This is a genomic window from Enhydrobacter sp. (assembly GCF_030246845.1).
In the GTDB taxonomy this organism is placed as follows: Bacteria; Pseudomonadota; Alphaproteobacteria; order Reyranellales; family Reyranellaceae; genus Reyranella.
On record NZ_CP126889.1, the window covers coordinates 1,948,309 to 2,004,024 of the forward strand.

Genomic DNA, 55,716 nt, shown 5'->3' on the forward strand with positions numbered 1-55,716 from the left:
TCGCGAACGACAGCGCCAGCATGATCACCGCTATGCCGGTGGCGCCGCCGTAGTCGAACTCCTCGAGCTTGATGACGATGAGCTGCGGGGCGATCTCGGAGATGTAGGGCAGATTGCCGGCAATGAAGATCACCGAGCCGTATTCGCTGACGGCACGTGCGAAGGCGAGCGCGAAGCCGGTCAGGATGGCCGGGGCGAAGGTCGGCAGGACGACGCGCAAGAGCGTCTGGCGTCGGCTGGCGCCCAGCGTCGCCGAGGCTTCCTCGACCTCGCGATCGATCTCGGCCACGAGCGGCTGCACGGTGCGTACCGCAAACGGCAAGCCGACGAAGACGAGGGCGATCAGGATGCCGAGCGGCGTGAAGGCGACCTTCACGCCGAACGTCGCGAACAGCCCGCCCAGCCAGCCGGTCGGCGCGTAGAGCGAGGCCAGCGCGATGCCGGCAACCGCCGTCGGCAGCGCGAACGGCAGGTCCACTGCGGCATCGAGCACCTTGCGGCCGGGAAAGTCGTAGCGCGCCAAGACCCAGGCGATCAGCGGGCCGAACACCGAGTCGATGGCGGCGGCGACGAAGGCGAGCCCGAAGCTTATGCGCAGCGCCGCCAGCACACGCGGTTCGGTCGCCACCTGCCACAGACCGTTCAGGCCGAGGCCAGCCGCCTCCAGCACGAGCGCGGAAAGCGGCAGGATCACGATCAGGCCGAGATAGAACAGGGTGTAGCCCAGCGTGAGCCCAAATCCGGGCATGGCGCTGGCGTCCCTGAAGCGCACAGTCGTCGCTCCCATTCAGGCGTCACTCCAACCGGCACCGGCCCATCAACGATGCACGGCGGCCATGATCTGGTCGAAGATGCCGCCGTCGGCGAAGTGCGCCGCCTGCACCTTGCTCCAGCCGCCGAAGTAGCCGTCGACCGTCACCAGCTTGAGGGGCGGCAGCCGATCGAGATCGGCCTTGGTGGCGAACTCGGGCTTGACCGGACGATAGAAATGCCGGGCAACGGCCGCTTGGGCCGGGGCCATATAGAGGAAGTCGAGATAGGCCTGCGCCACTTTCCGATTTCCCGCCTTGTCGACATTGCCGTCTACCAGAGCCACGGTCGGCTGGGCAAGGATCGAGAGCGACGGTGTCACGATCTCGAACTTGTCCTCCCCCAGCTCCTTGAGGACGAGATGCGCCTCATTCTCCCAAGCCATCAAGACGTCACCGATGCCGCGACGCGCGAAGGTGGTGGTCGCGCCGCGCGCGCCGGTGTCGAGCACCGACACGTTCTTGAACAGCGCGGCCATGAAGGCCTTGATCCTGGTCTCGTCGCCACCATTCCTTTCCGAGGCATAGGCCCAGGCCGCCAGATAGTTCCAGCGCGCACCGCCCGAGGTCTTGGGATTGGGTGTGACGACCTGCACGCCGGGTTTGGCGAGATCGTCCCAATCCTTGATCTGGCGCGGATTGCCCTTGCGTACGACGAAGACGATCGTCGAAGTGTAGGGTGAGGAATTGTCCGGCAGGCGCTTCTGCCAGTCGGCGGGAATCTTGCCCGTTCGCTCGGCTATGGCGTCGATATCGGCCGCTAGAGCGAGCGTCACGACCGACGCATCGAGCCCGGCGATTACGGCGCGCGCCTGGGCACCGGAACCGCCATGGGACATGCGGATGGTGACCGTTCCGCCGGCCTTCTTCTTCCAGTCCGCCGCGAACAGCGGATTGATCTCGCGGTAGAGCTCGCGCGTCGGGTCGTAAGAGACATTGAGGAGCTGCGTTTGCGCGTGCGCGCGGTCGGCATGCGCCATCGCCCATGCGGCCGCCACCACCAAGAGCCCAGCCAGTCGCGACATCATGCGGAATCTCCAACGTCGTTGCATGGCCTTGCTAGAGGGTGTCGTCCAGCCTCGCGACAGAACTCTTTTCCATTGTTGGTCGATTTTGCCGACAGACTTTCCTAGCGGACGCCAAAGAGCTGGACGAGCACCAGCAGAACGACAGCGCCCAGCACCGAGCCGACGAAACCTGCGGGCCTACCGACGCGATAGAGGCCCAGCGCCTGGCCGCCATAGGTGGCGATCACCGAGCCCACGATGCCGACGACGACGGTGACCAGCAAGCCATGGGGATGCGGTCCCGGCGTCACCCAGCGCGCGACGAGGCCGACCAGAAAACCGATCAGCAGGATGCCGATGATGTGCATTTCCCTCCCCTTCAGACGTCGAACGTGGCCAGCACCGGGACATGGTCGGAGGCGAGCTTCCAGTCGCGCAGCTCGACATCGATATGATGGCTGCGCATCGCACCGGCCAGCGCCGGCGTCGCCAGGATGTGGTCCAGCCGCCGCCCACGGTTGGACTTGCGCCAATCGTTGTTGCGGTAGCTCCACCAGGAATAGAGCTTCTCCTCTTCCGGCACGAAGCGGCGAGGCACGTCGATCCAGTCCATGGCCGCCATCATCTTGCCGAACAGCTCGACCTCGACGGGCGTGTGGGACACGATCTTCAGAAGCTGCTTGTGGCTCCAGACGTCGTGTTCGAGCGGTGCCACGTTGAGGTCGCCGACGGCAATGCGGCGCAGGCCGCGGCGCGCCCTGGCTTTGGGCCGGCGGTCGGCGTACCAGCGCGTCATCTCCCGATAGAAGTCGAGCTTGTGGGCGAACTTGTCGTTCACTGCAGGATCGGGAATGTCGCCGCCGGCCGGGATATAGAGATTGTCGAGCAGGATGGGGTCGCCGCCGGTGTCGAGGGCCGCCTCGATATGCCGGCAATCCTCCTTCCCGCAGCGGTGGTGGACGTTGGTCGCCGTGAACGGAATCTTCGACAGGATCGCGACGCCGTTGTACGACTTCATGCCTTGGACCAGCCTGTGACGGTAGCCCAGCGCCTCGAACGCCTGATGAGGAAAGAGGTCGTCGGGGCACTTGGTCTCCTGCAGGCAGAGCACATCCGGCTTGCGCAGCTCGAGAAAGCGTTCGACGTTGGCGATGCGCAGGCGCACCGAGTTGATGTTCCAGGTGGCGACGGTGAGACTCATCGTCGCCAATATAGGTAGACGACGGAGACGCTGCCATGCAGATGGATGGCGAGGAAAGCAGCAACATCGAGGATCGCCGCGACGAAGGCGGCGGCTTCGCAGGCGGTGGGTTCGGCGGCGGACTGGGCGGTGGCGGCTTCGGCGGCGGAATGGGCGGGCCAGGCATCCCGATTCCGGTCGGCGGCGGCCTGTTCAAGGGCGGCTTCGGGCTGATCGCGATCGTCGTGATCTGCCTCATCCTGGGCATCAACCCGATCAGTCTGCTGACCGGCCTCGACAGCAGCGCGGGCTATGTCGCGCCACCTCCGCAGACGCGGACGGCATCGCGTCCGTCGACCGGCGATGATCCGGAAGTGCAGTTCGTGAGCCGCGTCCTCAAGAGCACGGAGGACGTCTGGAACGAGCAGTTCCAGGCGATGGGCCGACAGTACCGCGAGCCACGGCTGGTGCTCTATCGTGACGCGACGCGCACCGCCTGCGGCATGGGCCAGTCGGCGATGGGACCCTTCTACTGCCCGCCCGACCAGCGCGTGTATCTCGACCTCGGCTTCTTCGACGAGCTGGCGCGCCGCTTCAACGCGCCCGGCTATTTTCCGCAGGCCTATGTGATCGCCCACGAGATCGGCCATCACGTGCAGAACCTGCTCGGCATCACCGGCAAGGTGGACGAGCTGCGCCAGCGGATGAGCCGGCGCGACGCCAATGCCATGTCGGTGCGCGTCGAGCTGCAGGCCGACTGCCTGGCCGGCGTGTGGGCCAATCACGCCAACGAGGAGCGCGGCGGCAAGATGATCGACGACAAGGACGTCGAGCAGGCGCTGGCGGCGGCGACCGCGATCGGCGACGACCGCCTGCAGCGGCAAACGCAGGGCAAGGTCGTGCCCGACAGCTTCACGCACGGCACCTCGGCCCAGCGTGTGCGCTGGTTCAAGCGAGGTCTCGATACGGGCGACATCAACCGCTGCGACACGTTCCGCGCGCAGCAGCTCTAGGGCATGGCGGTGCCGCCTGGCTGCTGTCCCGGCGATAGTCGCTACACCAGCGTGCAGGTCACCGTGCCGCAACCGTCGACGAAGCCTGCGAGCGTGTCGCCCTTCACGACGGCCGCGACGCCGTCGGGCGTGCCGCTGTAGATCAGGTCGCCGGCAGCGAGCGTCACGAGACCGGACAGATAGGAGATCGTCTCCGGCACGCTCCAGATCAGCGCATTGAGGTCCGACTTCTGGCGAGTCTTGCCGTTCACATCGAGCTGGATCGTGCCCTTGGCGGGATGGCCGATCTGCGTCGCCGGATAGATCTCGCCCATCGGCGCCGACTGGTCGAAGCCCTTGCCCATGTCCCACGGGCGCCCCATGTCCTTGGCCTGGTTCTGCAGGTCGCGGCGGGTCATGTCGAGGCCGCAGGCATAGCCGAAGACATGGTCGAGCGCCTTGCCGACCGGGATGTCCGCACCGCCCGATTTCATCGCCACCACCAGCTCCATCTCGTGGTGGAGGTTCTTGGTGGCCGGTGGATAGGCGACCTTGGCCGGCTTCTTCGGATCGGCGCAGATCACGATTGCGTCGGCGGGCTTGGTGAAGAAGAAGGGCGGCTCGCGGTCGGGGTCGTGGCCCATCTCGCGGGCATGGGCGGCGTAGTTGCGTCCGACGCAGAAGATGCGCCGTACGGGAAACTGGTCCTGGGTGCCGTGAACCGGAATGCCGACGGTGGCGGGCGGCGCAAGAACGTAAGCCATCTCTCTTTCTCCCTCGAAGGGGTGCCTTTATGAAGGCGGCAGGAGCCCGATTCAATGTCCGACCCTGATGATTCGAGCGATGCGCTGGTCGTCCAGGCCGATTCGGCCGATTCGGCGCTGGGCTGGGCATCGCTGGGCGAGCGGCGGTGGCGCTGCGTGCTGGGCGCGGGCGGCGTGCGCGAGGACAAGGTCGAAGGTGATGCGGCGACGCCCGCGGGTACGTATCCGCTGCGCCGGATCTATTTCCGCAACGACCGGCTGGTCCTGCCGAAGGTCCGCCTGCCGGCCCGGCCGATCACCGAGCACGACGGCTGGTGCGACGACCCGCGCTCGCCTGCCTACAACCGGCTGGTCCACGTTCCCAACGAATGGAGCCACGAGCGGATGTGGCGCGAGGACGGGCTGTACGATCTGGTGGTCGTGGTCGGCTACAACGACGACCCGCCCGAAGGCGAATGGGGCAGCGCCATCTTCCTCCATATCGCACGGCAGGATATGAGCCCGACCCGCGGCTGCATCGCCTTCGCCCGTGACGATCTTCTGGAGCTGGTGACGCTCATCGGCCCCGAGACGCACCTCGACGTGCACTCCCTGCCCAAGGCCGAGATCGCCCCGCCGCCGTCGGACGACGATGACGACATGAAGCAGTTCGAGGACTTCGACGAGCGGGACTGGTGAAGCCGCTGACCCTCAGAGGGCTGCTGCCGCGTCCTGGGCACCCTGAGCCCGTTGCGCGCCAGCAGTCGCTCTCGCACGCAGGAAGACCGCACTGATCGCCGCCAGCGCGGCGAACACGGCGCCGACCATGAACGCCAGGTGGTAGCCGCCGGCGAGCGCGGCCTGTGGCGCCGCGCCGGTCGCCGCCAACGCATCGCTGCGCGCGGCCGCGAGACTCGCCAGCACCGCGAGGCCCAACGCGCCGCCCATCATGAAGGCGGTGTTGACCACGCCCGAGGCCAGGCCGGACTCGCTCGGATCCACGTCGTCCATCGCAGCCAGCAGTAGCGGGTTAAAGGCGATTCCCCCGCCCAGGCCCAGAAGCAGCATGCCCGGCAGCACATCGAGCGCGAAATCGCCATCCATCGGGGCGCGCGCGAACAGCGCCAGCCCCACGGTGGCCGTCAGCAGCCCCGCAACCAGCGGGCGACGGATGCCGAAGCGCATCACGATCTTGGCCGACAGGCCGAGCGAGAAGGCGGCCATGATCAGGTTGGCCGGCAGGAAGCCCAGGCCCACTTGCATCGGCGAGTAGCCCAGCACCAGCTGCATGTAGAGTGCCGAGATGAAGAACCAGGCGAACATCGCCGCCGCCCACAGCACGCCCACCACGTTGGCGACGGCCACGTTGCGCAGGCGGAACAGGGACAGCCGCATCAGCGGGTGCTTCACGCGCGACTCGATGAGGAGGAAGGCCACCACCAGCACCGCAGCGGCAATCAGCAGGCCGAGCGTCCGCGCCGACAGCCAGCCGGCCTCGTTGCCGTGTACTACCGCGTACACCGCCAACATCAGCGCGAGCGTCACCGTCACCGCGCCGGCCACGTCCAGGCTCTCGCCGCGCGTCTGGTTGCGCGCAGCCGGCAGCAGCACCAGGCACAGTCCGTAGACCACGACGCCGATCGGCAGGTTGACCAGGAAGATCCAGTGCCAACTCAGCGTGCCGGTCAGCAGCCCGCCCAGCAGCACGCCGATGCTGCCGCCGCCGGCGCAAACGAAGCCGTACACGCCCATCGCCTTGGCACGTTCGGCGGGCTCGGTGAAGAGGTTCATGATCAGCGACAGCGACACCGCCGACACCACCGCGCCGCCCAGCCCCTGAACGGCGCGCGCGGCTACCAGCAGTGCCTGCGTGGTGGCCACGCCGCAGGCCAGCGAGGCGAACGTGAACAGCGTCAGGCCAATCAGGAACAGCCGGCGGTGGCCGTACAGGTCGCCCAGCCGCCCGCCCAACAACAGCAAGCCGCTGAAGGTCAGCATGTAGGCATTGACCACCCAAACCAGCGAGGTCTCGGTGAAGCCCAGGTCGGTGCGGATGGAGGGCAGTGCGACATTCACGATGGTCGTGTCCAGCACGATCATCAGAACGCCCAGGCACAGCACCATCAGCGCCAGCCAGCGCTTGCGGTGATCCAACGAGGTTGCGCGGTTCATCGGGGTGCTTCCGGTCAGAGGGGAAGAGGCGTCCGCTCGAGCGAGGGGCGGCCGGCGCCAGGCCGACAAAAAAGGGACGCCCGATTTCTCGGACATCCCACGATCGCGACGACATTAGGCGAAAAGAAGCAGTCCGGCAACGGCAGGTGTGTCTCTATCCATGAGATCCCCTTCGCGCCTGATAGAGGACAATGATGATCGCCTGCGTTTGCGCGTGTCAGCCAGTCGGCTTGCGCCCGAAGCGGGCTGCGGCCCCGCTGCAGGGTCTCGGCCGGCGCGTTGCCGTCTTCGGGATCGAGCACGCGCCGTGATCGCCAGCGCAGCGCGCTACAGCAATGCGAAAGGCGTACCGGGCGTGCCGGGATATCCCCTCTTGGCGGTCCTCGATCGGCTGACGGCGGCGGTCAAATCGGAGCCTTGCCGGAGGATCCGGCACGAGCGCCGCCAAGGCAAATGGCTCGACGACAGGACGCTCCAGCTCGAGCTGGAGATGCTGGGCAACGACGACGCCAGCATCGCCACCTTCATTTTCGACGGCAAGACCGTCAGTGGCCGGATCGAGACGCTCGTCGGCTTCACCGCCGGCTTCAGGAGTGAAGCGGAATGAGAATGCTGTCGTTCACTACCGGCCATCCCGCTTCTTGTTCGAGGCCTTCCGCTCACGATCTTCTCTGGCGTGGGAACGATAGCCGCGCCACGCCAGCACCAATGCCATAAGCATTGCGATCATCCCGAAGACGAAGGTCATCGGGTCGCTCTCGGACACAATAAAGTTCATCGATTGGGCTTTTCACCCCACCATGCGTCCGATGGTGCGGGCGGTATAGTCGACCAGCGGGATGATGCGCGCGTAGTTGAGCCGCGTCGGGCCGATGACGCCGATCGCGCCCAGGATGCGCTCCTGCGAATCGCGGAACGGCGCGACCACCATCGAGCAGCCGGTGTTGGCGAACATGGGATTGTCGGCGCCGATGAAGATCTGCACGCCGGCGGCGCTGTCGGCGAGCTCGAGCAGCCGGGCAAAGCTCTCGCCGCGTTCGAGCGCATCGAACAGCGCGCGCACGCGTTCGAGATCGGCGATCGCGGTGATGTCCTCGAGGAGACGCGCCTGGCCGCGCACGATCAGCGCGCCGCCCGGCTCGCCGGCCCAGGTCGCCAGCCCCGACTCGATGACCCGCGCCGTGATCTCGTTCAGCTCGGCGCGCTTCAGCTTGAGGTCGTCCAGGATCAGCCGGCGTGCCTCCTCGAAAGTCCGGCCGCTCAGCCGCGCGTTGAGATAGTTGCTGGCCTCGGCCAGCGCCGACCCCGGCATGCCGGGCGGCGTGTCGATCAGACGGTTCTCGACCTGACCCGATTGGGTCACGGTGACCACAAGCGCGCGGCCGGGACCGAGATTGACGAACTCGATGTGCTTCAGCGGCTGTTCGGTCTTGGGTGCCATGACGATGCTGGCGCAGCGCGACAGGCCCGACAGCAGCGTCGTTGCCTGCTCGAGCGCCTCGTTCATGCTGCGGCCTACCGCGGCGCAGCGCGCCTCGATGCTTTCGCGCTCCTCCTCGGAGAGGTTGCCGACCTCCAGCAGGCCATTCACGAACAGGCGCAGGCCGGCGTCGGTCGGCAGCCGTCCGGCGGAGGTGTGCGGCGCGTAGAGCAGGCCGAGGTCCTGCAGGTCGGCCATGATGTTGCGGATGGTGGCGGGCGACAGGGTCTCGGTGATCTTGCGCGTAAGCGCGCGCGAACCCACCGGCTCACCAGTCTCGACGTAGCTTTCGACCACGAGACGCAGCACCTCGCGTGCGCGCTCGTTCAGCTCGGCGACCGTGGTGGCCTGACGTTGGACCGGCAGGGCGTCGGCGAGGACGCCGCCCGGCAGACCGAGACGGTGAATAGCCATGTGAAAAATGTAGGTAGGGCGGCGGATTCGGTCAACGTAGACGGCTTGTCGCCCGCGCCGGCTTTGGCCATAAGCCCTGTCCATCCCAAGGAGATAGTGCATGCGCCCTTCCGGCCGCGCCCCCGATCAGCTTCGCAAGATTTCCCTCGAACCCGGTTTCTCTCGACATGCCGAAGGGTCTTGCCTGGTGAAGTTCGGCGACACCCATGTCCTCTGCACCGCCTCGGTCGACGACAAGGTGCCGCCCTGGATGCGCAACACCGCACGCGGCTGGGTGACCGCCGAATACGGCATGCTGCCGCGCTCGACCCACACCCGCACCGATCGCGAGGCCGCGCGCGGGCGGCAGTCGGGCCGCACCCAGGAGATCCAGCGCCTGATCGGCCGCTCGCTGCGCGCGGTGGTCAATCTCGGCGCCATGGGGGAGCGTCAGATCAACATCGATTGCGATGTATTGCAGGCCGACGGCGGCACGCGCACGGCCAGCATCACCGGCTCGTGGGTGGCGCTCCATTTCGCCTTCGATTGGCTGGTCAAGCAGGGCAAGCTCGCGGCCAATCCGATCACCGGACAGGTTGCGGCAGTGTCGTGCGGTCTGTGGCAGGGCGCCCCCGTGCTCGATCTCGACTACGTCGAGGATTCCAAGGCGGAGGCCGATGCCAACTTCGTGTTGACCGGCAGCGGCGGCATCGTCGAGGTACAGGGCACCGCCGAGCAGGAACCGTTCAGCGAAGCGCAGTTCCACGAGCTGCTGGCACTCGCCAAGAAGGGCATCGGCGAGTTGACGGCGCTGCAGCGGCTGGCGATCGGGAAGTCCTGATGGCGCGCCATTTCTCGCTGCCCAAGCTGGTCGTAGCCACTCACAACCGGGGCAAGGCCGGCGAGATCCGCGCCATGCTGCGCCCGTTCGGCGTCGAGATCGTGTCCGCCGCAGAGCTCGGCCTGGCAGCGCCGCCGGAGACCGGCGCCACCTTCGAGGAAAACGCGACGTTGAAGGCGCTGGCGGCGACCCGGGCCATTGGCCTGCCGGCGCTCGCCGACGATTCGGGCCTCAGCGTTCACGCCTTGGGCGGCGAGCCCGGTATCCACACGGCGGACTGGGAGGGCCCCGCGCGCGATGCCATGGTCGGCATGCGGCGCATCCAGGACGAGTTCGCCAAGCGCCGCGTGCCCGACACGGATACGGCGCGCACGGCGACCTTCCATTGCGTGCTGGCGCTCGCCTGGCCCGACGAGCACGTCGAGCTGGTGCATGGCACGCTCGACGGCCGCATCGTCTGGCCGCCGCGCGGTCTCGGCGGCCATGGCTACGATCCCTGCTTCCAGCCGACCGGCCTGAACCGCACGACCGCGCAGATGACGGATGAGGAAAAGAACGCCATCAGCCACCGCGGCCGCGCCTTCCGCATGCTGGTCGAGGCGTGCTTCAGATGACGACGCCTGAAAGGAACTGTCTCATCCCGAGCGAAGCGAAGGGATCCTTCATGGCGCCAATTGAAGAATCCTCGCTGGGCACGGATGTGCGACGACAATGACCTCATGCGGTAATCCATCGCCCCTGGGCGTCTATGTGCACTGGCCATTCTGCAAGTCGAAGTGCCCCTACTGCGACTTCAACAGCCATGTGCGCGAGGGCGTCGAACAGGCACGCTGGCGAAGGGCCCTGCTCAGGGAACTCGAGCATGCCGCGCGCGAGGCGCCGGAACGACAGGTACAGACGATGTTCTTCGGCGGCGGCACGCCGTCCTTGATGGAGCCGCAGACCGTGGCGGCGCTGATCGCCCGCACGCGCGAGCTGTGGGACACCGCCGCCGATATCGAGATCACGCTGGAAGCCAACCCTACCTCGGTCGAGGCGAGCAACTTCGCGGCGCTGGCGCAAGCCGGCGTCAATCGAGTGTCGCTCGGCTTGCAGGCGCTCGATGCCGATGCGCTTCGCTTTCTCGGACGCCAGCATTCGGTAGATGAAGCCATCGCCGCGCTGGATGTCGCGCGCCGCCATTTCGGCCGCTACTCGTTCGACCTCATCTATGCCCGTCCTGGCCAGACGCCGCAGTCGTGGGCGGACGAACTCGACCGCGCACTCGTGCTCGCCGGCGAGCACCTGTCGCTCTACCAGCTCACCATCGAGCGCGGCACGCGCTTCTTCACCGATCGTGCGCGCGGACTCTTCACGCTGCCGGCCGAGGAAGAGGCCGCGCAGATGTTCGAGCATACCCAGGCGCGGCTCGCCGCAGCCGGGCTGCCGGCCTACGAGATCTCCAACCATGCGCGGCCGGGCGCCGCATGCCGTCACAACCTGATCTATTGGCAGTATCGCGACTATGTCGGCGTCGGACCCGGTGCTCACGGCCGCGTCGCCACCGGCGATGCCAAGCGCGCCACGCGGCGGACCAGCGGACCGGAAGCCTGGCTGGAGGCCGTCGAGCGCGCGGGCCATGGGACCGCCGAAACGGCCGACGTCCGGGGACGCGACCGCGTGGAGGAGGCTTTGATGATGGGCTTGCGGCTCAGCGACGGCATCGACCGCGAGGTCTTCGCCGTCGTCGCCGGCTTGGATCCGGTCGAGGCGCTGGGCGAGACCCGTCTCGCGGCGCTGGTCGAAGCCGGCTTCCTCGAGATCGACGCGGCGCGCTTCAGGGCAACGGCGGCGGGACGGCAGCGGCTGAACGCGCTGTTGGAGCGGTTGTTCGCATGATGGGGCGCTGGCTTGCCTTTCTCGCGCTGATGATGGCGGCGCCAGCCGCTCTCGCGCAGGCCCATAAGCCAGCGGCCAAGCCCAATCCGACCCCTGCGGCGAAGCCCGCGGTCAAGTCACCCTTTCCGGCGCCTGCTTTCAAGATCACGGTTGCGACCTGGGGCAAATATCCGCCCTTCAACTATCTCGACCGCAAGGGCCTGCCGGCCGGCTTCGAGATGGATCTCGCGCAGGAAGCATGTGAGCGCATGAAAGCGGAGTGTGCGTTCGTCGCCGCCGACTGGAACGATCTGATTCCCGGCCTGATCGACAAGAAGTTCGACATCGTGATGGCCTCGCTCGACGTGACGCCGGAGCGGCGGCGGCGGCTCGGCATGTCGCGGCGCTACTATCTGTCGCCCGGCGCTTTCATCGCCGCCAAGGGTGCGCCCTACGACGGCCCGCCGGCCCTCCTGCGCAACAAGCGGATCGGCGTGCAGAGGGATTCGATGCATGCCGACTGGGTCGACAAGAACTTCCGCCGCTCGGCGCAGATCAAGCGCTACCCGTCGGTCGAGGACGAGCTGCAGGCCCTGGCGAAAGGCGAGGTCGACGCCGTCTTCGGCGACAAAGCGCAGCTCTGGCTGTGGTCGCAGAAGCCGGAAGGCCAGTGCTGCGTCCTGATGGGGCAGGACGTCAAGGACACCCGCACCCTCGGCATCGGGGTTTCGGCCGGCATCCGGCGCGAGGACGTGAAGCTGCGCGAGGCCTTCAACAAGGCGGTCGGCGGGATGCTGAGCGACGGGACCTACAAGAAGCTCAACGCCAAGTACTTCCCCTTTCCGCTGAACTGACGGCCGCGGACGGCCGCCATCAGTGCAGGGAGCGGGTGCGGGAAACGTAGTGGCCGCGCTTCAGTTCCTTGAAGAAGTGCGGCACCTGCGGATGCGACACCGGCTTGCCGCTGTCGTCCGCCAGCAGGTTCTGCTCCGAGACATAGGCCACATATGTGGTTTGCGCATTTTCGGCCAGCAGATGATAGAAAGGCTGGTCGCGGCGCGGCCGGACATTCTCGGGAATCGAGGACAGCCATTCCTCGGTGTTGGCGAAGACCGGATCGACATCGAAGATGACGCCCCGGAAGGGATAGAGACGGTGCTTCACCACCTGCCCGATCGCGAACTTTGCCGTACGCACAGGTGGCTGGGCGATTGCTGGAGGGGTGGTCGGATTGGCCATTTCCATGACGAAAATATTGCTCCGAACGGGACTTCAACGCAACGCGCCCGAACGGTGGGAATTGGCTGATCCCGTGTAAAAATCGAGACCAGCCGCGGGATGAACCTCCGGGCCGGTTGACGGCGCGGCCCGCCTGTGGACTCTGGCAAAAAGGGGTATGAGGAACTAAGGCGTTGGCCGATGGTCTAAAAGTGCGTTTCTGGGGCGTCCGGGGGTCGATCTCCTGCCCCGGCGCCGAATATGCCCGTTATGGCGGCAACACCTCGTGCCTCGAGGTGACGGCCGGCGGTCGCAGGCTCATTTTTGACGCCGGGACCGGCATCCGTCCGCTGGGATTGGAGCTGGCAAGACACGCGCCGCTCGATATCGACATCTACTTTACGCATACCCACCTCGATCACATCGCCGGGCTCACGTTTTTCGCCCCCCTGTTCGACGAACGCAACTCGGTACGCATGTGGGCCGGTCACCTCAAACCGCCCAACACGCTGAAGGCCGTCGTGAAGAGCCTGATGAAAGCGCCGCTCTATCCGGTCTCCCTGGAGGCCTTTCGCGCTTCCATCAAGTTCATGGAATTCAAGGTCGGCCAATCCCTCGCCTGTGGCGACCTGACCATGCGTACGGCGCCACTCAATCACCCCAACGGAGCAACCGGGTATCGCATCGATCATGGCGGCAAGTCGATCTGCTACATCACCGATACCGAACATCGGGTCGACCGGCGGGATGTCGCCATCATCGATCTGTGCCGCAAGGCCGACGTCATGATCTACGATTCGAGCTATACCGACGAGGAATACGCCCGCTATCGCGGCTGGGGGCATTCGACCTGGCAGGAGGGGGTGCGCGTGGCGGATGCCGCGGACGTCGGCACCCTCGTCATCTTCCATCATGATCCGAGCCACGATGACGCCTTCATGGACGGCGTGGCCCGCGACGCCGCGCGACGGCGGCCCGGCAGCGCATCGAGCGGCCTGCCAAGGGTGATCGTGGCCCATGAGGGCCTGATCATCGCGCCGTGAGCCAGCCCACCAGCCTGCGCGGCCGCTGGCGCCGGCTGGCGCTCGGTCTGCCGACCGTGCTGGGCTTTCCGGCCCGGGGATGGTTCATCCCTCACCGGTATGCCGGCCTGCTGCCGCCCCCCGGCAGCCAGCCTCCCTATCCCGAGATCGAGGCACTGTTCGAGCGTGCGACGCCTGCCTTTTTGGCGACCCTCGATCTGATGGATGCGCATGCCGGCGAACTGGCGAGCCTCGGGCATCTGCTCGACCAGGCATGGTTCCCGCCGCTCGACGGCGTCGCCGCCTACAGCCTCGTCCGCGCGCGCCGGCCCCGACGTCTGGTGGAGGTGGGCTCCGGCCATTCGACGCGCCTCCTTGCCAGCGCCCTGGCCGGACACGGCGAGATCGTGGCGGTCGACCCGGCGCCGCGTGCCGATATCGCCGGTCTGCCGGGCGTGTGCGTGGTGCCGAAGACCCTGCAGGCCGCTCCGGCCGCCCTTTTCGATGGCCTTGCAGCCGGCGATTTCCTGTTCATCGACTCGAGCCACGTCCTGATGCCGGGCAGCGATGTCGACCTCCTGCTCAATCGCGTCCTGCCGCGGCTGCCGTCGGGCGTACTGGTGCATATCCACGACATCTTCCTGCCGTTCGACTATCCCGCCGTCTGGGGCTGGCGGAACTACAACGAGCAGCAGGGGGTGGCGCCGCTGATCATCGGCCGCGGCTACCGACCGATCTTCTCCAGCATCTGGGCCGAGCGGCGGCTGGCCGACCGGTTGGCGCGATCAGTCGTGCCACGCCTGCCGCGCCGGACCGATGCCATGGCGGCGAGCCTGTGGCTGGAAAAGGCCTGATCGATGGCCGCCGAGGAATCGGGGATTCGGTCGATATTGTGGTGATCGCGGGCACAGGAACGTCATTGGCGATGGGGCCGCGTTGCCTTGCCCTTTCCCCATTCGGAGCCTATGTAATTTGAGGCGAGTGGAGGAGTCGGCGGAGCGCCTTCGTGGGCAACAACTACGACATCATTCTGATCGGACTGGTCGCGATTTTCCTGATCCTGCGCCTGCGCGCGGTGCTGGGCAAGCGCACCGGCAACGAGCGTCCGCCGGCGCGCGATCCGTTCAGCCCGCCGGCACCGCCACCCGCTCCTCCCGCCCCGCCGCGGCTTGGCGATGCATCGCCCGGCAACGACAATGTCGTGTCCCTGCCCGGCCTGGCGCGTCCGTCCGACGCGACCACGAGACCCGGCGGGATTCGGGCGGCCGTCCTGTCTGCGGCGTCCGCCGGTGTGAATGCCATTCGGGCCGCCGATCCGCATTTCGATCCCCTGGCCTTCGCCGACGGCGCGCGCGCCGCCTTCACGGCGATCGTGGAGGCTTTTGCCAAGGGTGACGTCCAATCCTTGCGACCGTTGCTCGATGACCCGACCTTCGCAAGCTTCGACGGCGCCATCCGTGCCCGCACGGACCGCGGTGAGAAGGCCGAGACAACATTGATCGGCTTCGAAGCTTCCGACATCGCGGCGGCCGAGCTGCAGGCGAATACCGCGCAGGTCACCGTCCGTTTCATCACCGAGCAGGTCAATGTGGTGCGCAACGCCGAAGGCCAGATCGCCGATGGCAATCCCAACGAGGTGCAGAAGGTGGTCGACCTCTGGACGTTCCGCCGCGACATCAAGTCGAAAGATCCAAACTGGATTCTGGTCAAGACCGAGAGCGAAGGCTGAGGGGGAGGCATCATCGCATGCGCTGGACCGTCCTGTCCGGCGGCGCAGCTCTGCTGGCCGTTGCCGGTCTGCTTTCCGCATGCGCAAGCGGCGCGGGAGTGACCGCATCCAACAGGGTCGCGATGGAGCCGACCTCGTTCAAGGAAATCCCAGGTTGGTCGGACGACAAGCATGCAGAAGCGCTGGCTGCCTTTCGCCACTCCTGTCCTCGGCTCGAGGTCTCGGCCGACACGCGCATCCCGACCGGTAGCGGCGAAAGAGTCGTGACCGCCGCCGAGTGGCGGCAGATTTGCGCCCGGGCGGCCAAGGTAAGGTCCGGCGACGAACGTGGCGCGCGGCACTTCTTCGAGGAGAGCTTCCGCCCGCTGGTCGTACAGGCTCCGGCCAAGTTCACCGGCTATTTCGAGCCGGAGCTGCGCGGCAGCCGGGCGCCGTCACGGCTCTTCACGGTGCCGGTCTACCGGCGTCCGGCCGATCTCGGAGACAAGCCCTACTACACGCGCGCCGAGATCGAGCAGGGAGCACTCAAGGGCAAGGGCCTGGAGATCGTCTGGGTGCAGGATCCGGTGGCGCTGTACGAAGCCCAGGTCCAGGGCAGCGCCCGCGTCCATCTCGCCGAAGGCGGCGCACTCAGTCTTGGTTTCGACGGCTCGAACAACCGGCCCTATACGGCGATCGGCGGCGTACTGGCCGATATGGGTATCATGAAGCGCGAGGACGCCACCTGGCCCGCCATCCGCGACTGGCTGAAGCGCCATCCGCAGCAGGGCCGCGACGTGATGCGCAAGAACGAGCGCTATATCTTCTTCAAGGATACGCGCTCGGCGGCGCCGACCGGGTCGGAAGGGGTGCCGCTCACCGCACAGCGTAGCCTGGCGGTCGATACCGCCTTCACGCCCTATGGCACGCCGGTCTGGATCGAGACGGTGCGTCCCGTTGCCGGCAAGCCAGGCGCCACCGAGAGCTATCGCCGCCTGATGGTGGTGCAGGACAGCGGAACGGCAATCAAGGGGCCGGCGCGCGGCGACGTGTTCTTCGGCTCGTCCGCGCGGGCCGCGGAGTGGGCCGGGCGCATGGTGAGCGGCGGCCGCGCCATCGTGCTGGTGCCGTACAAGGGTTGACCGCGCCCCTTGCGGAACGGCAGGCTCGTGTCCGCGGTCGCGAAGGGCACATGAGGCGTTGCGCGCGAATTTTCACGCTGCCATGGTGGCCGCGTGAGCACGCCGCCAGAAGTTCGCCCTGCCCCGCCTCGCCGTGTCGCGCTGTTCGTCACGTGTCTCGTCGACCTGTTCCGGCCCGCGGTCGGCTTCGCGGCGGTCAAGCTGCTCGAGCAAGCGGGCTGCACGGTCGAAGTCCCGCCGCTGCAGGTCTGTTGCGGCCAGCCGGCCTACAATTCGGGCGATCGCGCCAGCACGCGGGCAATTGCTGCGCAGGTGATCGATGCCTTCGCGGGGTTCGAGGCGGTGGTGGTGCCGTCGGGCTCCTGTGGCGGCATGCTGGTGCATCATTATCCGGGTCTCTTCGATGACGATCCCGGAATGAAGGCGCGGGCGGAGGATCTCGCGCGCCGCAGTCATGAGCTCACCTCGTTTCTGGTCGACGTCCTGGGCGTGAAGACCGTGGCGGCGCGCTACGACGGCACCGTCACCTATCACGATTCCTGCTCGGGCTTGCGCGAGCTCGGCGTCAAGGAGCAGCCGCGCCGGCTGCTGGCATCGGTCGAGGGATTGCGGCTGCGCGAGATGCAGACACCCGAGATTTGCTGCGGCTTCGGCGGCACGTTCTGCGTGAAGTACCCCGACATCTCCAACGCCATGGTGGGCGAGAAGTCGGCCGACGTCGTCGCGACCGGGGCGGATACGCTGCTGGCCGGCGATCTCGGCTGCCTCATGAACATGGCGGGCAAGCTTCAGCGCGAGGGGCGGCATGTACGTGTGCGTCACGTCGCCGAAGTGCTGGCGGGCATGGGCGATATTGCGGCCATCGGCGAGCCGGAGGCGAAGCGCTGATGCAGTCCACGGCTCACGACTTCAAGGACAATGTAGGCGCCGCGCTCGCCGATCCCAACCTGCAGGATTCTCTCGCGAAGCTGAAGGTCGGCTTTTCCGAGCGCCGCCGCCAGGCGGCGGAGCGGCTGCCCGAATTCGAGGCGCTGCGCGATCGTGCCCGTGACATCAAGGATCATGCGCTTGCCAACCTCGACTTCTACCTCGAGGAGTTCGAGCGCAAGGTCATGGCGCTTGGCGGTCATGTGCATTGGGCGCCGACGGCGGCGGACGCACGACAGATCATCGGCGAGCTGTGCCGAAGCGTCGGCGCGCGCACGGTCGCAAAGTCGAAGTCGATGGTGGCCGAGGAGATCGCCCTCAACGAGCATCTGGAAGCGCTGGGCATCGCGCCGATCGAGACCGATCTCGGCGAATACATCATCCAGCTTCGGCATGAGCCGCCGAGCCATATCATCGCGCCCGCCGTTCATCTGACCAAGGATCAGGTCGCCGATACGTTCCTGGAGCATCACGCGCCGCTCGGCTTCACCAGGAGACTGACCGAGCGCAACGATCTGGTCGCGGAAGCCCGACACGTGCTGAGGCAGAAGTTTCTCGATGCCGATGTCGGGCTCACCGGGGCGAATTTCCTGGTGGCCGAGACCGGCTCGTCGATGCTGGTAACCAACGAGGGCAATGCCGATCTCTCCAATACGCTGCCCAAGATGCACATCGTGCTGGCCAGCATCGAGAAGGTGATCCCGACGCTGGAGGACGCCGCTGTGCTGCTGCGCGTGCTGGCGCGTTCGGCGACCGGCCAGGAGTCCTCGGCGTACACGACGCTCAATACCGGCCCCAAGCGCAACGACGACCTCGACGGGCCGTCGGCCTATCACGTCGTCCTGCTCGACAACGGCCGCTCGTCGGTGCTGGGCACCAAGATGCAGGATATGCTGCGTTGCATCCGCTGCGGCGCCTGCATGAACCATTGTCCGGTCTATGGCGCAATCGGCGGCCATGCCTACGGCTGGGTCTATCCCGGGCCGATCGGAGCGGTGCTGACGCCGCAACTGATCGGTGTCGAGGAAGCCGGCGACCTGCCCAACGCCTCGACCTTCTGCGGCCGTTGCGAAAGCGTCTGCCCGGTGCGCATTCCCCTGCCCCGCCTGATGCGACACTGGCGCGAGCGCGAGTTCGAGCGGCATCTGACACCCTGGACAGCGCGTCAGGGGCTGGCCCTGTGGGCGTGGTTCGCCCGCCGGCCGCGGCTCTACCGCGGCATGGCGCAGATCGCCAATCGCATGCTGGCGATGTGCGGGCGCGCCGAGGGGCGTTACCGGATGCTGCCGTTGGCCGGGGGCTGGACGCGCTTTCGCGATTTCCCCGCTCCGCCGCCCGGGGGCACGTTCCACGCGCAGTGGGCCCGGACCGGAGGCAAGCGCCCGTGAACGACGCGAACACATCTGCGCGGGCGCAGATCCTGGGCAGCCTTCGTCGGTCGTTGCGACGCGGCCCGCTCGAAGGAGCCGCGCGCCAGGCGGTCGAGCAACGCCTAGCCGACCCGCCACGTGGGCCGGCCGTCGCACGGGCCGACCTTCCGCAGGCCGGGAAAGTCGCCCTCTTCTGCCAGTGGGCCGACGCCAACAATGCCACCGTCGCGCGTGTCGCCGCCGCGGACGTGCCGGGCGAGGTCGCGGCCTATCTGGCGCGCAACAATCTGCCGTCGGAGGCGGCCATGGCGCCCTCGCCGCAACTTGACCGCTACGACTGGTCGAGCCAGAGGATGCTTGCCCTGCGGCGCGGCCGTGGCGATGCCCGCGATCAGGTGTCGATCACGGGTGCTTTCGCTGGCATCGCCGAAACCGGGACTCTGGTGATGACGTCGGGACCCGGCCATCCGGTGTCGCTCAACCTGCTGCCCGACACGCATATCGTGGTGCTGCGCGAGGACGATATCGTGGGCGGCTACGAGGATGTCTGGACCAGGCTGCGCGCCCGCTACGGCAAAAACAACATGCCGCGCACCGTCAACACCATCACCGGCCCGTCGCGCACCGGCGATATCGAGCAAACGATCGAGCTCGGGGCGCATGGTCCGCGCCGCATGCATATCGTGGTGGTGCGCGATTGAGGCGCGGGTCGATGCCCGCAAATGGCCGGCCAACCGACCGTCGGGGCGAACTGCGGGTCGTCGGCACCACAATGGCGCGCGAGATCGACGGGCTGCTCGACGATGTTGCCCAAGCCCTCGGGCGACGCCGTCCGAGGGTCCTGCAGGTCGGCGCGCGCCGGTCTGTCTCGGATCGCAACGAACGGAACTGGCGGACCCTGGTCGGTCACCGGTTTGGGGCGCGGACACGGTTCGTTGGGATCGACCTTGTTCCCGGCGACGGCGTCGACAGTGTGCTCGATATCTGCGGCGCACCGCGGAACCTGAAGGCGACACTTGGCCCTGAGCCGTTCGATCTGGTGATCTGCTGCCACATGCTCGAACATGCCCGAGCACCGATGCGGGCGGCACGCAACATCGAGAACCTGCTGAAACCCGGAGGCTTCGCCTTCGTCGCCACGCCGTGGTCGCAGGCATTCCACGCCGCGCCGGACGACTATTGGCGCTTCTCGGTGCGCGGGCTTGCCCTGCTGTTCACCCGTCTCGACTTCCTGACGGCCTTCTACAGCGGCGGCGACGTCGGCCTCGACGTGGCCTATCGCGTGGAGCGCGACGGGCGGCCGGATCTCGAGGCCCGTGCCGGCGCCGTCGAGCAAGGCCTGTTCCAGATCGTGCTCGACCACGAGGACAACCGCGACGTTCTCAGCCGGCAGGCTACGGAACGCCTGCCCGTGTCCCGCACCTACCTTCCGACCTTGTTCGTCAACGCCGTGGGGCGGCGGCGATAGGTTTTGGTGCGCCGGTGGTACGCGCTCGCCGACGTGACGTCCGAGCCGGCAAAAGAAAAGAGCGGGCCTTCGCCCGCTCTTTCCGTCTCGGTCCAGTCGGTTGCGACTAGAAGCGGAAGTCCATGCCCAGCAGGGCAGCCCAAGACTGGCCGGCCACTGCGTTCGACGGACCCTGCAGGTTGTTGAAGATCAGGCCGCCGATCATCTTCACGCCCGGTCCGAGCGCGTAGTTGGCGCCAACCTCGATCTTCGACGCCGTTTCCGTGCCGAACCTCAGCGAGGTCGGGCTGGTGCCGAACGCCGCAGCGAACGTCGCCGGTCGGAAGACCGTGCAGGCCGTGTCGCCGGTGGCGCAGTTGACGGCAGTCAAGCTGCCGTTGCCGTTGTTGTTGTAGGAGACGTTCACGCCAGCAGAAAACTGCCACGGCCCCGTCTCGTACATCAGGGCGACGGCGAAGGCGTTGGTGTCGTTGTTCTGGCCGGTATAGTAGTTCGAGCCGAGACCGTTGTTGTCCCAGATGTACGAACCACCGAGGGTGAAGCCGTAGGCGCTGAACTGCAGGCCGGCGGCGAACTGCTTCCACGACGACAGGTTGGCGCCGGTCGCCACGTTGGCTGCCGACTGGAACGGCTGATAACCCGGCACGAAGCTGGCATACGAGTAGGCTACGAAAGCCGCCACCGAGAAATCGCCGAACTTGTTCAGGTAGTTGGCGCCGACGGCAATGGCATCCTGCCACGAATAATCGTTGGTCAAGCAGCCGTTGGCAGTGGTCGGGTCATTGTAGCCGCAGGTCTGTACCTGACCGTTCTGCGCCGCAGCCAGACCTTGGCCGCCCGCTGCCGTCGACGAGATGTTGATCTTTGGCGCATAGCTGACGCCGATCTGCAAGCCGGCGAAGCGCGGCGTGAAGTAGTTGATGCGGTTCTCGTCCTGGAACTGGCCGTCGATGGCCATGTCCGAGATATGGAACGCCGCCTTGTTGTTGCCGTTGGCTGTCGGATTGGTCCAGCTGAAGGACGTGTTGTGCTGGAAGAAGCCGAAGCCGAGCAGGGCCGACGGCGCACCGTAGAGCATACGGTAGGGGCCGTCGTCGCGGCCGCCGAACTCGACGCGGCCCCAATCGCCGAAGGCGAACAGGTAGGCTTCGTCGATATGGCGGCCGGCCGGGGCATCCCAACCTTCGAGCTCGACATGGACGCCAATCGACGTGCCGTTGTCCAGCTTGGTCTGGCCGTTGAAGTGAATTTCACCTTCCTGGATGAACTGGATGCCCTTGTACGACGCCCAAGTCCCGTTCGTGGCGTAGGTGCTCTCCATCGAGCCGGCGAGCGCGTAAAACTGGTAGTAGCCGCCGACGCCCATCTTGATCGGATCGGCTGCCATGGCAGGGGCCGCCACCAGGCCGCCAACGGCCAAGGCAGTCGAGCCTAGCAGTAGCTTTTTCATCATTCTCCCTCTCTCATTGATCAGAGACTGGTACATTCCCAAAGGCCTTTGTCTGACCGACGGACTGCGTGTTCGCGGCCACGCGCTCTCCCGCCAATGCGACCGACCGATAAAAACACACGGTCAAAAGCAGGGTCAAGGAATGGACGCAATCAGACCCGAATCTCTCCGGACGTGTGGCGTCTTTGTCACATTTTGGGCCATTCTCGGCCTGTCGGCGACCCGACTTGTCAGCACGCTTAGGTCTCGCGAAAAGATCGAGTTAATCCCAAAAAAAGACCTTGTTGATGGCGCGCCATTCTGCCCCTTGCGGCGGCCAGTATGCACGCCTATGGTCCCGCGCTGCTTCTGGGGCAGGAAGCGGGCATCAACGGGTAGGTCATGGCAGATTTTGCCGCGGGAAGCGGAGGCAGCCGGATTTTGCGTCATTCCTCCTTGTTCGGGCTTTTGGTGGCCGGCCTGGCGCTGTCGTTGGCAGGCTGCGGCGTGGGCAATCCCAGCGCCATCAAGGAACGCGATATTGGCGCCAGCGGACCTGTCTTCCGGGCGGAAGCGACCCAGGGTCTCGCCGGCCAGAACCGCGAAGAGGGCAGCCTGTTCGGTCCCGGCGGGCTGTTCGGCTCCAAGTCGGACAAGAAGGACGATCAGGGCACCGGCGTCGCGGTCAACGCCTTCCTTTGGCGCGCCAGCCTCGACACCATCAATTTCATCCCGCTGGTCCAAGCCGATCCGTTCGGTGGCGTGATCATCACCGACTGGTACACGCCGGCCGAATCGCCCAACGAGCGCATGAAGGTGCAGGTCACCATCCTCGACCGCGCACTTAGGGCCGATGGCGTGCGAGTCTCGGTGTTCAAGCAGCAGCTCAACCCCAAGGGTGGCGGCTGGGTCGACGCCCCGGTCGATCCGCACACCAACACCGACATCGAGAACGCGATCCTCACGCGCGCGCGGCAGTTGCGCATCGCCCAGGGCGGAAGCTGATCGCGAAACGCGGCGCCACCCGCGCGCGTTGTTCGACAAAGCTTGACGTGAGGGGCTGCAGGGGGCATCCGCTGCGGCCTCTGTCGTTCTGGGAGTGAGCCCGTGTCGTCCGCAATGTCCTCGCCTCAAGGGTCGTCGCAGCCGCCGCGCTACAATTTTCGCGAGACCGAGGCCAAGTGGCAGAAGGTCTGGGAGGAACGCCGGACCTTTCGTGCCGTCATGGACCCCAAGCGACCGAAATACTATGTGCTCGAGATGTTCCCCTATCCGTCGGGGCGCATCCATATGGGCCACGTGCGCAATTATACCCAGGGCGACGTGATCGCCCGCTACAAGCGCGCCAAGGGCTTCAATGTCCTGCATCCAATGGGCTGGGATGCGTTCGGCCTGCCGGCCGAGAACGCGGCGATGGAGAAAAAGGTCCACCCCAAGAAATGGACCTACGAGAACATCGCCACGATGAAGGCGCAGCTCAAGTCGATGGGGCTGTCGCTGGACTGGAGCCGCGAGATTGCCACCTGCGATCCCGACTACTATCGCCATGAACAGAAGATGTTTCTCGACTTCTGGAAGGCGGGGCTGGCCTACCGCAGCGAGGCCTGGGTGAACTGGGATCCGGTAGACAACACCGTCCTCGCCAACGAGCAGGTGATCGAGGGCCGGGGCTGGCGCACCGGTGCCGTCGTCGAGCGGCGCAAGCTGACGCAGTGGAATCTGCGCATGACCGCCTTCACCGAAGAGCTGCTGGAGCGCCTGGACACGCTCGACCGCTGGCCTGAAAAGGTGCGGCTGATGCAGGCCAACTGGATCGGCAGAAGCCGCGGCGCACGCGTGTTCTGGCCGCTCGTCGACTCGTCCGGCCAAGACCGCGGCAGACTCGAGATCTTCACCACACGGCCCGACACGCTTTTCGGCGCCTCGTTCATGGCGCTGTCGGTCGACCATCCGCTGGTCGCCGAGCTCGCCCGGAACGACCCCGGCCTGCAGCGCTTCATCGCCGAGTGCCGCAAGACGGGCACTGCGGCGGCCGAGCTCGAGACCGCCGAGAAGCAGGGCTACAAGCTGCCATTGCTCACCAAGCATCCCCTGCTGTCAGGCAAGACGCTGCCGGTCTATGCCGCCAATTTCGTCCTGATGGAATACGGTACCGGCGCGATCTTCGGCTGTCCGGGCCATGACGAGCGCGATCACGAGTTCGCAGCCAAGTACGAGCTGCCGATCCTGCCGGTGGTCATGCCGAAGGATGCCGATCCCAAGACCTTCAGCGTCGCGGACGCAGCCTTCACCGAGGATGGCATTCTCATCAACTCCGACTTCCTGAACGGACTCACGGTCGAGGAGGCCAAGGCGAAGGTGATCGCACGCCTGGAGGAGAGGGGGTTGGGCAAGGGGACCATCCAGTACCGGCAGCGCGACTGGCTGGTCTCGCGCCAGCGCTACTGGGGCACGCCGATCCCCGCCATCCATTGCGAAAGCTGCGGCGTGGTGCCGGTGCCTGAAAAAGATCTGCCGGTGCGCTTGCCGGAGGATGTGACCTTCGACCGCCCCGGCAACCCGCTCGATCATCACCCGACGTGGAAGCACGTTTCCTGTCCGGTTTGCGGCGGCAAGGCGGAGCGCGAGACCGACACGTTCGACACCTTCGTCAATTCGAGCTGGTATTTCGACCGTTTCACCTCGCCGCATCTCGCCACGGCGCCATTCGATCGCGCGGAGAACCGCTACTGGATGCCGGTCGATCAATATATTGGCGGCATCGAGCACGCGATCCTGCATCTGCTCTATTCGCGTTTCTGGACCCGTGCCATGCGCGAAGTGCAGATGACCGACCGCGACGAGCCGTTCGACGGCCTTTTCACGCAAGGCATGGTCTGCCACGAGACCTACCGCGCGAGCGACGGCACATGGCTGCTGCCGGAGGAGGTGGAGCGCAGCGGCGGAAAGGTGGTGCGCATCTCCGACAAGACTCCGGTCGAGGTCGGCCGCTCGGAGAAGATGTCCAAGTCGAAGAAGAATGTCGTCGATCCCGACCAGATTATTCGCGACTACGGCGCCGACACCGCGCGCTGGTTCATGCTGTCCGACAGCCCGCCCGAGCGGGATCTCGAATGGACGGAGGCGGGCGTCGCCGGCGCCTGGCGCTTCCAGCAGCGCCTGCACCGCATCGCCACCGAAGCCCTGGCCGCTCTGCCCGCCGTCGGCACGCCCAGGCCGGCCTCCTTCTCCGACGCTGCGCTCGGCCTCAGGCGCGCAGCGCACCGGACAGCGGCGGGCCTGTCTGCCGACATCGAGGCTTTTCATTTCAACAAGGCTGTCGCGAGGCTCTATGAGCTCGCCAGCACGATCGCCGACAGGACGCCCGAAGACGCCTCGCACAAATGGGCGCTGCGCGAGGCATTGGAGATCTTCGTTCGTCTGATTGCTCCCATGACGCCCCATCTCGGCGAGGAACTGTGGCAGGCGCTGGGCCACAAGACCCTGCTGGCCGAGGAGCCGTGGCCGGCTGTCGAGGAGGCGCTGCTGGTCGATGACACGGTCACGATCGCCCTGCAGGTCAACGGCAAGTTGCGCGGCACGATCAAGATGCCGAAGGATGCCTCACAGGAAGCGAATACGGCTGCGGCTCTTGCCAACGCCAATGTCCAGAAGGCGATGGCCGGCAAGCCGCAGAAGCGCGTTGTCGTCGTGCCGAATCGTCTGGTCAACGTCGTGGTATAGGGGCGGCGTGAAGATCGAGCCGCGCCAAGTCGACGCGTTCCTCAAGAAGCCGCATCCAACGGTCCGCGGCATCCTCGTCTACGGCAACGACGAGGGCTTGGTAGCCGAGCGGGCGATGGCGCTCGCCACGACGGTATGTCCCGATCTCAAAGACCCGTTCCGGGTGGTCGACATCGCGGGCGAGGTCCTGAAGGGTGACCCGGCACGCCTGGCCGACGAGTTCTCGGCCCTGTCTCTGATGGGCGGCCGGCGGGTCGTCCGTGTGCGGCCGGCCGGCGAGGAGTCGGTGACTGCACTCGAGAACCTGGCGGCTGCCGGCACGGGCGACGCGCTGGTGGTGCTCGAAGCCGGCAACCTCACGCCGCGCTCGCAGCTTCGCACACTGGCCGAGACCGATCCCAGGCTCGCCGCCTTGCCGTGCTATCCCGATACGACCGGCGTCCTCGAGGGGTTGGTGGAAAGCGCGGCGCGTGGCGCGGGCCTTGGCGTCGAGGCCGATGCGCTCGACTGGATCGTCCAGCGCCTGGGCGGCGATCGAGGTCAGACGCGCAACGAGATCGAGAAGCTGCTGCTCTACAAGGAGGGCGATCCGGGCAAGACCATCACGCTCGATGACGCCGTCGCCGTCCTGGGCGATACGGCCGCCGTCGGCATCGACAATGTGATTGCCGCCACCTTCGGCGGCGATGAAGCAGCGCTCGACCGCGCACTCGATCGCGTCTTCGCCGAGGGCGGCAACGCCGTGCAGCTCGTGCGCGCCGTCCAGCGCCATGCCGACCAGCTCCACCTGGTCGCGAGCCACGCCAAGAGCGGCAATTTCGAAAGCGCGATGTTCAGGGCACGCGGCTTGCCGCGCGGCGGCCCCGTGCGGCAGCGCTTCGAGCTGCATTTGAAGACGTGGCCCTTGTCTCGCCTGAGCGCCGCCCTGTCGAGGATTCTCGAGGCGGAGATCGACTGCAAGAGCACCGGTCTGCCGGACGAGGCGATTGCCCGCCGCCTTTGCCTGGGCCTTGCCCAGTTCCCAAAGAGCGCCCGCACATCGCAAGCGCGCCGATAGAGCCTACTTCTTGCCGGCGCCTGCCGTCAGGGGCACGGCGGCCTGCTCGGTCAGGACCAGGAAGGTGAAGCTTTCCTCGATGTAGAGCCGCACGCGCTCGGTGGTGTGCTCGAGATAGCCGATGGAGAAATCCTGGCCGACCGAGAGCTCGAAATCGCCGCCCCGCATGGAAAGCACGAGTCCGCCCTCCAGCCCCAACGCCGGAACGATCTCGCCGTCGATGAGGCGCTTCACGTGGGTCAGCATCGGATAGCCGCCCTCGGTGCGGGCCGCGAGATCCTTGTAGAGCTGCTCGTTCAGCACGACCGCCAGTGGCCCTTCGACGCCCTGGTCGCGCAGCTTCATCATCGCCGCGGCGATCGCGCCCGGATAGTCGTGATGGCTGGTGCCGAGCGGCACGGCGCTGCCGGCTGCCGCCTGGCAGATCCCGGCGATGTGCGCCGCTTCGTAGCCATGGAAAATCGCGCGGTCCTCGGCGATCGCGATCTCCCGCGCTGCGGCGGTGACGGCATCGAGATCGGGATCGCGCGCGCCGCGGTCGATGGCATCGAGCTCGGCGCGTGTCATCTCGAAGGGAATGCGCAGCTCCACGAGCGGCTGGATGCGCCGCAGGCGCGCCTGCACTCCGTCGGCGCCGGCCGGCGAGGCGATCGGATCGGCCCGTCCCAGCTCGACGTCGGACGATCCCCACCCCAGAGGTCCGCAAAAGTCGACGACGCGGCGCGCTGCCAGCAAGGTCCGAAGGGTGCGCTTGGCCTCCTTCTCGATCTCCGCCCAGCCAGCCGGTGTGACGGGCGCTTTTTCGCGGAAGAGATGATTCATTGACCGACCCGCCGCAGGCTGCCGATGCCCAAGCTGCCGTCGCCATCCGTGACCGTCGATTCTGCGCCTCCGCCGCCGTGCTCGGCCTCGGCCTCGATCTCGGTAACCTGGCCTTCCGTGAAGAGATATGTCCTGAAGTGCCGGCTCAGCACGGGATCGGCGCGCCGCAGCCACTCCAGCACCATCGAGGCGTGTTCCTTCTCCTCGTCGCGATTGTGCTCGAGGATGGCGCGCAGCTCCGGATTGGCGGTGGCTTTGGCGCGCTGGTTGTACCAGTCAACGGCCTCAAGCTCTTCCATCACCGAAACGATCGCGCGATGCACATCGATGACATCACTGCCCAGGTCGTCCGGATTTTCATGCAATGTCTCGCTCGACATTCGTGCGACCTCCCGCCTGCGGACGAACGTTGCGTCCGGCCGTTGCCGGATCAACGCCGATCGGGAGACGAAGTTCCGAAGCGTCAGTCGTCCGGCGGCACGAACATATAGCCGGCGCCGCGAACGGTACGGATCGACGTTGGCCGCGCAGGGTCTGCCTCGATCTTGCGCCGGATGCGCAGGATGCGGATGTCGATGGCGCGGTCGAACGCCTCCATCTCGCGGTGGCTGGTGGTCTCGAGCAGCCAGTCGCGACTGAGCGGCCGGTTGGGATTCTCCGCGAACAGCTTCAGGAGCTCGAACTCGCCGGCCCGCAGCGGAACGTCCTCACCGGACAAGGCGGTCATGCGACGCGTTTTGAGGTCGAGCAAGCACTTGCCCATGCGCACCCGCGCCCCGGGCGTAGCCGCCTCCGGGCCGCCGGCCCGGCGCAGCACCGCCTTCATGCGCGCCAGCAAGGCCCGGGATTCGTAGGGCTTGGCGATATAGTCGTCGGCACCCGTCTCCAGCCCGACCACCTGATCCACAGTGTCGCTGCTGGCGGTGAGCATGATGATGCCGACACGCCGGCTGCGCTCGCGCAGGAACCGGGCCAAGGCGAAGCCATCCTCGCCGCCCGGCAGGCGCAGGTCGAGAAGAACGAGAGCTGGTGGATCTTTTTCCACCAGCTTTCGCAGAGCGAGGCCTGACTCCACGCCAGACGGGCGAAAGCCATTCTCGTGGAGGAAATCGACCAGCGTTTCGCGTTGAAACTGTTCATCCTCCACTACTATGACGTGAGGGCGCGTGTCTTTGGGGCGGATGGCCATGCGGCCATCCTGCCGCCCCATTTGACCGACCTCAAGCACCTCAAACGGCGCCCCGGGAAGGGGGCACCGTTTGAGCACGGCCGGCGAGGACGCCTACCGTGAGCGTCGGGGGGTATGTGAACCGACGCCGTAGAGCGCGAGGAGCCTAGCGCCGGCAACCAGCCAGGGCGGCCTCCTCGACGAAACCCGAATACCTGGCGCAGGCGATGGACAAGCTTCCCGACGGCACCAAAGGCGACGCAGCGCTGGCCGTCGTCACGGGCGCCGGCGTGCGATGCGAAAAGCCATCTTCATCCGAAGGCACGCTCCACCACAGCGACCCGACGAGGCCAGCGCTGAGCAGAATCGAACCGAGGCTCAGGAAGACGAAGATGTCTTCTGCCAAGGGATGTGTGAGCAGGCGGACCACCATCGCCGCTTCCCTCCCGAGTGTGACCGTTGGACCGCGCAACGCCGCGATCGACAGGGCGAAGGGTAGGGACGGCAAGGTTTCCCCGTCATTGCGGCTCGTCGCCGATTGGTTTCATGTGTTGCGTGGAGTGGCTGTGACGAAAGCGGGCAACGAAACCGACGAAACATTTTTGGACCTCCGCGTTACCGCGAGGAAACAGCGGAGGTGGACGATATTCGGGTGACTGTGACCACTCTCGTTTCCACGCCGGAGAGCAGGCCTCCCGACGACGACCGCATCGAGCGCGCGATGACCGACGCCTTGATGACGGGCAACAATCTTCGACTGCTCGCCCTGGCGATTTGGGGACTGTTCTGGATGGCTTGCGGCGACAGTGCGCCGTGGTGGGCTTTCGCGGTACCGGCCGCCTTGCACATCTCGTCGATGATGGCCTTCATCCGGCTAGAACGGATTTATCGCCGTGCCCCCGATACCTATGAGACGGAGGGGTGGCGGTGGCGCTACATCGTGCTCGCCGGCGTGACCGGGCTTTCGTATGGTCTGGCCGGTCTGCTGCTGGTCATCCATTCCGCGACGGCGCCCGGGATATTCGTCGCTTCCATCTTGTGCGCGATCACGGCGTTGCCGCCGGGCCGCACCTACGAGCCGCGCAGTTACACACTGCTCGTGTGCATTTGTCTCCTGATGCTGTCGGCTGGGCTGCTGTGGGTCGGCGGCCCCGTCAGCCGGCCCGCCGGGATCGGCGTGCTTCTCTATCTCGTCGCTTTGCTTCTGCAAAACACGGTGCAGCACCGGCTGCAGCGCAAGCAGGTGGCGCTGGCGATCGATCATGAGGACCTCGCCAGGCTTCACGCCCGCCGCGAGAAGGAAGCCCAGCAGGCCCGCGCCGTGCTGGAGGCGGTGTTCGACAACATGAGCGACGGCGTGTTGCTCTACGAAGCGGACGGCCGCTGGGTCTACCAGAACCCCGCCATGGCGCGGCTGCACAGCATGTCGAACAGCTTCATGGCCACGCTGCCGACCTTTGCCGACATCATCCGTTACCGCGCGCGGCGTGGCGACTACGGGCCGCTCGATCGCCTGCCGGGGGGCCTGGACGGCTGGGTCGCCACCCGCGTCGCCCGTTTCGAAGCCGCCAACGAGCCACCGCAGCGCAGGCGTACGATCACTGGTCGGACGGTCGAAGTTACGTACCGGCGTCTTACCGACGGTCGCGTGCTCACCATTCACCGAGATCTCACCGACATCGTCGAGCGCGAGGAAAAGCTCCAGTTGGCGCGTGCCGAGTCGGAGCGCGCTCGTGACGAGGCCGAGGCTGCGAACCAGGCCAAGTCCACATTCCTCGCCACCATGAGCCACGAGATGCGCACGCCGATGAACGGTGTGGTCGGCACGGCCGAACTCCTGGAGCGCGAGCCGCTGAACGAGCGGCAGAAGCGCCTGGTGGGCACGGTGCGGCGCTCTGCGACCGCCCTCTTGCGCATCATCGACGACGTCCTGGACTTTTCCAAGATCGAGGCTGGCCGCATGGAACTCGAGGAGGCGCCGTTCTCGCTGCGCGCCCTCGTCGGCAGCGCGATCGAGACACTGTCGGTCCAGGTCGAGAAGAAGGGTCTCGCCCTTCACACGACGATCGAGTCGGGCACGCCTGATGCGCTGCTGGCCGACGCCACCCGCCTGCGCCAGATTCTGTTCAATCTGATCGGCAATGCTGCCAAGTTCACCGATGTCGGGCGCATTGCGGTCCGCGTCCGCGCCGTCGACGGGGACGAAAGGGCGGTGACGCTGGCACTGTCGGTATCGGACACCGGTATCGGCATGGACCGCCGGCAACAGGAGCGGCTGTTCAAGCCGTTCTCCCAGGCCGACAGCTCGACGACCCGGCGCTACGGCGGCACGGGGCTCGGTCTTTCCATCGTGCGCCGGCTGGCCGAGCTGATGGGCGGCACCGTGACCGTCGAAAGCAGACCCGGCGAAGGCTCGACCTTTACCGTCACCCTTAAGGTCCGGCGTGCATCGGACGTGCCGGGTGAGGCGTCCGTCGGGGAGCCGGCGAAGGAGCATCTGCCGCTGGCGGCAGCCGGCGCGCGCGTGCTGGCGGTTGACGACAACGACGTCAACCTCGAGGTTCTGATCGGCCAGTTCGAGATACTGGGCCTCGCCCTCGACACCGCGAGCAACGGCATCGAAGCGCTGACACGGTGGCGCAGCCAGCCTTACGCGCTGCTGCTAACCGACATCCACATGCCCGACATGGACGGCTTCGAGCTGACCCGCCAGATCCGCGCGGAGGAAGGCGTCAACCCCGACCGCCCGCGCACCCCTATCCTGGCGCTGACCGCCAACGCCCTGAAAGGCGAGGCCGAGCGCTGCCTCGCGGCGGGCATGGACGGCTATCTCACCAAGCCGCTCACCTTGGAGCGTCTGCGAGACGCGGTCGCGCGGCAAGCCATCGCCGTTCCTTCGGCGGGCAATGGCGGCGCCGTCGATCGCTCTGTCGTGTCAGGCATGTTCGGCGACAACCCGGCCACCGTCGAGCGCGTGCTGGAGCGCTTCAGAACGGCGGGCGCCCGGCTCCTGGACGAAATCGACAAGGCGACGAACGACCCGGCAAGGCTGGCCGAGCTCGCCCATCAGCTCAAGGGGGCGGCCCGCTCCGCCGGTGCCGCGCGGCTGGCTGATATGGCCGAAGTCTTGGAGCGGTCGCGCGAACCGCGCGACCTCGAAGCGCTGCGCCTGGAATGGCGCAAGGTGATGGCCGAGCTCAGTCCAGCCTGAGGCAGACGACCACGTCCGACGGCAACCTCCACTTCAGGAAACAGTATCGCCCCGAAGGGGGGTAGCAATGCGGCTTCATTCAGCCGCGTGGCGCAGCGCCGAATTTCGGCAGGTTGTCGGTGCCATCGACCAGCGCCTCGGCCCCTTCGGTCGGCAGGACCTTCACATAGTTGAGGGCGGCGTCGATATCGCCTTCCCAAATCTCGCGCGGCAGGTCGTAGAGGAGCTCGACACCGTAGCCGTTGGGATCGTGAATATAGAGGCTGTGTGTCATGCCGTGCTCGACGCGGCGGTCGAACTTCACGCCACGCGCCTGCAGGTAGGCGAGCTGCCGGGACCAAGCCTCGCGGTCGGGCAGGGTGATCGCGATATGGTTCACGGCAAGCGGCATGCCGAACATCTTCCAATCCGCAGGCGGCGCCGGCAGATCGCGGTTCTCGACCAGGGCAATGTCGTGGTGATGAGTCTGGCCGCCGCGATCGCCGCTGTAGAAGCGCATCTTTGGCGGATTGGGCCGCTGCGGCGTCGGCTTCAGCTCACCGACCTGGCGGAAGCCCAGGATCTCGGTCCAGAAGCGATGCGATTCCTCGAGGTCGCGAACATTGAGCACGAGATGGTTGATGCCACGCGGCGTCACCGCCTGCGCGGGCGCGGACGGCTTGTCCGTGATCGGCTGGTCCATGGGCTCCTCCTCACGATGCGGCCGACGCCAAACGTCGGGATCCATCTTCCTGTCCTTCATCCCACTCCTCCAGCAGGAAGCGGTCAAGCAGCCGGTCGGCACGCCCACGGCCGGCCAGAGCCACCGCCTGGTTGGTGATCAGGTTACGGCCGGCCGAGGCGAGGTAGAAGCGCTCGTATTGCTCGTTGCGGCTGCCGAGCGCAGTGCCGGTGAAGTCCCAGGCCATCCGGAACAGACGGCTGCGCTGCTCGGCGTCCACGCCGACGCCTTGCAGGTACTTGTCGATCAGCGGCCGCAGTGTTTCGTCGGCGAGCGCGCCGCGCGCCGGCGTGGTGAGAAGGTTGTGCGAGCCGATCAGACGAATGATCTCGTTCACGCGGGGGAACCAGACGGGGAGAGCTGCGCGCAGCGCCGCCAACGGGCGGCCGTCGCACGACCACATGCCGTTGCCGATCTCGGCGGCCGCCTGCTCGGCGGCATAGACCGAGGCGCGGGTGAACTCGGCATACATGGCGATCTCGCCCAGCATTTGCTGCGTCGGCGGCTGGGCGGCGGAATTGATCGCCTCGGCCATGCGGGTGGCGAGCCCCCAGGCGAATTCGAGCTTGGTCTGCGCCCGGATCATGGTCTGCTGCATGATGTTGGGCCACCAGCTCGTCTTCATGACGGTGTTGTAGACCTCGAGGTTGGCGTCGATGAACAGCCGTTCGCGCGGCACCTCGACGTCGTCGAAGATCACAAAGGCGTCCTGCTCGTCGAAGCGGCTGGAGAACGGATGCTCAAACCGATTGGTGTTCGTCGCCACGCTGTCGCGGCAGATGAACTTGAGGCCCGGCGTATTCATGGGAATGCAGAATGAAAGCGCATGCACGTCCGCCGCATTCGGCATGATCGCGCCGGGATAGACCGCGAGCTCGTCGGCGAAGGGGGCCAGCGTCGCCAGGACCCGCGAGCCGCGCACAAGAATGCCGTTCGACGTATTCTCGACCTTGTGGAGCTGGACCGGATCGAAGCCCACCGGATACTTGCCCTTCGCAGCATCGACGGTGGAATGCACGATCGTGTGGGTGAGGGAGAGGTCCTCGCGCGCCAGCTTCTTCTGATAGCGCACCAGGTTGGCCGAACCTTCCTCGTTGCCGTTCACCGCCCATTCGTCGGCACGGCCGGCGAATCCCGCATAGGTGACGTTCATGTAGTCGGGCGTGCGGCCCATGAGACCGGCCGAGAACTCGGCCACCCGCTCCAGGCCGCGATGGCGTCGCTGCAGGTCGTCGCGGCTCCTCGGGATCATGTGGCTTACGTTGATCGGCTCGCCGGTCTGCGGATCGGCCATCAGGCAATCGTCGGCGTGGCGATGCTGCAGGTCGAACACCTCGGCCAGCGCATGCGCCGCGCCACGCAAGGCCGGATGATCGACGACCGAACGCACACGCTCCCCGCCGACCCAGATCTCGCGATCACCCTTCAGGCCGCGGAGAAATTGCTCGCCCGTCCGTGCCGCCATGCCGTCGCTCCCGCAAAGCCCTTCGCCTGGAGGCGAATGTCGATTGGACAAAAGGCTAGTCAGCCGCCTCCCTTGCCGGAACGATCAAAGGCGAAATAGAACATATAACAAATTGTTATGGGAGAGCCAATGACCAGAGCACGCCGGCCGATCGACGCTGTCCAGGCACCCGATCCGCGCGAACTGGTGGCGCGGCTGCATCGCGTGAAGCTCGACACCTTGCCGATCCTCCACGAGCTTTTGCGCACACGTAGCGTCACGCGGACCGCGCGTGCGTTCGGCATGACGCAACCCGGCGTCAGCCGCATCCTGCGTCAGTTGCGCGCGACCTTCGAGGACCAGCTCCTGGTACTCATCGGACGCGACGCGCGGCTCACGCACAGGGCCGAGGCCTTGATCGATCCGCTGCATCGCGCGTTGGTCGAGATCGGCCTTCTGCTCGATTCGACCAATCCGTTCGATCCCGCGACCGAGGCGGTGCCTTTCGTCGTCACGACGGCGGACTACGTGAGCCTCCTGTTGGCTCCGGTGCTGGCGGAGATCTGCGCCGTCGAGGCGCCGTATGTCGTGCTGGAATTCACCGAGGCGCGACTGCGCAATCCGGACGAACTGGCCCGCATCGACTTCCTGATCGGGCCACGGGCCTTCGGCGAGCGGCTGGGCAAGCGCATTGGCTCTATGCCGCTCTGGCGCGACGACATCGTGTGCATCGCCGCCGAAGCCAATCGGACGGTCCCGGCCCGCATCTCGGCCGAGGAGTTCCAGCAGGCCCGTCAGGTCGGGATGAAATCTGATCCGCGCGTGCCGCCCGACATCCGTCTGCAGCTTCAGCCGACTTCCGCGCTCGAGACTTCGCTGGTCTGCACGACGCCGAATTTCTTGGTGATCGGCGCCGTGGTCGAGCAGGGTGATTGCCTCGCCCTGGTGCCGCGCAAAGTGGCACAGGAGTTGACCAGGTCGCGGCGCCTGCGCATCGTCGAGCTCGTCTATCCGCACCGCCGGCTGATGATCGATGCCTATTGGAGTTTGGCCGCCAGCGGCAAGCGCGGCCATGCATGGTTTCGCGACCTGCTCGCGCGGGCGGCAAAGCGGTTGCAATAGAGAGAGCTTGCTCGTCGACGCCGCGTGCCGCCTAAGGCAAGGGAAGAGAAATCAGCGCCGCGTCAGGCGTTCGACGACCAGGTCGAGCTGGTCGTAGTCGCGGATCTCCAAGGTGAGGACGCTCTGCTCGCCGAGGCCGCGCAGGACGAGCGACGCCTTGAGCCCCAGCGCCTCCTCGACGCGCCGCTCGAGCGCCTTGGTGTCGGCGGTCTTGGTGCCCGCCGCACCGGTTACCTTGCCGCCCTTGCCCGGCTTGCCAGATTTTGGCTTTTCGCCCGCCGCCAGCCGCTCGAGTTCGCGCACGCTGAGCTTTTCCTTGACCGCGCGCTCGGCCATCGCCGCGGGGTTGGCAAAGCTCAGCAGCGTGCGCGCCTGGCCGGCGCTCAGCTCGTGGCGCTGGACCATCCCTCGGACTTCCTCGGGCAGGTCGAGGAGACGCAGGGTGTTGGCGATATGGGGCCGGCTGCGGCCCATTGTTTCCGCCACTTCCTCCTGCGTCTGATGGAACTGCTCCATCAGGCGGCGGTAGCCCATCGCCTCCTCAATCGGCGACAGGTCGGTGCGCTGCAGGTTCTCGATCAGGGCAAGCTGCAAGGCATCGAGATCGTCGAGGCTGCGGACGACGACCGGCACCTCGTGCAATTGGGCCTTCTGCGCCGCGCGCCAGCGCCGTTCGCCGGCCACGATCTCATAGGCGTCCGGTTCGCCGGCCACCGGCCGTACAAGGATGGGTTGCAAAAGTCCGAACTGGCGGACCGAGTCGACCAGCCCGTCCTTGTCCTCGAAGACCGTGCGCGGCTGGAATCGGCCGGGCCGCAGATGCGCAATCGGCAGCGTGACGGGCGTGCGGGCCGCGGGTGCAGGGCGCGACGCATCGCCGGTTGCCGCGGCGTTGGCGGCGGAAGACGAGGGAGCGACGGTGGCTGCGACATCGTCGTCGCCCAGGAGGGCGGACAGGCCGCGGCCGAGGCCGCGCGGCTTAGGAGGCAGGTTCATGGGAGACCTGTTGCTGGGCCGCTTCCGCGGCGGTGCGCCGACGGCGGATGAATTCGCTCGCCAGCAGGATATAGGCCTGCGAACCGGCGCAGGCATTGTCGTAAATCAGGACCGGCAGCCCGTGGGACGGCGCCTCGGCGATGCGCACGTTGCGTGGAATGGTTGTGCCGAACACCAGGTCACCGAAGTGCGCGCGCACATCCGCCTCGACTTGCTGGCTGAGGGTCATGCGGCGATCAACCATGGTGAGGATGACTCCGGCTATATGCAACTTCCGGTTGAGAACCTTCTTGACCCGCTCGACGGTGTTGCTGAGAGCGCCGATGCCCTCGAGCGCCAGGAACTCGGCCTGCAGCGGCACCAGCACGGCATCGACCGCCACCAAGGCGTTCAAGGTGACAAGACCGAGCGATGGCGGGCAGTCGATCAGGACCGTGTCCCAGCGGCTGCGGGCATCGCTGGCCGGCGCCGTCAGTCCCTCGGCCAAGCGATGCTCGCGACGCTCCATGTCGATCAGCTCGATCTCCGCGCCCGCAAGCGAGACCGAAGCCGGCATGACCGACAGACCCGGGATCTGCGAAGGCCGGATGGCCTCGTCGAGCGTGGAGAGGCCCAGCAGGAACTCGTACGAACCTGGCGAACGCTCGTTGCGGGCAATCCCCAGGCCGGTGGAAGCATTCCCCTGCGGGTCGAGGTCGATCAGAAGAACCCGTTCCCCGACGGCCGCCAAGGCCGTCGCGAGATTGATGGCGGTCGTGGTCTTGCCGACGCCACCTTTCTGGTTAGCGATCGCGAAGATCTTTGGCCCGGTAGGCGTCGAGTCGGAGGAGGACGGCGGCACGATCCGTTACGCTGGGAAAAAGCTGGTCTTCAATGTCCCAGTCTTGACCGGCCTCGGTCAATTCACCTTGCCATCCTTTTCCCTTGTGGAAAAGGCAAATAGCGGGGTCGTTCCGATGGGGAGCGGCCCAGTGAAGCAATTGGCCAAGTGGAGCTAGGGCTCGGGCAGTGACGATGTCGGCCTTCGCAGCGGGTACGGCCTCGATTCGGCCGATGACGATCCGGGGTTCCTTCGCCAGCCCCATTTGCCGAGCGGCCTCGCCGAGATAGGCTCCTTTACGAGCATCCGAATCGATCAGGGTGATATCGAGGTCGGGACGCAGGGCGGCAACCACCAGGCCAGGGAAACCGCCCCCGCTGCCAAGGTCGGTCAGGCTTCGGATTTGGGCGGGGAACAGGGGAACAATCTGCGCCGAATCGAGGATGTGCCGGGTCCAAACGTCGCGCAGCGTCTTCCCGCTAATCAGATTGATGGCTTTCTGCCATCGTTCCAAGGTCTGAACGAGCACCTCCAGACGCTCTTCCGTTTCACGTGAAACATCGACCCCAAGACGCTGCATTTCCCTCCGGAAATGCTCTCGGCCAGCATTGTTCGGGGTCACCTGTCAGGCCGCCCGCCGACGGACATACCTCAACAATGCGACTAGGGCGGCCGGCGTCACGCCGGAAATCCGCGCTGCCTGACCCAAGGTCGCCGGCTGGTGCATCTGGAGCTTCTGGCGAACTTCACTGCTGAGGCCGCCGATCGCCATGTAGTCCAGTCCGGTCGGCAGCTCAAGCGCCTCGTCGCGTCGGTAGGCCGCAATATCCAGCCGCTGCCGGGCCAGATAGCCATCGTACCGGGCGTCGATCGCCAATTGCTCGGCGACATCGCTGGGGATCATGGCCAATTCGGGCCAGAGAAGAACCAGCCGATCCCAATTGATGCCAGGGAACGCCAGCAGGTCGAGCGCCGACCGGACGACGCCATCCTGGTTGATGACCACACCCTTCTTCGCCAATGTTGAAGGGCTGGCCGTCAAACCTAGCGCGAGGCGACGCGCTTCTTCCAAAGCCGCCTGTTTCACGTGAAACAGTTCGGCCCGCTCACTGCTCACGCAGCCGATGGCAATCCCTTTGGCGGTTAGCCTTTGGTCTGCATTGTCCGCCCGCAACCAGAGCCGATATTCGGCCCTGGAGGTGAACATCCGGTACGGCTCCGTGACTCCGAGGCTCACGAGGTCGTCGATCATAACACCGAGATAGCCATCGGCGCGATCGACCCGGAAAGCTGCCGACCCGGCTGCCGCCAAGGCCGCGTTGAGGCCGGCGATCAATCCCTGTGCCGCCGCTTCCTCGTAGCCCGTGGTGCCGTTGATCTGGCCCGCCATGTAGAGGCCGGGAATCCGCTTGGTTTCCAGCGTCGCATGCAGTTCGCGCGGGTCGATGTGATCGTACTCGATCGCGTAGCCCGGTCGCAGCATGACCGCGCGCTCCAATCCCGGAATGGTCCGCAGCATCGCGAGCTGCACCTCCCGCGGCAGCGAGGTCGAGATACCATTGGGATAGACGGTGGGATCGTCCAGACCTTCGGGCTCGAGAAAGATTTGATGGTGGCCGCGAGTTGCAAATCGCACGACCTTGTCCTCGATCGACGGACAGTAACGTGGACCGACGCTCGCGATCTGTCCCGAATACATCGGCGCACGATGGAGATTGGCGCGGATGATCTCGTGCGTTGCAGGCGTTGTCTCCGTGATATGGCAGACGATCTGCGGCGTCGCGATCTCGCGCGTAAGGTACGAAAATGCTTGGGGCGGCTGATCGCCTTCCTGGCGATCGAGGCCTCCGTAGTCAATCGTTCGGCCATCGAGACGCGCGGGTGTACCCGTCTTCAGACGTCCCAGAGCAAAGCCGATTTCTTGCAACCTTCGCGCGAGCCCTGTCGAGGGTTCTTCGACTGCATCGGCCGAGAGATCCGCAGGCAGGCCGTCACGCTGCCCGCGCGCGCGTCCGGCCGGTATCTTCATTTCACCGAGGTGAATCAAGCCCTGTAGAAAGGTACCCGTGGTGAGGATCACGCGTCCGGCAAGGATCTCCTCGCCAGATCGGGCGGCGACGCCACAACACGCATCGCGTGCATCCAGCAGAATATCCGATACAGCCTCCGCGCGTATTTCAAGATTGCTCTGCTCGGCCAGGAGCGCTCGCACTGCTTGGCGATAGAGCTTGCGGTCGGCTTGGGCGCGCGGACCGCGCACGGCCGGTCCCTTGGACAGGTTGAGCATGCGGAACTGGATGCCGGCGCGATCGATAGCGCGCCCCATCACGCCATCCAGCGCATCGATCTCGCGCACCAGATGGCCCTTGCCCAGCCCGCCGATCGCGGGGTTGCAGGACATCTCCCCGATGGTGTCGAGATGATGGGTGAGCAGCAGGGTGCGTGCGCCGAGGCGCGCCGAGGCGGCCGCTGCTTCGCAGCCGGCATGGCCGCCGCCAACCACGATCACGTCATAGAGAAAGCCCGCCATGGCGGGCCTTTTACGCTTGCCGGCGGGCCGTGGTCCAGATCGCTCAGGCGGCCCGCCGGCGACCGGCGCCGCGCTTGCGCGTCCGCTGCCGCCCGCCTTTGCGATGCGCGGCCATGAAGCGTTCCGCCTTCTCGCGGCCTGCGCCGCCACCTTTCAGGCTTTGGCGCAGCGCCTCCATCAGATCGACCACCTTGCCCTCAGGCTCCTCCGGCTCGGCCGCGACCAACGGTTCGCCCTTCTTCTTGCGCTCGATCAGATCGCGCAACGCCTCCTCGTAGCGGTCCCGGAACTCCGTCGGGTCGAACGGCGCCTCCTGCTGCTCGATAATCTTCTCGGCAATTTCCAGCATGCGGGTGTCGGGGCGGGGCAGGGAGCGATCGAACACTGCGTCGCTGCTGCGGATCTCGTCGTGCGTGCGCAGGGTGGTGAGCAGAATGCCGCCTTCGCGCGGCTCGAGGGCGCACACGCGCTCGCGCTGGTGCAGGACCAGCCGTCCGAGCGCCACCTTGTTCTGCTTCTCCATCGCGGCGCGGATCACGGCAAAGGCCTCGATGCCGGTCTTGCCCGAGGGCGCGAGGTAATAGGGCTCGTCCCAGTAGATGCGGTCGATCTGGTCGGCATCGACGAAATGCTCGATGTCGACGATGCGCGTCGACTCGAGTTTCACGGCGTCAAGCTCTTCCTTGTCGAGCAGAACGTACTTGTTCTTGGCGACCGGAAAGCCCCGAACCAGTTCCGAGCGATCGACAGGCTTGCCGGTTCCGGCATCGACGGTCTGCATATGAATGCGGTTGTGGGTCTTGGGATTGATCAGGTTGAAATGGATGTCGGCGCGGCGCTCGATCGCAGTGTAGAGCGCGACCGGGCAGGTGACGAGCGAGAGCCTGAGATGTCCCTCCCAGGTGGGCCGCAGGGCGCCGCGCCGCTCTTTTGCCATAGGCTACTCCTCGCCGTTCACCAGGGTTTCGATGGCGGCCCGCAAGGATCGCGCCGCCTTGGCATAGCCACGCCAGGGCCTTTCCTTCCTGAGAAGGGCCGGCGCCGTGCGCAGCGTGTAGTGCATGGGGTCGAGCCCAGCCTTCACACGACTCCATTCGATCGGCATCGATACCGGCGCCCCCTTGCGCGCGCGCGGCGACAACGGCGCCACCGCCGTCGAAGTCCGGTCGTTGCGCAGGTAGTCGAGAAAGATTCGCCCGCCGCGCTCCTTCTTCGCCATGTTGAGGACGTAGCGGTCGGGTTGCTCATCGGACAGTCGCCGGCAGATTTCCTTGGCAAACGTCTTGGCCGCATCCCAGTCCGGGCTCTTCCTGTCGGAGGTCAGGGGAACCACGACATGCAAGCCTTTGCCGCCGGTGGTCTTGCAGAATGGCACCAGCCCCAGCTTCTCCAGGCGTCGCCGCATCTCCAGCGCTGCCTTGATCACCTCTCCGAACCCGACGTCGGGCGCCGGATCGAGATCGAACACCAGCCGGCCGGGCAACTCCGGGGCATCGGGCTGGCAGTTCCAGGGATGGAGCTCGGTGGCGGCGATCTGCGCCATCGCTGCCAAGGCCTCGACACGATCGATCTGCAGGTAGGGCTTGCGATCACCCCGCACGACCTTCTCGGTGATAAGGTGCGAGCCACCAGCCATCGCATGGCGCTGAAAGAAGCGTTCGCCGTCGACCCCATCGGGTGTGCGCACGATCGAGCACGGTCGGCCCTGGATGTGCTCCATCATCCAGTCGCCGATCTCCTCATAGTATCTTGCGAGCTCGATTTTGGTGATGGGCGGGTGCTCGTCGGACCACAGCGGCTTGTCGGCATGCGAGATCGATACGCCCATCACCACCGAGCCGCCCTCCGTGCCGCGGGCGAACGACGTCCTTCCCTTGCCGCGGCCACCGCGGTCGGGCTTGGCGAGCTTTGCGGTTGCAGGTTTCACCGGTTCCTCGACCCGCACCTCCCCGGCAGGCTTGTCGCGGCGCAGACCCTTGAAGGCCGCTTGCCGGACATTGCCATCACGGGTCCAGCCTGCGAACTCGATCTCGGCGACCAGCTCCGGCCGGGCCCAGTGCATGTTGCTCTCTTTCGGCGGGCTGGCGCCAGGTGCAAAGGGGCTGGTCTTGCTCTCCACAGCCCTGAGTTGCGGCAGGAGCTTGCGCATCACGGCCTCGCCGAAACCGGTCCCGACCCGGCCGACATGGACAAGCCTGCCATCGCGGTGGGCACCCACCATCAGCGACCGCAGCTTGGGACCGGTCCAGCCGCCGATGATCACCTCCTGACCGCCGCGGCATTTGGCCTTGGTCCAGCTGCCGTGCCGGCCGGAATGGTAGGGCGCGTCGAGTTCCTTTGAGACGATCCCCTCGAACTTCATCCGGCAGGCCGACTCGAGCACCGTATCCCCCGCAGCCTCGAAATGCTCCACATAGCGGATCAGCGGATGCCTGCCCTTCAGCCCGGACACCAATTCCTGCAGCAGCGCCTTGCGATCGCGCAACGGCAGCCGTCGCAGATCCTCGCCTTTGGCGAACAGCAGGTCGAAAGCGAAGAAGATCAGCTTGTCCGACTGCCCTTCCGAAAGGGCCGCTTGCAGCGCCCCGAAGTCAGGCGCGCCATTGGCGTCGATTGCGACAGCCTCGCCATCGATGACGCAATCCGGAAGCTTTTGCGCCGCCTTGGCGATCGCCGAGAACTTGCCGGTCCAGTCGAGTCCCTTGCGCGTGCGCAGTACTGCCTGGCCGTCCTCGACGCGCAGCTGCAGGCGATAGCCGTCGAACTTGACCTCGTGCGCCCAGCCTCGACCAGCCGGCGCCCGTTCGACGAGCTTGCAAAGCTGCGGCTCGACGAAGGAAGGCATGGTCCTGACTTTTCTGGCCCTTGCCCTCGTCTCGGGCAAGGTTGCCTTCTTGCCGCCACCCTTCTTGTTGCTTTCCCAGACTGCTCCGGCCGACCGCCGCTTTCCCGTCATGAAAGGTGTCGGCGCCCTGCCGGTGCCGAGGGCGATCTCCTTCAAGGTCCGTCCCGAAGCGATGGAGGTCGGATCCCTCAGGAGCCGATCGCCGTCACCGTCGACGGCCTCCTCGTCGCGATGCTTGATCAGGAGCCAGTTGGTGCGCTTGCTGCCGCGGTTGCGCTCGCGGTCCCATTTCATGCGCACCAGAACCCACGCACCGCTCAACCGCTCGCCAACCAGGGTGAACTTCAGGTCGCCGCGCTTCAGGCCTTCGTGCGGGTCGCCTTCGGGAATCCAGTACCCGCGGTCCCAGAGTTGCACCGTGCCGCCGCCATATTGGCCCTCGGGAATAGTGCCTTCGAAATCACCGTAATCGAGCGGATGGTCCTCCACCTCGACGGCGAGCCGCTTGTCGTGCGGATCGAGCGACGGCCCCCTGGTGACCGCCCAGGACTTGAAAACGCCGTCGAGTTCCAGGCGGAAATCGTAGTGCAGGCGCGTCGCATCGTGTCGCTGGATCACGAAGCGAAGCTGCTCGGCAGCGGCGACGGCACCCTTGCCCGACGGTTCGTCGGTCCGGCTGAAATCGCGTTTGGCTCGATAGGTCGCCAGGCTGTCCCTGCGCATCGAAGACCTCGGCTGCACAATCTGGTGAACGTGAGGGGTCCGGGGCGGTTCCCCTATTTGCCGATACAGAAGTCCCGGAAGATCACATCCAGAAGCTCGTCGATGCGCACCGTGCCGGTAATGCGGCCGAGCGCACGCATGGCGAGGCGCAGGTCCTCGGCCGCCAGTGCCACTTCGGGTGCCACGAGAGCGCGGCCAAGCGCTGCCTCGGCATCGATCAGCGCCTCGCGATGGCGGGCACGCGTGAGCGGCGGTGCCGCGGCCGCACCCTGTTCCATCAAGACGGCCGCCGAATGCTGCAGGCGCGCCAGCAGTTCCGGGAGGCCCGCGCCCGACTTGGCGGAAAGCGCCACCACGCCGGCAAAGTCCACGGGCTGCAGATCGATCTTGTTCACCACCACGATATCCGATGAAGGGTCCCAGCGCCCGCTATCCGCGGTCAGCTCGGCCATCGCCGTCTTCCAGTCGTTCGTCGCATCAAGCACCAGCAGGCGCAGATCGGCCGTCGCGGCACGTGCCAGCGCCCGCCGTACGCCCTCCTGCTCGATGGCATCGCCCGTCCGCCGCAGACCTGCCGTGTCGGCCAGCACCACCGGCCAGCCGCCGAGATCGAGATGGACCTCGATCACGTCGCGCGTCGTGCCGGCGGTCTCCGAGACGATCGCGGCTTCGCGACGCGCCAGCAAGTTGAGCAGCGACGACTTGCCGGCGTTGGGCGGCCCGATGATGGCGATGCCGAGCCCCTCGCGCAACCGCTCGCCGCGTTTGTCTTCGAGATGACCCGCGATCTCGGCTCTGAGCGCAGTGATCGATTCACGCACCTCGTCACCGATTCCCGACGGCAGGTCTTCGTCGGGAAAGTCGATCGCCGCCTCGAGATGGGCGAGCGTCCGCAGACCGAGCGTACGCCAGTCCTCGTACAGGCGATGCAGCGCACCGTCCATTTGCTGCAGCGCCTGGCGCCGTTGCTGGTCGGTCTCGGCCGCGACGAGATCGGCGATCGCCTCGGCCTCGGTGAGATCGAGCTTGTTGTGCTCGAAGGCGCGCCGCGTGAACTCCCCCGGCTCGGCCAGCCGGCAGAAACCCAGCTTCTGGATGGCGGCGAAAGCGGAATTGGCGACGGCCCGGCCGCCATGGAGATGCAACTCCGCCATGGTCTCACCCGTCTCCGAGTGCGGTGCCTCGAACCAGACAACGAGCCCGCGATCAATCGCCTCGGCGGTCAGCGGATCCACGAGTGTGCGCAACGCCATGCGGCGCGGCGGCGGGAGGGCGGGGTCGCGGGCCGAGTGACCGCGCCCGAAAGCGTGCGGCTCGGTCAGGAAAATCAACACCTCGGCCGCCCGCGGACCGCTGAACCGGATGACAGACAGGGCGCCGGGCCGGGCGCGTGACGGCGCCGGCGTGCCCAGCGCGTAGATCGTGGTGTTTTCCATCACCGTTTCGGCGCCGACGGGCGAGGGGCAGGCGTGGCCGCGACCGGACGAACCGTCACCTGGCCGGCGATCTTCTCGTACAGAGACGCCGGCAGGATCCATCGTTCGACCAGGTCAGTCTTGGCCTTGAACGGCCTTGCCCGAATGATGGCGTCGGCCCGCACCTCGCCGATCCCTTCCAGCTCCATGAGAGCGTCGCGGCTTGCCGAATTGAGGTCGATCGGGGCCGCTACCGGCGCCGGCCGGGGCTGGGCGCCGGCCGGCAGAGCGAGCAGCGCCCCGAAAAGAGAGAGGAAAGCCAGGCGCTTGTAAGGTCGGAAGGCGATGGCCATGCAGCCTCGTTCTATCATCGGCAAGCCGTGGAACCTCCCTATTTTACGATCCGCCCGGCCTGTAGTATCGGCGCGCATGGCCACGCCCTACGACCACATTCCGGATCGCCGCTCGATCATCCGGCGCCGTGCGCTCGAGGAGGCCTTGGCCGCGCTGGTCGAAGACCTGCCGACCGGGAAGGAGCCGCCACGCACGCCGGTGCTTGCTCTCCTGCGTCAGGCGCTGGCGACAGGTCGGACCGAGATCCGCCGCCGCTTCGAAGGGACCGGCGCCTTGCGCAACAACGGGCCCGCCGTGCTCGCCGCCACCTCCTTCCTGATGGATCAACTGGTGCGGGTGATCTTCGACTTTGCCGATGCACGGGTCTATCCCGCCGCCAATCCCAGCGCGGCGGAGCGGCTGGGGCTAATGGCCACCGGCGGCTTTGGCCGCGGTGAGCTCGCGCCGCTCAGCGACCTCGATCTTCTGTTCCTTCGCCCCTACAAGCAGACGCCGCGTGGCGAGCAGATCGTCGAGTACATGCTCTATCTCCTGTGGGACCTCGGACTGAAGGTGGGGCACGCGACACGTACCGTCGAGGAAAGTCTACGCTATGCCGAGCGCGACCAGACGGTACGCACCGCCCTCCTGGAAGCGCGCTACCTCTGGGGTGACCGCGCACTTTGCGACGAGCTGAAGAAGAGCTTCGCGCAGCATTTCGGCAGCGGCGACGGCCGCGATTTTGTCGAGGCCAAGCTCAACGAGCGCGACCAACGGCACCTGCGCATGGGCGACTCACGCTATGTCGTGGAGCCCAATGTCAAGGAGGGCAAGGGCGGCCTGCGCGACCTGCACACGCTGTTCTGGATTGCCAAATATCTTTACCAGGTCAACAAACCTGCCGAGCTGGTCGCCAAGGGTGTGCTGACACGTGATGAGGCGCGCCATTTCGAGCGTGCCGAGCGGTTCCTGACCACTGTGCGCTGCCATATCCACTATCTCACCGGCCGCGCCGATGACCGGCTTTCCTTCGACCTGCAGCGCGAGATCGCGTCCCGGCTGGGCTACCAGGATCGGCCAGGCAGCCGCGGCGTCGAGCGCTTCATGAAGCACTACTACCTGCACGCGAAGACAGTAGGCGATCTCACGCGCATCTTCGTCGCGGCACTTGAGGACAGCCATCGCCGCAAGCCCAAGCTGGCCGCCTTGTGGCAAACGCTGCGACCGCGCCACCTGGGCGGCTTCCGCCTCGACGGCGAACGGCTGGCCGCCGCTGCGTCCGATACCTTCGAGAAGGATCCGATCAGCATCCTGCGTCTGTTTCGTGTCGCGCAGGAGAACGACCTCGATATCCACCCGGCGTCGTTGAGGCAAATCACGCAGAACATCCGTCTGGTCGACCGGCTGCGCAACGATCCAGCGGCCAATCGCCTTTTCATGGAGATGCTGACCTCGCGTCGCGATCCCGAGACGACGCTGCGGCGGCTGAACGAGGCGGGCGTCTTCGGCCGCTTTGTTCCCGACTTCGGTCGGGTCGTGGCGCAAACCCAGCACGACATGTATCACACCTACACGGTCGACGAGCACACGATCCGGGCGATCGGCGTTCTTGCCAGCATCGAGAACGGCACTTTGAAGGAGGATCTGCCGGTGTCGACCGAGGTCGTGCACAAGATCCTGTCGCGACCGGTGCTCTATCTCGCGGTGCTGCTGCACGACATCGCCAAGGGCCGTGGCGGCGATCATTCGGTACTGGGCGCCGAGGTGGCGATGCAGCTCTGCCCACGGCTGGGTTTGAGCGCGGCAGAGACCGAAACCGTCGCCTGGCTGGTCCGCTACCATCTCGCCATGTCGGCCACCGCCTTTCAACGCGACTTGATGGACCCCAAGACCATCGAGAGCTTCGCCGCCCTGGTGCAGTCGCCCGAGCGGCTGCGGCTCTTGCTGGTGCTCACCGCCTGCGACATCCGCGCCGTTGGGCCCAATGTCTGGAACGGCTGGAAGGCGGCGCTGCTGCGTCAGCTCTACCATGCCACCGAGCACATCCTGTCGGGCGGCACCCTGTCGGGGGGCCGTGGCGCGCGCATCAAGGCAGTGCAGGCCGACGTCGCCAGCCGGCTCACGGGCTGGACGGAGACGGAGAAGGACGAACACTTCGCTCGCGGCTATCCCTCCTATTGGCTTTCCTTCCCGCCCGACACGCTCATGCGCCAGGCCGAGCTGGTGCGGCGGGCCGAACGGGATCATCAGCCACTTGCCATCGAACATCGCGTCGATGCCGATCGGTCGGTGACCGAGGTCACGATCTATACCCTCGACACCCACGGCCTGTTCGCACGACTGGCCGGCGCCATGGCGATCAGCGGCGCCAACATCGTCGACGCCAAGATCTTCACCATGGCCAACGGCATGGCGCTCGATACCTTCTGGCTGCAGGATCTCGAGGGCAAGCCATTCGACGGGCCGCAGCGGCTGGCACGCCTTGCCGCACGGGTCGAGATCGCGCTCAGCAACCGCCTCGACATCGCCCGCGAACTCGACAGCCAGCGAAACTCGTGGCCCCAGCGCGACCGCGTCTTCACGGTCGAGCCGCGCGTGCTGATGGACAACAACGCCTCCGACACCTTCACCGTGATCGAGGTCAACGGCCGCGACCGGCCTGGCTTTCTGCACGTCGTGACGCGGGCGCTGACGCGCATGAACCTGCAGATCGCCACGGCCCATATCACGACCTACGGTGAGCGGGCGGTCGACGTGTTCTATGTGAAGGACCTGTTCGGCCTGAAGATCGTCAACCAAGACAAGCTCAAGCAGATCGCCGCCGAGGTCGAGAAGGCGATCCGCGAGTTCGACAGCCGTTTCCACCCCATGCCGCGGGCGGCTGAATAACGCCGCCAACGCGCCACAATTTCGACCGAGCGTAGCGACGATCATCCGTCCGCTCGGAGGAATGCCATGCGCTTATTGGCCTTTCTGCTTGCCACTCTTCTCGCCCTCTCCGCCGCATCCTGCAGCGAATCGCCGATAGCGAACGCCCAGACGCTGTCCTCGCCGACACTGGCGCCGCTGGTCCACCGCGTCGCCCCTGCGGTGGTGAGCATCGCCATCAAAGGCCGGGTGGCGATGGAGCAGAATCCGCTCTTCAACGACCCCTTCTTCCGGCAGTTCTTCAGCATTCCCCAAGGGCCGATCGAACGCGAGATCCAGGCCGCCGGCTCAGGCGTCATCATCGATGCGCGCGAGGGCCTGATCGTCACCAACGCGCATGTCGTCGAGCATGCCGAGGAGATCGCCGTGACGCTGTCGAATGGCCGCCAGCTCATGGCACACAAGATCGGTGCCGATCCCAGGAGCGACGTCGCCCTCATCCAGATACCCGCCAGCGGCCTGTCGACCATTCCCATGGGTGATTCCGACGCCTTGCAGGTCGGCGACTATGTCATCGCCATAGGTAACCCGTTCGGCATCGGCCAAACCGTGACGCATGGGATTGTCAGCGCTCTGCATCGGACCGGTGTCGGCGACGACTCCCGCGAGAATTTCATTCAGACGGACGCTGCAATCAATCCCGGCAATTCCGGCGGCGCGCTCGTCGACATGAAGGGTGCGCTGGTCGGCATCAACACAGCGATCATCGGACCGAGCGGCGGCAATGTCGGTATCAATTTCGCCATTCCAGTCAACACCGTCCGCCGCGTCGTGGACCAACTCCTCCGCCGCAACACCGCCACGCGCGGACACTGGCAGTAGGCTCAAATCCGTTTCTCACGAGATCTCGGCTTGACGAAAAGCGCTACGACCTCCGGATGACGGCTCTGTACCCGCTGCTCAAGCGACAAGACGCCGCGCTCGATTTGCGGCGTACGCAAATCGTCGCCGAACTCGAGGTTGAGGGCGGCCACGATCTGCTCGGGCGCAAGATGCACCGTGAATACACCGCTTGCCTGCTCGACGCCCGGCTCGCTCAGCGCCAGGGCCACAATGGAGTCCCGAACCCGTTCGCTCGCCCGCTCCCCAATCAGCAACTCCTTGCATTCACGCGCGACCAGGACGGCCGTGATCGCAAGCACAAGGCCGATCAGGATGGAGGCGACGCCGTCGATCTCCGGCATATCCCAGGTGTCGGCCGAAAAAAACGCCTGCGCCAGCGATGACCAGGCCGATCAGGGCCGCCGTATCCTCGAACAGGACCATGAAGGCCGGAGGATCCTTGCTGTCACGCACCGCTTGCCAGTAGCCACGGCCGTCGACTGTCACTCGAAAGTTCCTGAATGCCACCCACCAGGAGGTGGCCTCGAACAGGAACGAAAGGGCGAGGACGACATAGTTCACCGCCACATGGGTAATGGGTTCCGGCGAACGGATATGCATGATGCCTTCATAGATCGAGGCGCCCGCACCGGCGGTGAACAGCAGCAGCGCCACCATGAAGCTCCAGAAATAGAGCTCGCGCCCATAGCCCAGGGGATGTGTCGGATCGGGCCGGCGTGCGGACCGCCGGTAGCCGTAGAGCAGCAATCCTTCGTTGCCCGTGTCCACCAACGAATGCATCCCTTCGCTCAGCATCGACGAGCTGCCGGTCACGGCTGCGGCGACGAACTTGGTCAGCGCGACGAGCAGGTTGCCGGCAAGCGCAGCATAGACTGCCGTCTTCGAGGTCAGGTCTCTTTCGCCGCTGCGCATGGGCTGAAAACGCAGCCCATGGCTCACCGTTGCGATGCTACGGCTTGGCGGAGACGGGCGAGGCGCAGTGCCGGCCGCCAGCCGCTTGGCAGAGCACTCCGACAACCCTACGGCTCTTCACCTGATCGCACGGCACGCCCAAGGCGCGCGACAGATCGAGATGCTGCTTCAGGATCGCGCGTGCGCCGGGCGCGATCGGGAAAAGGATGCCTTCGCGATAGGCCGACCCGAGCTCGATGTCGCGCTGCTCGCCATTGGCGAGGGTGAACAGGACATCGACCTGCAGATACTCGACTGTCTCGGCCGACTTGTTCTCGGCAATCAGGCTCGGCACGCAGCTTCCGAACAGCGAGGCATCGTCGCCGCGATGGACCTCGATACTGGGCTCGGCACCGAACGCCTGAGCGGACATGAGAAAACCCGACGCGATCACGAGACTTCGCCGCATGGCAGCCTCCGTCAGCCTGTCAAGGTTGCGCCTCCCTGCATGCGCTGCTCGCGACGCACGGTCAACATCTGCAGAATGGAAGCTGCCGTTTCCTCGATCGAGCGACGTGTCACGTCGATCGTCACCCACCGGCGACGGGCGTAGAGACGGCGAGCCTCCTGGATTTCCCGCTGCACGCCCTCCATATCCGTGTAGTCGCTCTCGGTATCCTGCTGCAGAAGCCGCAGCCGGTTCATGCGGATCTGGACCAGCCGCTCGGGATCGGTGATCAGCCCCACCACCAGCGGCCGCGTCGCCGCCTCGAGTTCGGGCGGCGGCGGCACCGACGGCACCAGCGGCACATTGGCGGCGCGCACGCCGCGATTGGCGAGATAGACGCAAGTAGGCGTCTTGGAAGTTCGCGACGGGCCGACCAGGATCACGTCGGCATCGTCGAGATCGTGAGTCGACTGGCCGTCATCGTGTGCCAGCGTGTAGTGCATGGCATCGATGCGGTCGAAATAGCCGTCGTCGAGCTGATGCTGACGACCTGGCCACTGCTCGCTCTTGGAGTGGAAATGCACCGCGAGCACGCTCATCACCTGGTCGAGCACGCCGACGCAGGGAAGCTGCAGCCTTCGACAGTGATCGCGCACGCAGTCGCGAAGCTCCGGGTCGACCAGCGTGTAGAGTACCGGACCGCGATCGCGCTCGACGGCCTGCATCACCTTTTCCATCTGGCCACGGGTGCGCACCAGCGACCAGACATGCTCCTGTACGAAGATACCCTCATATTGCACAAGGCAAGCACGAGCCACGCTCGACACGGTCTCGCCGGTGGAGTCCGAAACCAGATGGACGTGGAAGTTTCGATTCGCCACGTCCCCAATCTACTCCACAGGATGGCGGGGAGAAAATCGGAATGGCCGTGGCAAACCGGGGACAGGTCCCGCCGTCCGCCCGGGATGCCCTATTCGAGGCCCGCCTTCCTGCTCCCATCCCGCCGGCCATCCCTTCCGGACAAGTCGATGCGAAGGGTCCGGGAAATGGGGACCAAGTCCCGCGATGCCGATGGTTCACCGTTTTCCGGTCCACAGCGCCCTGGGGGCAAGCTTCTAATCATGCTGATCCCCGTCCTTCACACGCCCAACGACTCCTACAACCTCTTATGAAAGGGTAAGAGGAAGGCATGAGGGGACGAAATTGAGCGCTGGGAAATTCCTGGCGACGCTCGCCGGAACGCACTTCCCGACGCCGCCGATCTGGCTGATGCGCCAGGCTGGGCGCTATCTGCCGGAATACCGGGCGGTGCGCGAGACCACGCGCTCCTTCCTCGATTTCTGCTACACGCCGGACAAGGCCGTCGAAGTGACGCTGCAGCCGGTGCGGCGTTTCGGGCTCGATGCCGCGATCATCTTCTCCGATATCCTGGTCGTGCCCGACGCGCTGGGGCAAAGGGTCTGGTTCGAGGAGGGCGAAGGGCCGAAGCTCGAACCGCTCACCGATCCCGTGCAGTTCGGCCAGCTATCCCGTGAGCGGCTCGTGGACCATCTGGCGCCAGTCTATCGCGCCATCAGGGCCACGCGCACCGCCTTGCCGGCCGAGACTGCGTTGCTGGGCTTTGCAGGAGCTCCCTTCACGCTGGCCTGCTACATGATCGAAGGCGGCAGCAGTCGGGATTTCGTCAGGGCCAAGCTCTGGGCCTATCGCCATCCCAAGTCGTTCGGCGTCCTGATCGATCTTCTGATCGACGCGATCGTCGACCATCTCGCCTGCCAGGTCGAAGCTGGCGCCGATGCCGTGCAGCTCTTCGATTCCTGGGCCGGCCTCCTGCCGGAGGAGCAACTCTTCAGGTGGTCCCTGGAGCGGTGCGGATCGCCCATGGCCTCAAGGCGCGCCACCCCGCAGTGCCCGTTATCATCTTTCCCCGCGCCGTCGGTCCCGCTGCGCTCATATATCGCCGGCCCGATGCCTTTGCGGCGGTGTCCATCGACACCGGTGTCGGTGTCCATTGGGCGGCACAGAAACTGCAGCCGCATATCTGCCTGCAGGGAAATCTCGATCCCGTGATGCTGCTGGCGGGCGGCGCCGCTTTGAAGCGCGAGGCTCGGCGTATTCTCGACAAGCTGGCGCACGCGCCGTTCATTTTCAATCTGGGACACGGCGTCCTGCAGCAGACGCCGCCCGAGCATGTCGCCGAGCTGGTCGAGACGGTGCGCCGCTGGACGCCCTCGCTGTCGTGAAGATCGCCGTCATCCTGTTCAATCTCGGCGGTCCGGACTCGCTCGAAGCCGTGCAGCCGTTCCTGCGCAATCTCTTCAGTGATCCAGCCATCATCGCGCTGCCGTCCTGGTTGCGTCTCCCGCTCGCACGTTTCATTGCCCATCGGCGCACACCCAAGGCGTTTCAGATCTACGAGCAGATCGGTGGCGGCTCGCCGATCCTGGGCCAGACGGAGGCGCAGGCGCGTGCGCTCGAGGAAGCGCTGGGTGCCGGAAACGGCCATGAATGGCGCGGCTATGTCTGCATGCGCTACTGGCATCCGATGACCGACGCCGTGGTTCGATCGGTTCAGCGGTTCGCGCCCGACCGGATCGTATTGCTGCCGCTCTATCCGCAATTCTCGACCACGACGACGGCGTCTTCCGTGAAGGCCTGGAACAAGGCGGCGCACTTCAAGGCCTCGACCGTCAGAATCGACAGCTATCCGACCGAGCCGGGTTTCGTCGCTGCATCGGTTGAGTTGGTGAAGCAAGGACTGTCCGAAGCCGGCGACGGACCAAAGCGCGTGCTGTTTTCCGCTCATGGCCTGCCGGAGAAGATCATCAAGGCCGGTGATCCCTATCAAAAACAGGTCGAGCAGACGGCCGCAGCGATCGCCGCTCGGCTCGGCGGCGGCATCGATTACACGGTCTGCTATCAAAGCCGCGTCGGGCCGCTGAAATGGATCGGCCCGTCGACCCCGTCCGAGATCGAACGCGCGGGCCGCGACAAGACCGGCCTCGTGCTCTACCCGGTCTCCTTCGTCTCAGAGCATTCCGAGACGCTGGTCGAACTCGATATCGACTATCGTCGTCTCGCCCGCGAGACCGGCGTTCCCGTCTATGTGCGCGTGCCTGCAGTCGGCACGCATCCCCTGTTCATCGAGGGCCTGGCCAGACTCGTGCGGGCTGCCCTTGCTGGACCAACGAAGGTCGCGTGATGCTCTATAACGTCCTGAAAGCGTTGCACATCGTGTCGGTGATCGCCTGGATGGCAGGCCTGCTCTACCTGCCGCGGCTCTACGTCTACCATGCCGAGGCGGAGAAGGGTTCGACACAAAGCGAGACCTTCAAGGTGATGGAGCGGCGTCTGCTGCGCGGCATCATGAATCCGGCCATGGGCGCCGTCTGGGTCTTCGGCCTTCTGCTCGCCTGGCAGGGCGACTGGTGGGATGCCGGCTGGTGGCAAATGAAGGCTGCGCTCGTGATCGGCCTCACGTTGATCCATCACCTCTATGCGCGCTGGCGCAAGGATTTCGCAGCCGACCGAAACACGCGCCCGGCCCGCTTTTATCGCCTGTGGAACGAGGTGCCGACGGCCCTGATGGTCGTGATCGTATTTCTGGTCGTGCTCAAGCCATTCTAGGTCGCCACGCCGATGGCGTGAGCATCACCAGCGAGGCGATCGTGGCATAGACGACCAACGAGAGGGCGACGATCGCCGACAGCATGGCCATCTCGCCATGCAGGATCTTCACCGCGGCCCAGCCCAGGCCGGCGGCGACGATCAGCCGGGCCGTGACCGCGACCGACGGCCAGAGGACGGTGCCAGCGCCCTGCCCGGCGAAGGACACGACAAAGCCGAAGCCGAACAGGCCATAGACGAGACCGACGACGCGCAAATAGGTGGCACCGGGCGCCAGCACCGAGGGATCGTCGGTGAAGAGGCCGAGCCAGAGCGACGGCGCAAGCGCAGCGACAAGACCGATCGTCCCGGTGATGCCGATCCCGATCAGCGCGCTGATCCAGGCGATGTGCCGAGCGCGCCCTCCTTTGCCGGCGCCGATATTGACGCCGACCATTGTGAGCACGGCCGACGACAGCCCGAACAGGATCGGGATCATGACATAGTCGAGGCGCGAGGCGATGCCGTAGCCGGCCAGCGCCGCTGTGCCGAACAGCCCAACCGCGCCCGTCACGAGGATCACACACAGGTTGGTCTGGACGGCATTGATCGCGGTCGGCAAGCCGACCTTCAGGATATCCGCAAACAACCGTCGCTCGAGCTGCGCGACGCCCAGCGTCAGCCCTGACCGGCCGGAGCGCATGTAGCGCAACAGGACCAGCATGGCGCCGGTGTAATAGAGCCCGAAGGCGATGCCCGCGCCGGCAATGCCAAGCCTGGGGATGGGCCCGAAGCCGAAGATCAGGGCTGGCGAGGAGGGGATCAGGACGATCGCGCCGACCAGCGTCACCAGCGCCGGCACCTTGACGTTGCCCGAGCCGCGCAGGGCCGAGGCCAGCAGGTTCACAATCCAGACGGCGATCGCGGCGGCGAAGAGCCACGACGAATATCGAGTGGCGGCGATCAAGGCTTCTCCGCGACCGCCCAAGGCGTGATAGAGCGCGGGGCCCGCCCACAGCACGCCGACCGTGAAGATCGCGCCGGCAATGATCGCGAGCACCACGGAATGGAACACCAGTGCGTCCGCGTCTCGCTGCCGCCCCGCCCCAATCGCGCGTGCGACGGCCGAAGCCACACCACCGCCCAGTCCGCCGTTGGACATGGTGGTCATCAGCATGAAGATCGGAAAGACCAGCGCGACCCCCGCCAGGGCATCGGTGCCGAGGAAGCCGAGATAGTAGGTCTCGGCGACGCCCACCATCGTCTGCACCACCATCACCCCGATGGTCGGCAGGGCAAGCTTGGCGAGAGTCGGGATGATAGGACCATGAAGCATCGCCGTCCGCGCCTTTGCCTTGCGCTCGCCAGTCCGATCGATCGGTCTTGCTTCGACGTCCCGAATTCGGGCGGCGGCAATTTCGGACATCGGCGCTCCTGTAGTTCAATAATGGAACTACATAGAAAGTAGGGCGAGGACGTTCTATGATGCAACCGCGCTTGCACGAGGTTATCTCATGCGACGAAAGAGTCTTTCAGGGGCGGCATGCCCGATTGCACGTACGCTCGACGTGATCGGCGACTGGTGGTCGCTTCTGATCGTGCGTGACGCCCTGCGCGGCATGCGTCGCTTTGGCGAGTTCGAGAAGAGCCTGGGGGTATCGAAGAATATCCTGACGCAGCGCCTGCGCGCCCTCGTAAGCCAAGGCATCCTGGAACGCGCGGCGGCGGCGGATGGCGGCGCCTACCGGGAATATCACCTCACCGCCAAGGGTCGCGGACTTTTCCAGGTCCTGGTGGCGCTGGGCCAATGGGGGCAGGAGAACGTCTCGGGGCCGGCCGGCCGGCGCATGATTTTGGTGGATCGCAAGCATCGCCAGCCGGTGCGCAAGCTGGAAGTACGCGCCGGCGACGGCCGTCTGCTGGCCCCGGGTGAGACCATGATGGCGCGTCTCGACTGAACGACCGGGCTCGTCCTTGCTGAACGCAGCCCTGACCGGCTCGTCGCGCTATGGTACGCCGTTCTCACGGCGCTAGACTGCCGCTCCCGCAACGGCAGAGAGCATGAACACCCTTCCATGAGCGATTGGCGCGACGACATCTTCGCGGTCCTGCAGGACCATGACATCAAGCAAGTCTATCACGTTCCCGATGCCGGCCATTCGCGCCTGATCGAGGCCTGCCAGACGTCCAATTCCCTCCGCACCCTGGCCCTCACGACCGAGGAAGAAGGCGTGGCGCTGGCTGCCGGCGCCTGGCTGGGCGGGCAGCGCTCGGTGCTCCTGATGCAGAGTTCGGGCGTGGGCAACACCATC

At 66.0% G+C, this 55,716-nt stretch carries 55 protein-coding genes and 1 pseudogene (2 of these 56 cut by a window edge); 27 read left to right on the forward strand and 29 right to left on the reverse strand.

Annotation, left to right across the window (positions count from 1 at the left end; genetic code table 11):
* The 4 genes from cysT to OJF58_RS09835 form a co-directional block, all read right to left on the reverse strand.
* On the reverse strand, window positions 1-787 hold the 5' portion of the coding sequence (gene cysT, locus OJF58_RS09820) for a sulfate ABC transporter permease subunit CysT (protein WP_300783875.1). It extends 59 nt beyond the left edge of the window; 787 of the gene's 846 nt are visible here — the first part of the coding sequence; its start codon is at window positions 785-787; its stop codon lies off the left edge, out of view.
* Window positions 788-817: 30 nt separating this feature from the next.
* On the reverse strand, window positions 818-1,837 hold the full coding sequence (locus tag OJF58_RS09825; protein ID WP_300783877.1) for a sulfate ABC transporter substrate-binding protein: 1,020 nt from the start codon (window positions 1,835-1,837) through the stop codon (window positions 818-820).
* Between the two features lie 101 nt (window positions 1,838-1,938).
* Window positions 1,939-2,184, reverse strand: coding sequence for a GlsB/YeaQ/YmgE family stress response membrane protein (locus OJF58_RS09830; RefSeq protein ID WP_300783878.1), 246 nt, complete (start codon window positions 2,182-2,184; stop codon window positions 1,939-1,941).
* An 11-nt stretch (window positions 2,185-2,195) separates the two neighbouring features.
* A complete protein-coding gene (locus OJF58_RS09835) occupies window positions 2,196-3,017 on the reverse strand; it encodes an exodeoxyribonuclease III (protein WP_300783880.1) in 822 nt (273 codons plus the stop codon).
* 35 nt (window positions 3,018-3,052) lie between these two features.
* On the opposite strand from OJF58_RS09835, the gene OJF58_RS09840 reads away from it, so the two are divergent.
* Complete coding sequence (locus OJF58_RS09840; protein ID WP_300783882.1) at window positions 3,053-4,009, forward strand: neutral zinc metallopeptidase; 957 nt, start codon at window positions 3,053-3,055, stop codon at window positions 4,007-4,009.
* Window positions 4,010-4,050: 41 nt separating this feature from the next.
* Here the strand turns inward: OJF58_RS09840 and OJF58_RS09845 are convergent, their stop codons facing one another.
* Window positions 4,051-4,752 (reverse strand): fumarylacetoacetate hydrolase family protein, encoded by a 702-nt coding sequence (locus OJF58_RS09845; protein ID WP_300783883.1) that lies wholly within the window; start codon window positions 4,750-4,752, stop codon window positions 4,051-4,053.
* 54 nt (window positions 4,753-4,806) lie between these two features.
* Between OJF58_RS09845 and OJF58_RS09850 the strand changes: the two genes are divergently transcribed.
* Window positions 4,807-5,430: a L,D-transpeptidase family protein gene (locus OJF58_RS09850; protein ID WP_300783884.1), complete on the forward strand. Its 624-nt coding sequence runs from the start codon at window positions 4,807-4,809 to the stop codon at window positions 5,428-5,430.
* Between the two features lie 12 nt (window positions 5,431-5,442).
* Here OJF58_RS09850 and OJF58_RS09855 read toward each other — a convergent pair whose 3' ends face one another.
* On the reverse strand, window positions 5,443-6,903 hold the full coding sequence (locus OJF58_RS09855; RefSeq protein WP_300783885.1) for a DHA2 family efflux MFS transporter permease subunit: 1,461 nt from the start codon (window positions 6,901-6,903) through the stop codon (window positions 5,443-5,445).
* Window positions 6,904-7,210: 307 nt separating this feature from the next.
* On the opposite strand from OJF58_RS09855, the gene OJF58_RS09860 reads away from it, so the two are divergent.
* Entirely contained in the window at window positions 7,211-7,510 is a 300-nt protein-coding gene (locus tag OJF58_RS09860; protein WP_300783887.1) for a hypothetical protein, read from the forward strand.
* A gap of 15 nt (window positions 7,511-7,525) precedes the next feature.
* Here the strand turns inward: OJF58_RS09860 and OJF58_RS09865 are convergent, their stop codons facing one another.
* Window positions 7,526-7,651, reverse strand: a complete 126-nt coding sequence (locus tag OJF58_RS09865) for a hypothetical protein (protein ID WP_300783889.1) — start codon at window positions 7,649-7,651, stop codon at window positions 7,526-7,528.
* Window positions 7,652-7,693: 42 nt separating this feature from the next.
* Entirely contained in the window at window positions 7,694-8,797 is a 1,104-nt protein-coding gene (gene hrcA / locus OJF58_RS09870; protein ID WP_300783891.1) for a heat-inducible transcriptional repressor HrcA, read from the reverse strand.
* Between the two features lie 100 nt (window positions 8,798-8,897).
* On the opposite strand from hrcA, the gene rph reads away from it, so the two are divergent.
* The 4 genes from rph (at window position 8,898) to OJF58_RS09890 (ending at window position 12,328) form a co-directional block, all read left to right on the forward strand.
* On the forward strand, window positions 8,898-9,617 hold the full coding sequence (gene rph, locus OJF58_RS09875) for a ribonuclease PH (protein WP_300783892.1): 720 nt from the start codon (window positions 8,898-8,900) through the stop codon (window positions 9,615-9,617).
* Window positions 9,617-10,231, forward strand: coding sequence for an RdgB/HAM1 family non-canonical purine NTP pyrophosphatase (gene rdgB / locus OJF58_RS09880; RefSeq protein ID WP_300783893.1), 615 nt, complete (start codon window positions 9,617-9,619; stop codon window positions 10,229-10,231). The genes rph and rdgB overlap by 1 nt, the downstream gene beginning before the upstream one ends.
* A 97-nt stretch (window positions 10,232-10,328) precedes the next feature.
* Window positions 10,329-11,495, forward strand: coding sequence for a radical SAM family heme chaperone HemW (hemW, locus tag OJF58_RS09885; RefSeq protein WP_300783895.1), 1,167 nt, complete (start codon window positions 10,329-10,331; stop codon window positions 11,493-11,495).
* Window positions 11,492-12,328: a transporter substrate-binding domain-containing protein gene (locus OJF58_RS09890; protein WP_300783897.1), complete on the forward strand. Its 837-nt coding sequence runs from the start codon at window positions 11,492-11,494 to the stop codon at window positions 12,326-12,328. Before hemW ends, OJF58_RS09890 begins: the two co-directional genes overlap by 4 nt.
* A gap of 19 nt (window positions 12,329-12,347) precedes the next feature.
* Here OJF58_RS09890 and hspQ read toward each other — a convergent pair whose 3' ends face one another.
* Entirely contained in the window at window positions 12,348-12,719 is a 372-nt protein-coding gene (hspQ, locus tag OJF58_RS09895; protein WP_300783899.1) for a heat shock protein HspQ, read from the reverse strand.
* Window positions 12,720-12,904: 185 nt separating this feature from the next.
* Here hspQ and OJF58_RS09900 point away from each other — a divergent pair, with 185 nt between their 5' ends.
* From OJF58_RS09900 to OJF58_RS09935, 8 genes are all read left to right on the forward strand, one after another.
* Window positions 12,905-13,735, forward strand: coding sequence for an MBL fold metallo-hydrolase (locus OJF58_RS09900; protein ID WP_300783901.1), 831 nt, complete (start codon window positions 12,905-12,907; stop codon window positions 13,733-13,735).
* Complete coding sequence (locus tag OJF58_RS09905; protein WP_300783903.1) at window positions 13,732-14,568, forward strand: class I SAM-dependent methyltransferase; 837 nt, start codon at window positions 13,732-13,734, stop codon at window positions 14,566-14,568. The genes OJF58_RS09900 and OJF58_RS09905 overlap by 4 nt, the downstream gene beginning before the upstream one ends.
* A 152-nt stretch (window positions 14,569-14,720) precedes the next feature.
* Window positions 14,721-15,443 (forward strand): Tim44/TimA family putative adaptor protein, encoded by a 723-nt coding sequence (locus OJF58_RS09910; protein ID WP_300783905.1) that lies wholly within the window; start codon window positions 14,721-14,723, stop codon window positions 15,441-15,443.
* A 17-nt stretch (window positions 15,444-15,460) separates the two neighbouring features.
* Entirely contained in the window at window positions 15,461-16,564 is a 1,104-nt protein-coding gene (locus tag OJF58_RS09915) for an MltA domain-containing protein (protein WP_300783907.1), read from the forward strand.
* Between the two features lie 93 nt (window positions 16,565-16,657).
* Complete coding sequence (locus OJF58_RS09920) at window positions 16,658-17,452, forward strand: (Fe-S)-binding protein (protein ID WP_300783909.1); 795 nt, start codon at window positions 16,658-16,660, stop codon at window positions 17,450-17,452.
* Window positions 17,452-18,879 carry a LutB/LldF family L-lactate oxidation iron-sulfur protein gene (locus OJF58_RS09925; protein ID WP_300783911.1) on the forward strand — a complete coding sequence of 476 codons (1,428 nt, stop codon included), beginning with the start codon at window positions 17,452-17,454 and terminating at the stop codon, window positions 18,877-18,879. Before OJF58_RS09920 ends, OJF58_RS09925 begins: the two co-directional genes overlap by 1 nt.
* Window positions 18,876-19,562, forward strand: a complete 687-nt coding sequence (locus OJF58_RS09930; RefSeq protein ID WP_300783913.1) for a lactate utilization protein — start codon at window positions 18,876-18,878, stop codon at window positions 19,560-19,562. Before OJF58_RS09925 ends, OJF58_RS09930 begins: the two co-directional genes overlap by 4 nt.
* A gap of 11 nt (window positions 19,563-19,573) precedes the next feature.
* On the forward strand, window positions 19,574-20,329 hold the full coding sequence (locus OJF58_RS09935) for a methyltransferase domain-containing protein (protein WP_300783915.1): 756 nt from the start codon (window positions 19,574-19,576) through the stop codon (window positions 20,327-20,329).
* Window positions 20,330-20,435: 106 nt separating this feature from the next.
* Here OJF58_RS09935 and OJF58_RS09940 read toward each other — a convergent pair whose 3' ends face one another.
* A complete protein-coding gene (locus tag OJF58_RS09940) occupies window positions 20,436-21,815 on the reverse strand; it encodes a porin (RefSeq protein ID WP_366526826.1) in 1,380 nt (459 codons plus the stop codon).
* Window positions 21,816-22,199: 384 nt separating this feature from the next.
* Here OJF58_RS09940 and OJF58_RS09945 point away from each other — a divergent pair, with 384 nt between their 5' ends.
* The 3 genes from OJF58_RS09945 to holA all read left to right on the forward strand — a co-directional run bounded on the left by OJF58_RS09945 (window position 22,200) and on the right by holA (window position 26,538).
* The gene (locus OJF58_RS09945; protein ID WP_300783919.1) at window positions 22,200-22,763 is read left to right on the forward strand and encodes a DUF3576 domain-containing protein; all 564 of its coding nucleotides are present in this window, start codon (window positions 22,200-22,202) and stop codon (window positions 22,761-22,763) included.
* 114 nt (window positions 22,764-22,877) lie between these two features.
* Entirely contained in the window at window positions 22,878-25,481 is a 2,604-nt protein-coding gene (leuS, locus tag OJF58_RS09950; RefSeq protein ID WP_300785235.1) for a leucine--tRNA ligase, read from the forward strand.
* 7 nt (window positions 25,482-25,488) lie between these two features.
* Window positions 25,489-26,538, forward strand: a complete 1,050-nt coding sequence (holA, locus tag OJF58_RS09955; protein WP_300783921.1) for a DNA polymerase III subunit delta — start codon at window positions 25,489-25,491, stop codon at window positions 26,536-26,538.
* Window positions 26,539-26,541: 3 nt separating this feature from the next.
* Here holA and OJF58_RS09960 read toward each other — a convergent pair whose 3' ends face one another.
* The 4 genes from OJF58_RS09960 to OJF58_RS09975 form a co-directional block, all read right to left on the reverse strand.
* On the reverse strand, window positions 26,542-27,360 hold the full coding sequence (locus OJF58_RS09960; protein WP_300783923.1) for a family 1 encapsulin nanocompartment shell protein: 819 nt from the start codon (window positions 27,358-27,360) through the stop codon (window positions 26,542-26,544).
* Window positions 27,357-27,740: a ferritin-like domain-containing protein gene (locus OJF58_RS09965; protein ID WP_300783924.1), complete on the reverse strand. Its 384-nt coding sequence runs from the start codon at window positions 27,738-27,740 to the stop codon at window positions 27,357-27,359. Before OJF58_RS09965 ends, OJF58_RS09960 begins: the two co-directional genes overlap by 4 nt.
* 83 nt (window positions 27,741-27,823) lie before the next feature.
* Window positions 27,824-28,570: a response regulator gene (locus OJF58_RS09970; protein WP_366526827.1), complete on the reverse strand. Its 747-nt coding sequence runs from the start codon at window positions 28,568-28,570 to the stop codon at window positions 27,824-27,826.
* 124 nt (window positions 28,571-28,694) lie between these two features.
* On the reverse strand, window positions 28,695-28,961 hold the full coding sequence (locus OJF58_RS09975; protein WP_300783927.1) for a hypothetical protein: 267 nt from the start codon (window positions 28,959-28,961) through the stop codon (window positions 28,695-28,697).
* Window positions 28,962-29,387: 426 nt separating this feature from the next.
* Between OJF58_RS09975 and OJF58_RS09980 the strand changes: the two genes are divergently transcribed.
* Entirely contained in the window at window positions 29,388-31,739 is a 2,352-nt protein-coding gene (locus tag OJF58_RS09980) for an ATP-binding protein (RefSeq protein WP_300783928.1), read from the forward strand.
* A 79-nt stretch (window positions 31,740-31,818) separates the two neighbouring features.
* Here the strand turns inward: OJF58_RS09980 and OJF58_RS09985 are convergent, their stop codons facing one another.
* Window positions 31,819-32,421 carry a VOC family protein gene (locus OJF58_RS09985; RefSeq protein ID WP_300783930.1) on the reverse strand — a complete coding sequence of 201 codons (603 nt, stop codon included), beginning with the start codon at window positions 32,419-32,421 and terminating at the stop codon, window positions 31,819-31,821.
* Between the two features lie 10 nt (window positions 32,422-32,431).
* A complete protein-coding gene (locus tag OJF58_RS09990; protein WP_300783931.1) occupies window positions 32,432-33,925 on the reverse strand; it encodes a 4-hydroxyphenylacetate 3-hydroxylase N-terminal domain-containing protein in 1,494 nt (497 codons plus the stop codon).
* 129 nt (window positions 33,926-34,054) lie between these two features.
* On the opposite strand from OJF58_RS09990, the gene OJF58_RS09995 reads away from it, so the two are divergent.
* Complete coding sequence (locus OJF58_RS09995) at window positions 34,055-35,026, forward strand: LysR family transcriptional regulator (protein WP_300783932.1); 972 nt, start codon at window positions 34,055-34,057, stop codon at window positions 35,024-35,026.
* 51 nt (window positions 35,027-35,077) lie between these two features.
* On the opposite strand, the gene OJF58_RS10000 is transcribed toward OJF58_RS09995, so the two are convergent.
* The 8 genes from OJF58_RS10000 to OJF58_RS10035 are packed head-to-tail and all read right to left on the reverse strand — an operon-like array spanning window position 35,078 to window position 44,708.
* Entirely contained in the window at window positions 35,078-36,022 is a 945-nt protein-coding gene (locus OJF58_RS10000) for a ParB/RepB/Spo0J family partition protein (RefSeq protein WP_300783934.1), read from the reverse strand.
* The gene (locus tag OJF58_RS10005) at window positions 36,006-36,863 is read right to left on the reverse strand and encodes an AAA family ATPase (protein WP_300783935.1); all 858 of its coding nucleotides are present in this window, start codon (window positions 36,861-36,863) and stop codon (window positions 36,006-36,008) included. Before OJF58_RS10005 ends, OJF58_RS10000 begins: the two co-directional genes overlap by 17 nt.
* Window positions 36,805-37,422, reverse strand: coding sequence for a 16S rRNA (guanine(527)-N(7))-methyltransferase RsmG (gene rsmG, locus OJF58_RS10010; RefSeq protein WP_300783936.1), 618 nt, complete (start codon window positions 37,420-37,422; stop codon window positions 36,805-36,807). Before rsmG ends, OJF58_RS10005 begins: the two co-directional genes overlap by 59 nt.
* A gap of 45 nt (window positions 37,423-37,467) precedes the next feature.
* Window positions 37,468-39,372: a tRNA uridine-5-carboxymethylaminomethyl(34) synthesis enzyme MnmG gene (gene mnmG, locus OJF58_RS10015; protein ID WP_300783937.1), complete on the reverse strand. Its 1,905-nt coding sequence runs from the start codon at window positions 39,370-39,372 to the stop codon at window positions 37,468-37,470.
* Window positions 39,373-39,415: 43 nt separating this feature from the next.
* Entirely contained in the window at window positions 39,416-40,309 is an 894-nt protein-coding gene (locus tag OJF58_RS10020; protein ID WP_300783939.1) for a Ku protein, read from the reverse strand.
* 3 nt (window positions 40,310-40,312) lie between these two features.
* Window positions 40,313-42,940, reverse strand: a complete 2,628-nt coding sequence (gene ligD / locus OJF58_RS10025; RefSeq protein ID WP_300783940.1) for a DNA ligase D — start codon at window positions 42,938-42,940, stop codon at window positions 40,313-40,315.
* Between the two features lie 53 nt (window positions 42,941-42,993).
* A complete protein-coding gene (gene mnmE / locus OJF58_RS10030) occupies window positions 42,994-44,376 on the reverse strand; it encodes a tRNA uridine-5-carboxymethylaminomethyl(34) synthesis GTPase MnmE (protein WP_300783941.1) in 1,383 nt (460 codons plus the stop codon).
* Complete coding sequence (locus tag OJF58_RS10035; protein ID WP_300783942.1) at window positions 44,376-44,708, reverse strand: helix-hairpin-helix domain-containing protein; 333 nt, start codon at window positions 44,706-44,708, stop codon at window positions 44,376-44,378. Before OJF58_RS10035 ends, mnmE begins: the two co-directional genes overlap by 1 nt.
* Between OJF58_RS10035 and OJF58_RS10040 the strand changes: the two genes are divergently transcribed.
* Window positions 44,701-47,577, forward strand: coding sequence for a [protein-PII] uridylyltransferase (locus tag OJF58_RS10040; RefSeq protein WP_300783944.1), 2,877 nt, complete (start codon window positions 44,701-44,703; stop codon window positions 47,575-47,577). The genes OJF58_RS10035 and OJF58_RS10040 overlap by 8 nt on opposite strands.
* Window positions 47,578-47,781: 204 nt before the next feature.
* On the forward strand, window positions 47,782-48,438 hold the full coding sequence (locus OJF58_RS10045) for a trypsin-like peptidase domain-containing protein (protein WP_300783946.1): 657 nt from the start codon (window positions 47,782-47,784) through the stop codon (window positions 48,436-48,438).
* Between the two features lie 2 nt (window positions 48,439-48,440).
* Here the strand turns inward: OJF58_RS10045 and OJF58_RS27130 are convergent, their stop codons facing one another.
* Genes OJF58_RS27130 through OJF58_RS10060 form a run of 4 tightly spaced genes read right to left on the reverse strand, consistent with a single transcriptional unit; the run spans window position 48,441 to window position 50,679 of the window.
* Window positions 48,441-48,800 (reverse strand): hypothetical protein, encoded by a 360-nt coding sequence (locus tag OJF58_RS27130; RefSeq protein WP_366526828.1) that lies wholly within the window; start codon window positions 48,798-48,800, stop codon window positions 48,441-48,443.
* Window positions 48,724-49,398, reverse strand: coding sequence for a cation transporter (locus OJF58_RS27135; protein WP_366526829.1), 675 nt, complete (start codon window positions 49,396-49,398; stop codon window positions 48,724-48,726). The genes OJF58_RS27130 and OJF58_RS27135 overlap by 77 nt, the downstream gene beginning before the upstream one ends.
* Window positions 49,399-49,408: 10 nt before the next feature.
* The gene (locus tag OJF58_RS10055; RefSeq protein WP_300783947.1) at window positions 49,409-49,819 is read right to left on the reverse strand and encodes a hypothetical protein; all 411 of its coding nucleotides are present in this window, start codon (window positions 49,817-49,819) and stop codon (window positions 49,409-49,411) included.
* Between the two features lie 11 nt (window positions 49,820-49,830).
* Window positions 49,831-50,679 carry a pyruvate, water dikinase regulatory protein gene (locus OJF58_RS10060; protein WP_300783948.1) on the reverse strand — a complete coding sequence of 283 codons (849 nt, stop codon included), beginning with the start codon at window positions 50,677-50,679 and terminating at the stop codon, window positions 49,831-49,833.
* 388 nt (window positions 50,680-51,067) lie between these two features.
* On the opposite strand from OJF58_RS10060, the pseudogene hemE reads away from it, so the two are divergent.
* The 3 genes and pseudogenes from hemE to hemJ all read left to right on the forward strand — a co-directional run bounded on the left by hemE (window position 51,068) and on the right by hemJ (window position 53,425).
* Window positions 51,068-52,041 (forward strand): annotated as a pseudogene (gene hemE, locus OJF58_RS10065) (uroporphyrinogen decarboxylase).
* On the forward strand, window positions 52,038-53,000 hold the full coding sequence (hemH, locus tag OJF58_RS10070; RefSeq protein WP_300783950.1) for a ferrochelatase: 963 nt from the start codon (window positions 52,038-52,040) through the stop codon (window positions 52,998-53,000). The pseudogene hemE and the gene hemH overlap by 4 nt, the downstream one beginning before the upstream one ends.
* On the forward strand, window positions 53,000-53,425 hold the full coding sequence (hemJ, locus tag OJF58_RS10075) for a protoporphyrinogen oxidase HemJ (protein WP_300785237.1): 426 nt from the start codon (window positions 53,000-53,002) through the stop codon (window positions 53,423-53,425). Before hemH ends, hemJ begins: the two co-directional genes overlap by 1 nt.
* Here the strand turns inward: hemJ and OJF58_RS10080 are convergent.
* Window positions 53,412-54,830, reverse strand: a complete 1,419-nt coding sequence (locus OJF58_RS10080; protein WP_300783952.1) for an MATE family efflux transporter — start codon at window positions 54,828-54,830, stop codon at window positions 53,412-53,414. The two genes, hemJ and OJF58_RS10080, sit on opposite strands and share 14 nt — an antisense overlap.
* Window positions 54,831-54,918: 88 nt before the next feature.
* On the opposite strand from OJF58_RS10080, the gene OJF58_RS10085 reads away from it, so the two are divergent.
* A complete protein-coding gene (locus tag OJF58_RS10085; RefSeq protein WP_300783953.1) occupies window positions 54,919-55,362 on the forward strand; it encodes a helix-turn-helix domain-containing protein in 444 nt (147 codons plus the stop codon).
* 117 nt (window positions 55,363-55,479) lie between these two features.
* Window positions 55,480-55,716: the 5' portion of a thiamine pyrophosphate-binding protein gene (locus OJF58_RS10090; RefSeq protein WP_300783955.1), read on the forward strand. The gene runs 279 nt beyond the window's last position; 237 of the gene's 516 nt are visible here — the first part of the coding sequence; the start codon lies at window positions 55,480-55,482; the stop codon falls past the right edge of the window.

Bases quoted from the DNA above. Each gene is read 5' to 3' on its own strand.
- OJF58_RS09825 (WP_300783877.1), bottom strand. From the start codon at position 1,837: ATGATGTCGCGACTGGCTGGGCTCTTGGTGGTGGCGGCCGCATGGGCG.
- OJF58_RS09830 (WP_300783878.1), bottom strand. From the start codon at position 2,184: ATGCACATCATCGGCATCCTGCTGATCGGTTTTCTGGTCGGCCTCGTC.
- OJF58_RS09835 (WP_300783880.1), bottom strand. From the start codon at position 3,017: ATGAGTCTCACCGTCGCCACCTGGAACATCAACTCGGTGCGCCTGCGC.
- OJF58_RS09840 (WP_300783882.1), top strand. From the start codon at position 3,053: ATGCAGATGGATGGCGAGGAAAGCAGCAACATCGAGGATCGCCGCGAC.
- OJF58_RS09845 (WP_300783883.1), bottom strand. From the start codon at position 4,752: ATGGCTTACGTTCTTGCGCCGCCCGCCACCGTCGGCATTCCGGTTCAC.
- OJF58_RS09850 (WP_300783884.1), top strand. From the start codon at position 4,807: ATGTCCGACCCTGATGATTCGAGCGATGCGCTGGTCGTCCAGGCCGAT.
- OJF58_RS09855 (WP_300783885.1), bottom strand. From the start codon at position 6,903: ATGAACCGCGCAACCTCGTTGGATCACCGCAAGCGCTGGCTGGCGCTG.
- OJF58_RS09865 (WP_300783889.1), bottom strand. From the start codon at position 7,651: ATGACCTTCGTCTTCGGGATGATCGCAATGCTTATGGCATTGGTGCTG.
- hrcA (WP_300783891.1), bottom strand. From the start codon at position 8,797: ATGGCTATTCACCGTCTCGGTCTGCCGGGCGGCGTCCTCGCCGACGCC.
- rph (WP_300783892.1), top strand. From the start codon at position 8,898: ATGCGCCCTTCCGGCCGCGCCCCCGATCAGCTTCGCAAGATTTCCCTC.
- rdgB (WP_300783893.1), top strand. From the start codon at position 9,617: ATGGCGCGCCATTTCTCGCTGCCCAAGCTGGTCGTAGCCACTCACAAC.
- hemW (WP_300783895.1), top strand. From the start codon at position 10,329: ATGACCTCATGCGGTAATCCATCGCCCCTGGGCGTCTATGTGCACTGG.
- OJF58_RS09890 (WP_300783897.1), top strand. From the start codon at position 11,492: ATGATGGGGCGCTGGCTTGCCTTTCTCGCGCTGATGATGGCGGCGCCA.
- hspQ (WP_300783899.1), bottom strand. From the start codon at position 12,719: ATGGAAATGGCCAATCCGACCACCCCTCCAGCAATCGCCCAGCCACCT.
- OJF58_RS09915 (WP_300783907.1), top strand. From the start codon at position 15,461: ATGCGCTGGACCGTCCTGTCCGGCGGCGCAGCTCTGCTGGCCGTTGCC.
- OJF58_RS09925 (WP_300783911.1), top strand. From the start codon at position 17,452: ATGCAGTCCACGGCTCACGACTTCAAGGACAATGTAGGCGCCGCGCTC.
- OJF58_RS09935 (WP_300783915.1), top strand. From the start codon at position 19,574: ATGCCCGCAAATGGCCGGCCAACCGACCGTCGGGGCGAACTGCGGGTC.
- OJF58_RS09940 (WP_366526826.1), bottom strand. From the start codon at position 21,815: ATGTACCAGTCTCTGATCAATGAGAGAGGGAGAATGATGAAAAAGCTA.
- leuS (WP_300785235.1), top strand. From the start codon at position 22,878: ATGTCCTCGCCTCAAGGGTCGTCGCAGCCGCCGCGCTACAATTTTCGC.
- OJF58_RS09960 (WP_300783923.1), bottom strand. From the start codon at position 27,360: ATGAATCATCTCTTCCGCGAAAAAGCGCCCGTCACACCGGCTGGCTGG.
- OJF58_RS09965 (WP_300783924.1), bottom strand. From the start codon at position 27,740: ATGTCGAGCGAGACATTGCATGAAAATCCGGACGACCTGGGCAGTGAT.
- OJF58_RS09970 (WP_366526827.1), bottom strand. From the start codon at position 28,570: ATGGGGCGGCAGGATGGCCGCATGGCCATCCGCCCCAAAGACACGCGC.
- OJF58_RS09975 (WP_300783927.1), bottom strand. From the start codon at position 28,961: ATGGTGGTCCGCCTGCTCACACATCCCTTGGCAGAAGACATCTTCGTC.
- OJF58_RS09980 (WP_300783928.1), top strand. From the start codon at position 29,388: ATGGCCTTCATCCGGCTAGAACGGATTTATCGCCGTGCCCCCGATACC.
- OJF58_RS09985 (WP_300783930.1), bottom strand. From the start codon at position 32,421: ATGGACCAGCCGATCACGGACAAGCCGTCCGCGCCCGCGCAGGCGGTG.
- OJF58_RS09990 (WP_300783931.1), bottom strand. From the start codon at position 33,925: ATGGCGGCACGGACGGGCGAGCAATTTCTCCGCGGCCTGAAGGGTGAT.
- OJF58_RS09995 (WP_300783932.1), top strand. From the start codon at position 34,055: ATGACCAGAGCACGCCGGCCGATCGACGCTGTCCAGGCACCCGATCCG.
- OJF58_RS10000 (WP_300783934.1), bottom strand. From the start codon at position 36,022: ATGAACCTGCCTCCTAAGCCGCGCGGCCTCGGCCGCGGCCTGTCCGCC.
- rsmG (WP_300783936.1), bottom strand. From the start codon at position 37,422: ATGCAGCGTCTTGGGGTCGATGTTTCACGTGAAACGGAAGAGCGTCTG.
- mnmG (WP_300783937.1), bottom strand. From the start codon at position 39,372: ATGGCGGGCTTTCTCTATGACGTGATCGTGGTTGGCGGCGGCCATGCC.
- OJF58_RS10020 (WP_300783939.1), bottom strand. From the start codon at position 40,309: ATGGCAAAAGAGCGGCGCGGCGCCCTGCGGCCCACCTGGGAGGGACAT.
- ligD (WP_300783940.1), bottom strand. From the start codon at position 42,940: ATGCGCAGGGACAGCCTGGCGACCTATCGAGCCAAACGCGATTTCAGC.
- mnmE (WP_300783941.1), bottom strand. From the start codon at position 44,376: ATGGAAAACACCACGATCTACGCGCTGGGCACGCCGGCGCCGTCACGC.
- OJF58_RS10040 (WP_300783944.1), top strand. From the start codon at position 44,701: ATGGCCATGCAGCCTCGTTCTATCATCGGCAAGCCGTGGAACCTCCCT.
- OJF58_RS10035 (WP_300783942.1), bottom strand. From the start codon at position 44,708: ATGGCCATCGCCTTCCGACCTTACAAGCGCCTGGCTTTCCTCTCTCTT.
- OJF58_RS27130 (WP_366526828.1), bottom strand. From the start codon at position 48,800: ATGCCGGAGATCGACGGCGTCGCCTCCATCCTGATCGGCCTTGTGCTT.
- OJF58_RS10055 (WP_300783947.1), bottom strand. From the start codon at position 49,819: ATGCGGCGAAGTCTCGTGATCGCGTCGGGTTTTCTCATGTCCGCTCAG.
- hemJ (WP_300785237.1), top strand. From the start codon at position 53,000: ATGCTCTATAACGTCCTGAAAGCGTTGCACATCGTGTCGGTGATCGCC.
- OJF58_RS10080 (WP_300783952.1), bottom strand. From the start codon at position 54,830: ATGTCCGAAATTGCCGCCGCCCGAATTCGGGACGTCGAAGCAAGACCG.
- OJF58_RS10085 (WP_300783953.1), top strand. From the start codon at position 54,919: ATGCGACGAAAGAGTCTTTCAGGGGCGGCATGCCCGATTGCACGTACG.